General features: G+C 40.9%; 47 protein-coding genes and 2 pseudogenes. 32 read left to right on the top strand and 17 right to left on the bottom strand.

The window, feature by feature from the left end:
* Positions 1-53 precede the first annotated feature (53 nt).
* Both cbiB and IQ230_RS16985 read right to left on the bottom strand, forming a co-directional pair.
* The gene (gene cbiB / locus IQ230_RS16980; RefSeq protein WP_228055076.1) at positions 54-1,037 is read right to left on the bottom strand and encodes an adenosylcobinamide-phosphate synthase CbiB; all 984 of its coding nucleotides are present in this window, start codon (positions 1,035-1,037) and stop codon (positions 54-56) included.
* A gap of 161 nt (positions 1,038-1,198) precedes the next feature.
* Positions 1,199-1,642: an RrF2 family transcriptional regulator gene (locus tag IQ230_RS16985; RefSeq protein WP_193933409.1), complete on the bottom strand. Its 444-nt coding sequence runs from the start codon at positions 1,640-1,642 to the stop codon at positions 1,199-1,201.
* Positions 1,643-2,378: 736 nt separating this feature from the next.
* Between IQ230_RS16985 and IQ230_RS16990 the strand changes: the two genes are divergently transcribed.
* Positions 2,379-2,786, top strand: coding sequence for an AbrB family transcriptional regulator (locus IQ230_RS16990; RefSeq protein WP_193933411.1), 408 nt, complete (start codon positions 2,379-2,381; stop codon positions 2,784-2,786).
* A gap of 85 nt (positions 2,787-2,871) precedes the next feature.
* Here IQ230_RS16990 and IQ230_RS16995 read toward each other — a convergent pair whose 3' ends face one another.
* Positions 2,872-4,848 carry a chloride channel protein gene (locus IQ230_RS16995; RefSeq protein ID WP_193933413.1) on the bottom strand — a complete coding sequence of 659 codons (1,977 nt, stop codon included), beginning with the start codon at positions 4,846-4,848 and terminating at the stop codon, positions 2,872-2,874.
* 472 nt (positions 4,849-5,320) lie between these two features.
* On the opposite strand from IQ230_RS16995, the gene IQ230_RS17000 reads away from it, so the two are divergent.
* Entirely contained in the window at positions 5,321-5,758 is a 438-nt protein-coding gene (locus tag IQ230_RS17000; protein ID WP_228055077.1) for a hypothetical protein, read from the top strand.
* A gap of 136 nt (positions 5,759-5,894) precedes the next feature.
* Here IQ230_RS17000 and IQ230_RS17005 read toward each other — a convergent pair whose 3' ends face one another.
* The gene (locus IQ230_RS17005; RefSeq protein ID WP_193933415.1) at positions 5,895-7,520 is read right to left on the bottom strand and encodes an ArnT family glycosyltransferase; all 1,626 of its coding nucleotides are present in this window, start codon (positions 7,518-7,520) and stop codon (positions 5,895-5,897) included.
* A gap of 475 nt (positions 7,521-7,995) precedes the next feature.
* On the opposite strand from IQ230_RS17005, the gene IQ230_RS17010 reads away from it, so the two are divergent.
* Positions 7,996-8,796, top strand: coding sequence for a hypothetical protein (locus IQ230_RS17010; protein ID WP_193933417.1), 801 nt, complete (start codon positions 7,996-7,998; stop codon positions 8,794-8,796).
* A gap of 31 nt (positions 8,797-8,827) precedes the next feature.
* On the opposite strand, the gene IQ230_RS17015 is transcribed toward IQ230_RS17010, so the two are convergent.
* Positions 8,828-9,739, bottom strand: coding sequence for a LysR family transcriptional regulator (locus tag IQ230_RS17015; RefSeq protein WP_193933419.1), 912 nt, complete (start codon positions 9,737-9,739; stop codon positions 8,828-8,830).
* Positions 9,740-9,928: 189 nt separating this feature from the next.
* On the opposite strand from IQ230_RS17015, the gene IQ230_RS17020 reads away from it, so the two are divergent.
* From IQ230_RS17020 to dnaG, 6 genes are all read left to right on the top strand, one after another.
* A complete protein-coding gene (locus IQ230_RS17020) occupies positions 9,929-10,210 on the top strand; it encodes a hypothetical protein (RefSeq protein ID WP_228055078.1) in 282 nt (93 codons plus the stop codon).
* A 33-nt stretch (positions 10,211-10,243) separates the two neighbouring features.
* The gene (locus IQ230_RS17025; protein ID WP_193933421.1) at positions 10,244-10,399 is read left to right on the top strand and encodes a hypothetical protein; all 156 of its coding nucleotides are present in this window, start codon (positions 10,244-10,246) and stop codon (positions 10,397-10,399) included.
* 152 nt (positions 10,400-10,551) lie between these two features.
* Positions 10,552-11,370: an N-formylglutamate amidohydrolase gene (locus tag IQ230_RS17030; protein WP_193933423.1), complete on the top strand. Its 819-nt coding sequence runs from the start codon at positions 10,552-10,554 to the stop codon at positions 11,368-11,370.
* Between the two features lie 242 nt (positions 11,371-11,612).
* Positions 11,613-12,938, top strand: a complete 1,326-nt coding sequence (locus tag IQ230_RS17035; RefSeq protein ID WP_193933425.1) for a glutamate-cysteine ligase family protein — start codon at positions 11,613-11,615, stop codon at positions 12,936-12,938.
* Between the two features lie 221 nt (positions 12,939-13,159).
* Complete coding sequence (locus IQ230_RS17040) at positions 13,160-13,555, top strand: hypothetical protein (protein ID WP_193933427.1); 396 nt, start codon at positions 13,160-13,162, stop codon at positions 13,553-13,555.
* 125 nt (positions 13,556-13,680) lie between these two features.
* Entirely contained in the window at positions 13,681-15,594 is a 1,914-nt protein-coding gene (gene dnaG, locus IQ230_RS17045) for a DNA primase (protein ID WP_193933429.1), read from the top strand.
* Positions 15,595-15,662: 68 nt separating this feature from the next.
* On the opposite strand, the gene IQ230_RS17050 is transcribed toward dnaG, so the two are convergent.
* Complete coding sequence (locus IQ230_RS17050; protein WP_228055079.1) at positions 15,663-16,193, bottom strand: pentapeptide repeat-containing protein; 531 nt, start codon at positions 16,191-16,193, stop codon at positions 15,663-15,665.
* Position 16,194: 1 nt separating this feature from the next.
* Here IQ230_RS17050 and IQ230_RS17055 point away from each other — a divergent pair, with 1 nt between their 5' ends.
* Complete coding sequence (locus tag IQ230_RS17055) at positions 16,195-16,656, top strand: YraN family protein (RefSeq protein WP_193933431.1); 462 nt, start codon at positions 16,195-16,197, stop codon at positions 16,654-16,656.
* A gap of 135 nt (positions 16,657-16,791) precedes the next feature.
* On the opposite strand, the gene IQ230_RS17060 is transcribed toward IQ230_RS17055, so the two are convergent.
* Positions 16,792-17,181, bottom strand: a complete 390-nt coding sequence (locus IQ230_RS17060) for a hypothetical protein (RefSeq protein WP_099700376.1) — start codon at positions 17,179-17,181, stop codon at positions 16,792-16,794.
* A 284-nt stretch (positions 17,182-17,465) separates the two neighbouring features.
* On the opposite strand from IQ230_RS17060, the gene queA reads away from it, so the two are divergent.
* The 3 genes from queA to IQ230_RS17075 all read left to right on the top strand — a co-directional run bounded on the left by queA (position 17,466) and on the right by IQ230_RS17075 (position 22,445).
* A complete protein-coding gene (gene queA / locus IQ230_RS17065; RefSeq protein ID WP_228055080.1) occupies positions 17,466-18,575 on the top strand; it encodes a tRNA preQ1(34) S-adenosylmethionine ribosyltransferase-isomerase QueA in 1,110 nt (369 codons plus the stop codon).
* A gap of 68 nt (positions 18,576-18,643) precedes the next feature.
* Positions 18,644-22,069, top strand: a complete 3,426-nt coding sequence (locus IQ230_RS17070) for a tetratricopeptide repeat protein (RefSeq protein ID WP_193933435.1) — start codon at positions 18,644-18,646, stop codon at positions 22,067-22,069.
* Positions 22,070-22,223: 154 nt separating this feature from the next.
* Complete coding sequence (locus IQ230_RS17075; RefSeq protein WP_193933437.1) at positions 22,224-22,445, top strand: hypothetical protein; 222 nt, start codon at positions 22,224-22,226, stop codon at positions 22,443-22,445.
* Between the two features lie 99 nt (positions 22,446-22,544).
* Here IQ230_RS17075 and IQ230_RS17080 read toward each other — a convergent pair whose 3' ends face one another.
* Positions 22,545-23,618: a spore photoproduct lyase family protein gene (locus IQ230_RS17080; RefSeq protein ID WP_193933439.1), complete on the bottom strand. Its 1,074-nt coding sequence runs from the start codon at positions 23,616-23,618 to the stop codon at positions 22,545-22,547.
* Positions 23,619-23,638: 20 nt separating this feature from the next.
* On the opposite strand from IQ230_RS17080, the gene IQ230_RS17085 reads away from it, so the two are divergent.
* A complete protein-coding gene (locus IQ230_RS17085; protein ID WP_193933441.1) occupies positions 23,639-23,779 on the top strand; it encodes a hypothetical protein in 141 nt (46 codons plus the stop codon).
* On the opposite strand, the gene IQ230_RS17090 is transcribed toward IQ230_RS17085, so the two are convergent.
* Positions 23,765-25,981 (bottom strand): phosphoketolase family protein, encoded by a 2,217-nt coding sequence (locus tag IQ230_RS17090; RefSeq protein ID WP_193933443.1) that lies wholly within the window; start codon positions 25,979-25,981, stop codon positions 23,765-23,767. The genes IQ230_RS17085 and IQ230_RS17090 overlap by 15 nt on opposite strands.
* Positions 25,982-26,390: 409 nt before the next feature.
* On the opposite strand from IQ230_RS17090, the pseudogene IQ230_RS27945 reads away from it, so the two are divergent.
* The 4 genes and pseudogenes from IQ230_RS27945 to IQ230_RS17110 all read left to right on the top strand — a co-directional run bounded on the left by IQ230_RS27945 (position 26,391) and on the right by IQ230_RS17110 (position 29,492).
* Positions 26,391-26,639, top strand: a pseudogene (locus IQ230_RS27945) (YqhA family protein).
* 207 nt (positions 26,640-26,846) lie between these two features.
* Positions 26,847-28,211 (top strand): cytochrome P450, encoded by a 1,365-nt coding sequence (locus IQ230_RS17100; protein ID WP_193933445.1) that lies wholly within the window; start codon positions 26,847-26,849, stop codon positions 28,209-28,211.
* A gap of 171 nt (positions 28,212-28,382) precedes the next feature.
* Positions 28,383-29,126 (top strand): LmeA family phospholipid-binding protein, encoded by a 744-nt coding sequence (locus tag IQ230_RS17105; RefSeq protein ID WP_193933447.1) that lies wholly within the window; start codon positions 28,383-28,385, stop codon positions 29,124-29,126.
* A gap of 117 nt (positions 29,127-29,243) precedes the next feature.
* Positions 29,244-29,492 (top strand): hypothetical protein, encoded by a 249-nt coding sequence (locus IQ230_RS17110; protein ID WP_193933449.1) that lies wholly within the window; start codon positions 29,244-29,246, stop codon positions 29,490-29,492.
* A 49-nt stretch (positions 29,493-29,541) separates the two neighbouring features.
* Here IQ230_RS17110 and IQ230_RS17115 read toward each other — a convergent pair whose 3' ends face one another.
* On the bottom strand, positions 29,542-30,339 hold the full coding sequence (locus IQ230_RS17115) for a Crp/Fnr family transcriptional regulator (protein WP_193933451.1): 798 nt from the start codon (positions 30,337-30,339) through the stop codon (positions 29,542-29,544).
* 298 nt (positions 30,340-30,637) lie between these two features.
* Here IQ230_RS17115 and cysC point away from each other — a divergent pair, with 298 nt between their 5' ends.
* The 5 genes from cysC (at position 30,638) to IQ230_RS17140 (ending at position 35,660) form a co-directional block, all read left to right on the top strand.
* Entirely contained in the window at positions 30,638-31,216 is a 579-nt protein-coding gene (gene cysC / locus IQ230_RS17120) for an adenylyl-sulfate kinase (protein ID WP_322742458.1), read from the top strand.
* Between the two features lie 180 nt (positions 31,217-31,396).
* Positions 31,397-33,091, top strand: a complete 1,695-nt coding sequence (crtO, locus tag IQ230_RS17125; protein ID WP_193933453.1) for a beta-carotene ketolase CrtO — start codon at positions 31,397-31,399, stop codon at positions 33,089-33,091.
* Positions 33,092-33,324: 233 nt separating this feature from the next.
* Positions 33,325-34,431, top strand: a complete 1,107-nt coding sequence (locus IQ230_RS17130; protein ID WP_193933455.1) for a saccharopine dehydrogenase family protein — start codon at positions 33,325-33,327, stop codon at positions 34,429-34,431.
* A 149-nt stretch (positions 34,432-34,580) separates the two neighbouring features.
* Positions 34,581-34,946, top strand: coding sequence for a hypothetical protein (locus IQ230_RS17135; protein ID WP_193933457.1), 366 nt, complete (start codon positions 34,581-34,583; stop codon positions 34,944-34,946).
* A 240-nt stretch (positions 34,947-35,186) separates the two neighbouring features.
* Positions 35,187-35,660 carry a TspO/MBR family protein gene (locus tag IQ230_RS17140; RefSeq protein WP_193933459.1) on the top strand — a complete coding sequence of 158 codons (474 nt, stop codon included), beginning with the start codon at positions 35,187-35,189 and terminating at the stop codon, positions 35,658-35,660.
* A gap of 53 nt (positions 35,661-35,713) precedes the next feature.
* On the opposite strand, the gene IQ230_RS17145 is transcribed toward IQ230_RS17140, so the two are convergent.
* From IQ230_RS17145 to IQ230_RS17170, 6 genes are all read right to left on the bottom strand, one after another.
* Entirely contained in the window at positions 35,714-36,136 is a 423-nt protein-coding gene (locus tag IQ230_RS17145) for a WGxxGxxG family protein (RefSeq protein WP_193933461.1), read from the bottom strand.
* Between the two features lie 368 nt (positions 36,137-36,504).
* Positions 36,505-37,752 carry a cation:proton antiporter gene (locus tag IQ230_RS17150; RefSeq protein ID WP_193933463.1) on the bottom strand — a complete coding sequence of 416 codons (1,248 nt, stop codon included), beginning with the start codon at positions 37,750-37,752 and terminating at the stop codon, positions 36,505-36,507.
* Between the two features lie 121 nt (positions 37,753-37,873).
* Complete coding sequence (locus IQ230_RS17155; RefSeq protein ID WP_193933465.1) at positions 37,874-38,824, bottom strand: branched-chain amino acid ABC transporter permease; 951 nt, start codon at positions 38,822-38,824, stop codon at positions 37,874-37,876.
* Positions 38,825-39,215: 391 nt separating this feature from the next.
* Complete coding sequence (locus IQ230_RS17160) at positions 39,216-40,439, bottom strand: ABC transporter substrate-binding protein (RefSeq protein ID WP_193933467.1); 1,224 nt, start codon at positions 40,437-40,439, stop codon at positions 39,216-39,218.
* A gap of 249 nt (positions 40,440-40,688) precedes the next feature.
* The gene (locus IQ230_RS17165; protein ID WP_193933469.1) at positions 40,689-41,006 is read right to left on the bottom strand and encodes a hypothetical protein; all 318 of its coding nucleotides are present in this window, start codon (positions 41,004-41,006) and stop codon (positions 40,689-40,691) included.
* A 66-nt stretch (positions 41,007-41,072) separates the two neighbouring features.
* Positions 41,073-42,410: a cytochrome P450 gene (locus IQ230_RS17170; protein ID WP_193933472.1), complete on the bottom strand. Its 1,338-nt coding sequence runs from the start codon at positions 42,408-42,410 to the stop codon at positions 41,073-41,075.
* Positions 42,411-42,491: 81 nt separating this feature from the next.
* Here IQ230_RS17170 and IQ230_RS17175 point away from each other — a divergent pair, with 81 nt between their 5' ends.
* From IQ230_RS17175 to IQ230_RS17205, 9 genes are all read left to right on the top strand, one after another.
* Positions 42,492-43,139, top strand: coding sequence for a Uma2 family endonuclease (locus IQ230_RS17175; protein ID WP_193933474.1), 648 nt, complete (start codon positions 42,492-42,494; stop codon positions 43,137-43,139).
* A gap of 82 nt (positions 43,140-43,221) precedes the next feature.
* Complete coding sequence (locus IQ230_RS26800) at positions 43,222-43,419, top strand: hypothetical protein (protein WP_228055081.1); 198 nt, start codon at positions 43,222-43,224, stop codon at positions 43,417-43,419.
* A gap of 16 nt (positions 43,420-43,435) precedes the next feature.
* A complete protein-coding gene (locus tag IQ230_RS26805; RefSeq protein ID WP_339384094.1) occupies positions 43,436-43,624 on the top strand; it encodes a PDDEXK family nuclease in 189 nt (62 codons plus the stop codon).
* 19 nt (positions 43,625-43,643) lie between these two features.
* Positions 43,644-43,778, top strand: a complete 135-nt coding sequence (locus tag IQ230_RS27435; protein ID WP_265576225.1) for a hypothetical protein — start codon at positions 43,644-43,646, stop codon at positions 43,776-43,778.
* 200 nt (positions 43,779-43,978) lie between these two features.
* Positions 43,979-44,164: a hypothetical protein gene (locus IQ230_RS17185; protein WP_193933476.1), complete on the top strand. Its 186-nt coding sequence runs from the start codon at positions 43,979-43,981 to the stop codon at positions 44,162-44,164.
* A 224-nt stretch (positions 44,165-44,388) separates the two neighbouring features.
* Positions 44,389-44,892 (top strand): 2-oxo-4-hydroxy-4-carboxy-5-ureidoimidazoline decarboxylase, encoded by a 504-nt coding sequence (gene uraD, locus IQ230_RS17190; RefSeq protein ID WP_193933478.1) that lies wholly within the window; start codon positions 44,389-44,391, stop codon positions 44,890-44,892.
* A gap of 4 nt (positions 44,893-44,896) precedes the next feature.
* Positions 44,897-45,706, top strand: a complete 810-nt coding sequence (locus IQ230_RS17195) for an FAD binding domain-containing protein (protein WP_193933480.1) — start codon at positions 44,897-44,899, stop codon at positions 45,704-45,706.
* A 4-nt stretch (positions 45,707-45,710) separates the two neighbouring features.
* Positions 45,711-48,431 carry a molybdopterin-dependent oxidoreductase gene (locus tag IQ230_RS17200; RefSeq protein ID WP_193933482.1) on the top strand — a complete coding sequence of 907 codons (2,721 nt, stop codon included), beginning with the start codon at positions 45,711-45,713 and terminating at the stop codon, positions 48,429-48,431.
* A complete protein-coding gene (locus IQ230_RS17205; protein WP_193933484.1) occupies positions 48,424-49,401 on the top strand; it encodes an XdhC family protein in 978 nt (325 codons plus the stop codon). The genes IQ230_RS17200 and IQ230_RS17205 overlap by 8 nt, the downstream gene beginning before the upstream one ends.
* Before the next feature lie 68 nt (positions 49,402-49,469).
* Here the strand turns inward: IQ230_RS17205 and IQ230_RS17210 are convergent.
* A pseudogene (locus tag IQ230_RS17210) lies at positions 49,470-49,572 on the bottom strand (IS5/IS1182 family transposase); the annotation flags it as partial.

Here is a 49,572-nt window from a genome sequence, read left to right on the forward strand (position 1 = left end):
GGTGAGTAATTAGTGATTAGTGGCTAGAAATATTGCTCTAAATAGACTTAAGTTTAAATGTGCAACAAAAGCAAGGGAATCGCAACACCCAGCCAGATCAAAAAGCAATATCGCGTCAATTGCAATGCTTGATAAACTTTGACTGCAGTAACCGAATGAATGTCATCTCCAAGTAGAGGCTTGTGTTTGGCAACTCCTCTATACCAATTTGTTCCTCCCACTTGTACGCCAAGTACAGCCGCATAAGCGCATTCACTCCAACCTGAATTAGGACTAGGATCTTGCACCGCATCTCGACAGCAAATGCGCCAAATATAGCGAGGCTTACCTGATAAAATTGCTAAAGTTAACACGGTCAAACGACACGGTAGCCACGTTAAGGCATCTTCCCAGCGAGCGCTAAACCAACCTAAGTAAGTATAAGGTGCTTCGCGATAGCCCACCATTGAATCTAAAGTACTTGCCGCTTTGTAAGCTAAAGCAACCGGAACACTACCAATAAATGGTATGAAAGCACCAGCGATCGCATAAAATAAAGGTGCCATTACGCCATCTGTAGCATTTTCACTGACAGTCTCTAAAACTGCCCGCAAAATTTCAGTCTCAGAAAGATTTGCTGTATCTCTCCCAACATATTTACTAAGGCTAGAACGTGCTTGCGTGATGTTCCCAATGCTGAGTGGCTGTAAGACTTCTTGTGCAGCTAATCTGAGGCTTCTTGCAGCAAAACAACTTGCCAAGAGAATGCTTTCGACAACAATTCCAAGACTAGGGTGAAGTAATTTAGTAGTTTGTACAATTAACCATCCGACTAAACCACTGCCAGCCACTAATCCGATGCTTAAAATGATACCAGCTAAGCGTTGTGTCCATTGACTATTAAAGTATTTCCAAGCAATTTTATTAAAGCGGGCGATCGCCCAACCCATAACGCGCACTGGATGAGGAAAACCCCAAGGATCGGCAATCAGGTAATCTAAAAAAGCAGCGAAAACTAAAACAACAATTGAGTTGATATTGATGAGAAATTGGCTCAAAAGCAAGGTAATAATCGTAAGTCAAAATTTAATCTTAAGTCAGTCAGTGCAAAGAAATGTCACTTACTGCTAGTCATTCGGGCATGGGCAAGCAAGATGCCTACCCTACCTTTAATGTTTATTTAATCCAGTTAATCTACTAATAGCTGAGTCATCAGTCACTAAACAACAAAGCTTGTTGCTTCTCCTTGGGCTGCTTGCCAACTGCGAGCATCATAGTAAAGGTCTGCAAGAGTAATAGTATAGAGTGCTTCTTTGAGTTTTTGGTGTAATCGCTGCCACAAGGTAAAAGTTACCCAATCTTCCGCTTGAGTTGGCGCTGGACTATGGCGAGGTAAAGGTTCAATTGTTTCGCCAACAGATTCTAGTATTTGTCCTAGAGAAATTTGCGCAGGCGATCGCGCTAATTTGTATCCACCCTGAACACCGCGAATTGATTCTACTATTCCGGCACGGCGCATTTCAATCAGTAATTTTTCCAAGTAAGGAGCGGGGATATCTTGGCGTTGAGCGATCGCTTTTACTGATACAGGTCTATTCTTGGGCTGTAAACTCAAATCAAGTAATGCTTTAACGCTGTAATGTCCGCGAGTTGTTAGCTTCATGCTGTCAAGTTAGACCTCATGTTAAATTTTTTACGATTTTCAATTATCAAAAAAATATTTGCTAGACTCAAATATCATTCGTTGAACGAGCAATACTCAATAAGACGACGCTCTTCACTTTTTGTGCAATCCCAATTCATAAGTTTGTCATCCTAAGGAAGCTCAATTTATTTCCTTATTCTTGAATACCAGACTCGATTACTAGAGTTTTGAGTACAACCAAAATAAATATGATGTGTGGATTAGTTATCTTGCCCACCTACACTCGATAGTCGATACAGCTATTTTACATTTAATTAAATTGACAGATAGATGTCAGAATTGTTGTCTTTCTCTGACTTTAAGGAAGCTTATCAGGTTAACAAGTATCTATGTAGTAGAAGTTATACTCCAACTTATTCGCCTACTCAGTTTCTACCTTAGCATTGCCTCCTTACCTTATCAGTAACTTGAGATAGTTGCTGTATTCATTCTTTTTTAGTGTGCTTCAGTTAGCGTCAAGAACTTAAGTGGATCAAGGTATGAACAACACTTAGATAGTTATCATGAATACCAACAGTGTTTATAACTGATTAACTTAACAGTAAGGTAACTACATAAGCGCAAATATTGATTAAATTCAGTGTAAGATATTTTATTGAGCTGATATAAATCTAAGTGTTACTCCTATTAAGCGTTAGTAAGCTAAGATCAAACTCAGTTATTTACTTCATTCATTCGTTTTAGTACTAAGTTGATGAGTAAAAAGAAAAAAATCGAGCCACTAACTGGTGAAGAACTCCTGAAGAAAGTCAAGGAGCTAGAAAACCTAAGTAAAGAAGAAAAGGCTAAAGCCTGTGGCTATTATACCGTTACTAAAAATGGTATTGAGCGTGTTAACATGATGAAATTTCTTAATGCCTTAATTGATGCAGAAGGCATTGAGTTAGACAGTACAGCACATGCTAATGGACGCGGCGGACGGAGTGCTAGCTATAGAATCAGCGTGCAGTCAAATGGTAACTTACTAATAGGCTCTGCTTATACAAAACAAATGGGTTTAAAACCAGGAGATGAATTTGAAATTACCCTAGGTCGCAAGCACATTCGTTTAAAGCAACTTGACGAAGATGGCGAATTTGATGAAGTCGAAGTTGCATCCTAAGCAATTTTATATATGATTTTGAGAGGAGAATTGAGGTATTTGCCATTATTCTCCCTCTACTCGAACTTCCTTATTTAGGCAAGACTCATTGCTGCAAACTAGCCAAGGATAAGTCCTTAGATTGTGGTGATGCTGGCAAGACTTGGTGCAGTGCTTGACGCATCAACTCTAAGTTGCAAGTTAATCCAATTTGTTCTCGTTCTAGTAAACCTAAAATATGCTCGTGGTTGTTGCGTTCAACTACAGGTAACTGATGTAAACCTCGTGCTGCCATACGGGCTAAAGCATCAGATAAAAGTTCATCGGGGTAAGTGTAAAGTAGCTCAGTTGTACAAATGTCAAAGAGTTGAGATAAAGAAAAATTCGGCTCATTAGATGGATGTACCAAACTGGAGTTACTAACACTTATTCTGTGCTGTTCCCAGAGAGAAATTGCGCGGGAAATGTCTTCTGAAGTGACGATACCAACCAATCTTTGAGTTTCATCAATAACCAACGCACTCCGGCGGCGATCGCGAGTCATTGCCAAGCCTGCTTCCCAAATAGGCAGTGTTGCAGATAATATCAACGGAGTTTGATGCATCGCCTCGGCGACAGAGATTTGTTGTAAAATTTCTTGTTCGCGATCTGTCTCCACACTCAAATTCAACTGTTGTAGATGCGCGTCAGAAGTTGCACTAGGCTTCATGCGCTCAACAAGCCATACACTTAAACCTACCGCTGCCATCAACGGTAAAACAATGCGATAATCTCGTGTCAGTTCAAATAACAATAGAATAGCCGTCAAAGGTGCTCGCGCACTTGCTGCTAATACTGCTGCCATACCTACCATTGCATAAGCTGGAGGTGCTGCCATATAAGGAGTCATCCCTGGTAAGACAATTGCCAAAATTTTGGCATAGGCTCCTCCTAATGAAGCGCCGAGAAACATTGCTGGAGCGAATATACCCCCGACTAAACCACTCCCTAAACTAATTGCAGTTACGACTAACTTTACTACCAATAACACCACAAGCAATTGCAAAGAGAATTCCACATCCTGCAACATTGCTTCTACAGTTTCATAACCGATACCCAAGATTTGGGGATACTGTAGTGCGACTAAACCAACACAAGCACCGCCAATAACAGGATGAATTGCTAAAGGAATTTTTGCCAACCAAGCGAAACCAGGAACTTGTCCTTGAAAGCAAGCTCGCAGTAACTGTAGAGATTGGGTGTAAGTTATTGAAACAAGACTAGCACCTAAGCCCAAACCAACGTATAAGGGAAATTCTAACGGACTGCGAACTTCGTAAACTGGCAGTGTAAAAGCAGGTTGTCCTCCTAAGCCAATTTGAGCAATTAATGCTGCTACGACTGCTGCTAGCAGCACAACACTCACAGCAGAAGTAGCGAATGTAGTTCCTAAAACAACTTCTAACGCAAAAAAAACACCTGCGATCGGAGCGTTAAACCCTGCTGCTAACCCTGCTGCTGCTCCAGCCCCTAACAACAAGCGACGTCGCTCTTGCGACATCTGTAGGGTATGACCCAGCCGTAAACTAAAATTAGCACCAATCTCCACGCTAGGTCCCTCTGGTCCCAATGAAGCCCCACTGCCCAATGAAACTGCAGCAGCAAACATCTTAATAATTGGTTGTAATTCTTTACAAGTAACATGAGGAGCATGACTACCTTGCGTTGCGGCAATTAAAGAAGAAAGCCCTAGACCAAAATCTTGTTTAGCACCGCGCATTAAACCAACAACCAATCCACCTAATAATGGGACACACGCAAGTGTCCAAGCTCCCCAACGAGAAATAATTCCCATCAAATCTTCTAGCATTAAATGGTGGATTAGCTCGATTAAAAAGTGAAAGAAAACGACAGCTAAACCAGTGCTCCCGCCGATCAGCACAGCTAACATGAGCACAACGCTTTCTGGGGATAGCTGAAAACGGTTCAGTAAATGAGTTAAGCCAGTAGAAGGTGTTGATACTGCAGGCTGTATCGGCACCTTCCGTAATTCAACAGGGAGACTTGGTGCCTCCTCTGGGGATTGGGGAGAAAGGGCAGTCATGAAAAATGTGAGGAAATGTGATAAAAGCTTTAATTTTTATTGCTTACTTTTCATTTTGATTGATCTTTTGGCTCGCCGACAAGTATGTCTTGCCTGAGTGCAAGAGGATTTGATTCATAATTGTAATTACTGAGAAAAGTTCATTTCTACCTCATTTAGATGAGTTACAGCATTGGTCAATGCGCTAGCGTTGTGACAAGTTAGAGATAGAGAGGAGCGCAGTAGCTCGTAAATGAGTGATTAGTGGATAGTGGCTAGTTTTGAATTTTGAATTGAAGAATTTTCTTAACTCAACACTTCACGACTCAACACTCAACACTTATAACTTCTAGTCTTCCCCAGGTTTCTCTGCTCTGTTTGTGCTACAAGCCCTTCTTAAATGTTCATAAATATATGTACTGCGAGTATGGCTATCTATCACAAAAATGGGCAGACTAAGATTTGGGGCGTATAGAAAATACAACTCAGACTGATGGCACTCCGCTGTAAAGCGAGAAAAGAACTGATTCGACGCGCTATGAACACTCACACCTTTGATCACCACTCCGTAACCTGTCCAATTTGCCAACGTGCTGGCAATCTCAAACAAATCAAAAAGTGTAATGGACTATTTACATGTCCTCATTGTCAAGAGCGATTGGTAGTGAGTTGGAGCGGGCACTATGTACGCGATCCGCATAGCTCTAAGCAAGTTGAGATGACTCATTTACTTCGTCGTCAAAGTCGTCCTTGGGCAAGAATTCTACGAGATTTTAGCTTCATTAAGCGTACCGCAGCGATCGCTGCAATTGGTAGTGCCATTCTTTTAGGTATTAGTGTTGTTACCTTAGAAACATTGAAATCAGGACAGGAATCAAATTCAGAACCATCAAAGGAAATTGTTGTCGATCCCCCACAGGAGTCATCATAAGAAAGCTGGGGAGTTTTGAGTTTAAGAGAGTTATGAGTGTTGAGTGTTGAGTTCTGAATTAGAAGATTCAACTCAAAACTCAAAACTCAAAATTCAAAACTTTTGAGAACTCACGTATTCAAAACTAATTACTCTTTCACTCGCCCCTCACTCCTCGCTCCTCGCCCCTTCTCAGTAGCGTCAAACCTTGAGTGCTTCCTAACTGCTGTGCTGCAGGAAGTTGGAGATTTTTAAGTGTTGGGGTATCGAGGAGCAAATAGGATGGCGAATGTTGTTGCCATTGCTGCTGAAGCTGGTTGTGAGTAGCAGTAACAATTTGGCGATCGCTATAAAAATTTAGCGAAGGACGATCGTAAGGAAAGGATGTATAAACAATCTGTCCTGTGGGTGTCGTCTTTTGGATCATCGCAGCAACAGGTTTTACAGAATAAGCTTCGGCAAGTTCCCAAACCCAGTGGGAAGAAGTCATAAATAGTACAAGCGAGACATACATTCCCCAAATTAAAATTATCAAAAACTGGCGATCGCCTCGTCTAGCTAAGATATTTGCCAAAATCATTGTGCCTGCAACTGCAGCTAAAATCATTTGTAATGCGCCATCTTGCGCAGGACTCCAAGGACTAAAGTAGAAGCTGCCAATAGTGGCTCCTACAGCAAGTAGCCCCAAACAGACAACGACAGGGCGCGGATATGATGCATCAGATGTACACCAGTAATCAGCCAGCTGCGCTCCCACTGCTAAAGAAATAGCTGGATATATCGGCAAAACATACCAAGGAAGCTTGGTTTGCATCACAGAAATTATTACGAAATAAAAGCTAATCCACACAAGGATCAGTTTTGCCCAGCTCCAGTTGCGATTTTCCCATGCTTTACGCAAACCTTGTGGTAAAAATATCAGCCAAGGAAAGCTGTACTTTAAGATTTCTAATAAATAATACCAAGGTGGTTCGGCGTGATTTTCTACACTTGCCCAAACACGACTCAAAGATTGAGCCATAATTGCTGTATTGGTGAAAGTGTTACCGTATTCCAACCATTGAGCCAAGTACCACCAAGCTACAGGCGCAGCACCAACAAAAACACCTGCCCACAGGTAAGGACTCGTTAGTAAGCGGGGCGTATCCCAAAACAAAAATAACAGTGCGATCGCCAGCAGCAATAATCCAATGATTCCTTTAGTCAGACAAACTAAGGCAAACCCAATACCAACACCTAAGCAGTAACGCAAATTACGACGCGATCGCAGTACACACAACATCATCAACAGAAAAAAACACACTACTGCCCCATCCAACATTGCTAATCGCCCATGACGCACCATCGGTAGCAGTGTGAGGTAAACTAACGCAGCAAAAATCGCAGGCGATCTCCTAGGAAAAATTTCCCGCCCGACACAATATAGTAGAGGTACAGAAACTGCACTCAGCATCGCTCCTGGCAAACGTGATGTCCATTCATTAACTCCACCAAGCGAGTATGCCCCAGCTATTAATAAATGCATGAGTGGCGGCTTATTGAGATAAGGTGCGTTTCCTAATGTAGGATGCAGCCAACGCCATGAATTGACAGGCGATCGCCAAATTTCGCGGGCAACTTGGGCGATAGTACCTTCATCCCAATCGCGTAATGGTAATCCTCCTAGATTGATGCTGTAAACTAGCACTGCGGCTAACAATAACGCTAGAATCCACGACCAATCAACCTTACTGTTGCGTCGGTAATCAAATTTTGAAAACTCCCAATGAAAGCGATCGCGCATATCTTAGAATACTTGATAATTCTGATTTTCAAGTCTAGCTTCAACCAAATATTGATGGTCAGTTTATTTACTTTTTTGCTGTTCTACTACCTACTTAAATCTGCTACGAAGCATTGGAGCGTTGTATCAGGAATTTTGCTCTAATTCCCTGATCTCTGATTCTTGACCCTTCTTCAATCAAATTTTCTAAAAAATAACTATAGTTTAAGGATTATGAGGATTTTCTTATCTTTTTTACGATTGGCTCACAAAATCTCTTGATTTATCAATTTTATTCAAAGATTTACCTGAAAGTATTGTAATTTAAGAAGAATTACTTAGGCTAAACTACGTAAGTATTTTTTCTATACATATGCTACTGATACAGAATAGACTCGAGTACAGTCGTAGTAGACTGCGACATCTGTTGGTAAGGATTAGTCTTAAAGTCAAACCTTACTATAAATATGCCGTTCAAAATCCGAAGTGGCTTTTGATGTTTTTGTTCTCGCGGTTTCAGATAGTTCGTTCTCTAATCGACATTTTTTATCCAAAAGTAGAACTTGAGCAATATTCAGAAGTATCTATATTTGAAGATCTTGATGTAGAAAATGTCATTCAAGTATTACAAGAGGATGGCTTATATCTCGGTATTCAACTTCCGCAAGCAATTGTAGAAGAGATTTTAGAATTTACAGAGCGCGAGCAGTGTTATGCCAATCTCAACCCACAACTTATGTTTCATACAAATAGTAAAGAAGTTTGGCAAGAAAAGTATGGTTCTCTTGTCGTTAGCGACTATGTAGATCCTGAGAAAAATTGCCGCGCAATCGAGAGAATTATTCAAGATCCTAAGTTACTCACAATAGCAGCTACTTACTTAAATGCAAAACCAGTGTTTACAGGATCGCGGCTGTGGTGGAGTTTTGCAACAAATACCAGTTTTGAGGAAAGATTAAATTTTGCCCAAGAGTTATTTCATTACGATCCAATTGACTATCGTTCTCTAAAATTCTTTTTCTACTTAACTAATGTAGACTCTAGTAGTGGACCTCATGTTTGCGTTCGTGGAAGTCACAAAAACAAAAAGATTACTCATCAATTGACTTTATTTATTGGTCGTAGCGATCGCGATATCAGTCAATATTATCAACAAAAAGATATCCTAACAATCTGCGGAAATGTAGGTTTTGGTTTTGCCGAAGATCCCTTTTGCTTTCATAAAGGAACTCCACCCCAACAATGCGATCGCCTGATGTTACAAATCGAATTTTGTTTAAACAACTACCATTTTTAAATTGCTCGGCACATAACCACTTGGGCAAGTCTTAAACTGCAGCTTTAAGTACAAATTGCTTTGACTTCATGAGAACATCTAAAAAGGCAAAAACTGCAGGGCTTTGTAGTGCATCTGCTAACACAGCTACTCCAATGATCCTTTCGAGAGGAATTGGTAGAGTAAACGCTTGCAACCCTAGTGGTACTGGTTCGGCAGCTAATCGGGGAAGAATGGCTGCACCTAAGCCTTGAACAACCATGCTGACAATTGTTGAATCTTCCCTGACTTCATAGGCAATATTCAAGGGACAATCAGAGAATCTCAAATGATTGCGAATTCTAATTGAGCAAGTATTTGTCGATGGAACAATTAAAGGATATGCAGCTAATTGCTTCCAGTTGAGTTTTTGAGTAGTGGTTGAAGCAGTTGGAGGTAGTAATACAATGTAATCATCGCGCAATAACTCCCAAGTTTCAAATTCATCACTAGCAGGAAGATAAGTGAAGCCCAGGTCGGCATGACCTTCACGCAAAGCTTGTTCTACATTGATGTAATCGTAATGCTCTGTAATTGTGACTGCAATTTTAGGAAAGTCACTGCGAAACTGGGCAATCACTGCCGGTAGAATATGCGTTGCCACACTACGAAAACAGGCAATTTGCACTTGTCCTCCATCTAAGCCTTTTTCGAGGTTTGCTTCTTTAGCCATTGTGTCGAGTAACTGTAGTACATGCTGGGCATGAGCAATAATTCGTTTTCCTACGGGTGTAGGACGCGCACCATGACGTCCACGCGCAAGTAAGACAACGCCTAAGTCTTCCTCTAAAGCAGCGATCGCATGACTCACTGCAGACTGTGATATTTCCAAATGCAATGCAGCCGTACTGAAGTTTTCATGTTCTGCGACTGCAACTAATGCCCGCAACTGCGAGATCTTGATTTTGTTAGTCATGTCACTCATAGCACTTTCAAAGCAATTAGTTAAACCCTTCGGATAAAACTCAAGGCTTCTTCATCGTGGCATTCCTTGACATATGAATTCTATTCATACATTCCATGCATAGTTTACTTGGATTGTCAAGAAGAACATTGTTAAAGTGGATTTATTAAGAGAAGTAAACGATGTGATGTGAGGTCATCAAGATTTGGTATGAAGTATTCGATTAGTACCTTTGAGCGAGAAAAATTAGAGTTTCTCTATCATCAACCACCAAAAAAAGCAAAACGTACTGACGTTTTTGCACCCATAAAAAGCATTTGGCAACAAGTAGTGAACTATCTGAACGCCAAGAATGAACTACAAGTTTGGCAAAGTTCAGATCGCAATGGTCGTACATGGTGGAATGCTTACGATCCAATAACAGGACGCAAGACAAAACGCGATTCCGAATCTGAAATGCGTACTTGGATTGAAAAGCGATATTACCAATAACTAAAGTTCACTATTAAGTTAGGAGGAATAAGAATGATTTTCTCTAATCGCAATCAAGAATCTATCTCGGTCAATCAAGCTAGCAATAAGCAAAAATCTTTCCATCCATTGCTGCGTCCGCTAGTTAATTTCTGGAAGTTTAGCTGTTACTATGCAGATTACAAAGCACGTGTTTGGGATCTCAAATAAATTTATAACAGCAACCAAATCCCTAGTCCGCACTGGGGGTTTTTATTTATGGTGTGCCACGCCTTGTTACTATAGTTACATTTATTTACCTTGATTTGCGAGAAAATGAAGCTTCGGATGATGAAGACATAATTTATAAATTGGGGTAGTAAATGACGTTAAGTAGCTGGGTATTAACTAAAGGAGATGGACCTATTGTTGCTGTTGCGCTACATGATGGTCATGATATCCGCGAAGAAGTTGCCCCACTACTCAGCGTCACCGAAGCAGATCGCTGGCGAGAAGAAGATCCTTATACTGCACACTGGACAACAATTGGCGATACCAGAATTGTTGCACGGCGATCGCGTTTTGAATTTGACCTCAATCGTCGCCGCGATCAAGCTGTTTATATTAAGCCTGAAGATGCATGGGGATTAAAAGTGTGGAAAAAAAGACCACCCCGTGCTATCATCGAGCGTTCTTTGGCAGAACATGACGCCTTTTATGCAACGTTAGAAGGAGTCTTGAGCGATCTTGAACGTCGTCACGGTCGCTTTATTGTATTTGAGTTGCATACCTACAATCACTTACGTTTTGGACCTGACTCATTACCAGCCGATCCGCGATACAATCCTGAAATTAACATTGGGACAGGAACACTCGATCGCCAACGGTGGGCACCTGTCATCAACCGTTTTACCAAGGATTTACAAGCATTCAACTTTTTGGGTAGACATTTAGATGTCCGCGAAAATATTAACTTCTCTGGCGGTTACTTTCCTCGTTGGGTGCATCAAACTTTTCCCGACTCAGCATGTGTTTTATCAATTGAAGTCAAGAAGTTTTTTATGAATGAATGGACGAATGAAGTAGACATCGTGCAGTTAGATGCAATTCGTCAAGCACTGCAATCGACTGTTCCAGGTATCATTGAAGCTTTAAATCAAGTTGATGCAGGTGTTACCAGTAACGCGTATCAATTAGTTTGAGTAAAAATATTGATGTGCGAGGATTGAAGAGTAAAATTAAAATAGCACCACGTGGATGAAATCGTGGAGACAATAAAGAGGGTTGAGGAAGCGAGAGACAAAGAGACAAGGAGTTCTGAACTAGAAGATTCAACTCAAAACTCAAAACTAGTCACTAGCCACTAGTTACTGGCTTCTCTTCGGCTACCAACAGTAAGTTATACCTTCTACCCTCTATATTTGCTTGCTTTGAGGTTTAAAGCATGAGTGTAGAAGATCGGCGGATAGGGCTTGAACAAGAGTTTTTTTTAGTAGATGAACAAGGTGTTATTTCGCAGCGCGGTGATGAGTACTTGCAGCGTTGTCAAGAAGTAGCAACATCAGAAGGACGAAATCCGCAGCATTTTGCCCCTGAATGGGTAAAAAGTATGGTGGAGATTAATACACCGCCTGCGTATAGCGTAACAGAGCTAGCAACAGAGTATTTAAGTAATCTTAAGGTAGCACTTAAGGTAGCCAAGGAAATGAGTCTTAGGCTCTATCCTTTATCTACCTATCCATTGCACGTTATGCCGACAATTCGTAACAAGCCGTGGTATCACATTCAAGTCCGCACTATAGGCTTTGATCGCTTTATGCACGCGGCACGATGCACGGGAACGCACATTCATTTAGATCTTCCTGAAGGAATTATCGATCGACGTGTAGGTGTATCTTACGACTCTACGCTAGAGGCACGCACTGAACTACTTAATATATATAACTTAGCAACAGCTTTAGATCCATCACTGATTGTATTATCGCGGGCGTGTCCTTTTTACGAAGGACGAGTTATGAAATTTGCGGCGCATACCGTACGTTATCGCGGTAGTGAGGTTTTTGGCTGGGAAGGAGTGTATACCCATTTGCAATCGGTGGGTGGATTACAGCCTTATGCAGCAGACACGGAAGAATTGGTCGAGTTACAGTTTGCGCGGTACTACTCTTGGTTAGCAGCGATGGATAAAGCAGGAGTAGAACGACATTTGTTTAAAGAAGCTGGGGGAAACCTGCTTAAAGCAGCGTGGAATCGCGTGCGACTCAACAGTATTGGTACAGTAGAAATGCGCGGTACTGATAGTAATTATCCTCAGGTCATTTTAGCGATCGCAACAATACTCTATCACGCAGCACATCGCGTGCGAACTGAGCAATTGACAGTGAAACCAACTGAGGGAGTTCGTACATTTGAATTACATGGCAATATCCTTGCTGTACCAGATTTCCACTATCTTGATGGGGAATTATTGTATGCTGCTGTTACTGAGGGTGTTAACAGTGCTGAAGTTGTTGCCTACTTAGATTCGATTCTTGATTTTGCTGTGCAAGAAGGTGGTGAAGGATCGCACTATCTAAAAACTTTGAGATCTTCATTAGGGCAATACCAGACTACTGAAGCCGAAATTTTGCAAGACTTTTTCCCAACTACTGAAGAAATCTCGCAAGAAAATGGGTTGTGCTTAGTACGTCAATGCTGCGACAAGTTGGAACAGCAAGTCGCATTTCTAGAACAATCACATTTAGAGATGCTTGCGGAGTCCTCCGACTGAAGTTGGGGCTACATAGGCAAAGTGTACCTTCATACACTAAAACAAAACTTCTACAGTCAGTCCACGGAGGTGAATATGGTTTGTTTAGTAGCGAATTTATGCGCCTTCGCGTTCAGGCAGGAAGTCTAATGAATCAAAAACTACCACAAAGCCGATACAATCTCTGATGGGGCAGTAGGGAGTGTGACTACTGTAGGTTAATTCAAGATAGGCAGATTGTTATGGTGCGTTGGTTGATGGCGATCGCTTTATTTGTGTTACTCACAGCTTGTAGTGGTGAAGTCGAACCAAGTAATAAACTTGTACAACAGGCGATCGCACTTCAGCTAGAACAAACACAACAGCAATTAAGTCAACAACTCGGCGTACATCTCCAAGGAATAGAAATTCAACACGTCACCGTTACACAGCGCGAACTAGTAGAAATTCAAAGCTTACCTGTCTCTCATGTTCGTGGTACATACGATTTAACGCTCAAATTACCGCGCAAAGTCACTCAAAAGCACAATTCCTTTGATGTCTACTTGCAACGTCAGCAAGAAGGTAAAACATGGCGGCTTTTGATTCCGCAAGCAGAAAAAGATAAATTGACCTGGTTGAGTTATTTGATTCGATAATAGTATTTAGGGCAATGGTAATGGGTAATCGGTAATCGGTAATGAGAAACAAAAAGATATTTACCAATGACCAGTTACCAGCCTAACACTCACGCTCAAACACTACTGAATCACCAGTTAATTCAATGCAAATCCCGCGCCTGCACCCAGACACAATCGAGGAAGTTAAGCAACGAGTTGATATCGTCGATGTGGTATCAGAACACGTTGTTTTACGCAAGCGGGGAAAAGATCATGTTGGTTTATGTCCATTCCACGACGAGAAAACTCCAAGTTTTAGTGTTAGCCCTAGTAAACAAATATATTACTGCTTTGGCTGTAATGCTGGGGGAAACGCTATCAAGTTCTTGATGGAAGTCGGGAAAAGTTCATTTAGTGAAGTTGTCTTAGATTTAGCGCGGCGCTACCAGGTACCCGTACAAACTCTAGAACCTGCACAACGACAAGAATTACAGCGTCAGTTATCGCTACGAGAACAACTCTACGAGATTTTAGCGATCGCCTGTCAATTCTATCAACATACTTTGCGCCAACCACAAGGAGAAATTGCATTAGAGTATCTCCAATCCTCGCGGAAACTAAATTTAGAAACCATTCAGCAGTTTGGTTTAGGTTACGCACCCACAAGTTGGGAAACTCTTTACCGCTATTTGGTAGAACAAAAGCACTACCCTGTGCAACTTCTCGAACAAGCGGGATTAATTCGTCAACGACAATCAAAAGATAGTTATTACGATTACTTTCGCGATCGCTTAATGATTCCCATTCACGATATCCAAGGGCGCGTGATTGGTTTTGGCGGAAGAACATTAGGGGAAGAACAACCGAAGTATCTTAACTCACCAGACACTCAATTATTCAATAAAGGGAAAATACTGTTTGCACTAGATAAGGCAAAATCAACAATTTCTCACCTCGATCAAGCTGTTGTTGTCGAAGGCTATTTTGATGCGATCGCACTTCATGCCGCCGGAATCACGAATGTTGTTGCTTCCCTGGGCACTGCTTTGAGTTTAGATCAAGTTCGCCAACTGTTGCGCTACACCGAATCAAAACAACTCATTCTCAACTTTGATGCTGACGCCGCCGGAACTCAAGCAGCAGAAAGGGCAATCGGTGAAATTGCCAATCTTGCATATCGTGGTGAAGTTAGTTTGCGGATTCTCAACTTACCCGAAGGCAAAGACGCTGATGAATACTTACACACTTACACGCCCGAACACTATCGCGAACTGCTACAAAACGCCCCATTGTGGTTAGACTGGCAAATTCAACAAATCGTGGCAAACCGTGACTTGAAACAAGCAGATCAATTTCAGCAAGTTGCTCAAAAAATGGTTAAATTACTCAAGCTAATTGATAATAGCGATACAAGAAATCATTACATTTTTCGCTGTGCCGAGTTACTCAGTTTGGGTGATACCCGCCTAATACCTATCCAAGCCGAAAGTCTACTATCACAAGTCGCACCCGTTCACAACAACCGCACGCCCCAACCATTTAAAAAGCAACAGCAGCAAAAATCTTCAGCATTTCCCCTGACAAGCGATCGCAGTCTCCTTGAACAAGCCGAAGCCTTACTCTTACGCATCTACTTACATTGTCCCGAACATCGTCAAGCAATTACCGAAGCTTTACAAACACGAGTCCAATTTAGCCTCTCGCACCATCGGTTTTTGTGGCAGCAAATATTAACAGATGCTGACGACAATCTTGCTAATTCTTTGGTTTCTCGTTTGCAAACTCGATACTTGCAATTGGATTGCGAGATGACTTCGGTATCGCACCTGTTTTACTTAGATGAGAAAACCGAACGCGATTTATTACGTGCTAGCCAGGGAGTACAAGCAGCAATTGCGTGTATGGAACGTGTCATGTGTGAAAAGCGCTATCGCTTGTATCTTGAACTATGGCAAGACACTGATCCGCAAATTGATTTTGAGCGATCGCAGTCTTATTATGAATTACTTTATACCGAACAGCGACGCTTACAAGAATTAGATCGGCAACGGCAATTTTCGCTGACTGATTTGATTTAGTCAAATCGAATCCAGTGAATTATTTACGATTTAAGTAGCTAGTGGCTAGTGGCTAGTTACTCAACTGCTTAAAAACACATCAAAGTTTCCCGTGTTTCTCGTCCTGTCATAGGATTAGTTCCTTTTGCGACCTTACACAATTTATCTTGTTCATCGCGACGCAATAGTACGTCAGTAAAATCAGCCCCATCAATCACTGCCTTATCAAACTTGGCATTTGCGGCAAATGCACCTTCTAATACAGCATCTTTTAAATTGGCATTACTCAACCGTGCTGAATCTAATGTGGCATTTGTCAAGTTTGCGCCTTCTAAATTAGCTGATTCTAAATTAGCAGCAAACAAACTGACTCCTGCTAAATTTGCGTGACTGAAATTGCTGTTTCGTAGATTAGCATGATTAAAACTTGAGTCTGTTAAATCGCGCCCTGAAAAATCATAGTTCAATAGATTTTCTTTGTTGTAATCTAACGCTAACGCTGGGGGAATACTCAGATAAAGCGGAGACGCGATCGCACTGACAACTAATACAAAGATCGCTATCTGGCGGCATAACCTAAATATATTCTCAATCATCCAACACTCTTGCCTGTGAACCATTATGACAAACCCTCCTTCCTCCTATTATCCCGATATTGGTGTATTAGGAGAAGATCTCGTTGCACAATGGTTACAATCACAAAGTTGGCAAATTCTGCATTGTCGCTGGCGCTGTCGTTGGGGAGAACTTGATATTGTTGCTCACCACACTAGCACATCACTACTAGCCTTCGTTGAAGTTAAAACTCGCAGCAGTGGCAATTGGGATCAAGGAGGATTGCTATCTTTAACACCACAAAAGCAAGCTAAACTTTGGCGCACAGCTAATTTCTATTTGACACAATACCCACACTTAAACGATCTTCCATGTCGTTTTGATGTCGCTTTAGTCTATTCTCAACGCTTTGCTACTCATGCGCCACAAACAAAAAAGCCTGCGATTTTTAAGTCGCAAGCAATACAAGTTGGTAATGCTAGATTTCAATTGCTACTACAAGAATACATTCCTGCTGCATTTGGATAAGATTTAGTGGTTAGTGACTAGTGAAAAAGTTTTGGAAAGCGAAGAAAGGTGCCGGAGGCAATTATTTTAACCTATAAGTTTTGAATCCTAAAGATTTTCTCAACTCAAAACTTATAACTCAACACTCAACACTCTCTAAGCCAGAGTTTCTGGGCAGTAGCCTAAGCCTCGCACAAACTGTTGGCGAAAAGCTTCAATTTCTTCACGCTCTGGGCTACCATGAGAAACGATCGCAACTTGATAGCGACGCATCACATCAATAGGAGATTGTCCAGCCTCTAAACTCCAGAGTGCCATATTTACTCGCATGGGAGGTTCGTAGGGAATTCCCAATTCATTTAAAAATGCCCTAAAATCTCCATCATCTTGAGGATTTAAAGGCGAGTTCATCTTAACTTTTACCACCCAACCATCAATCTGATGGATCACAGTTATAAACCTGACCGATAGATGCTGTACTTTGTGTAGATATTCAACAATCCTCAAGGTGAGGCTGGCATTTGCAAGGTAGTAAAGATATTCCATTTCCGTGGTTGGGAGACGCACCAATCCGACACTTCTATTGTGCCGAAGGTTTGCACTCCTTTCATAGGGGAAAATCACCCAATTTAACCTGGGTAGATTTACCCAATTAAATATGTAAGTATGAATTGTTATAAATTATCAAAAAATCTGTATAAGTACGGTGTTTAAAAACAACAAAATATGACTTAAGGACAATATAAAAGATGCGATGACGTAGCGAAATCCGTAATAACACGGATTTTTGCTTCAAAAATGGCAATGCTGCAATGTTGACACTTAAGACTATGTATAGTAGACCGTTATCTTCTCAAGCACAAGACCGCTTATTATCTGCATACGATTATGAGTTACCCCAAGAGTTAATTGCTCAAAATCCTCTAGTCCCTAGAGATAGTGCGCAATTACTAGTTGTTGCTGCTACGCACCATAGCCATCATCGATTTTTTGAATTGCCTCAACTACTGCAACCAGGTGATTTACTCGTGATGAACAATACCAAAGTCATACCCGCACGGTTGTATGGGCGAAAGTTGAGTGGTGCATTTATTGAGGTATTGCTGCTAGAAGAACGCCAGCACAATCAATGGCTAGCTTTAGTAAAACCAGGAAAACGTTTACCAGCAGGGGCAACAATAGTATTTGAAGGAAACGCCTCTTATCCTTTAAAGGCAACCGTACTAGCAACAGATGCAGCAACTGGAGGAAGATTACTGCAATTTGATGTTCCTCAAGAAATGTCTTTAATTCAAGTATTAGATAAATATGGGCAAGTACCTTTGCCGCCTTATATTACTGATTCTCAAGCAGCAGGCGAACAATATCAAACAGTATACGCCAAGCAACCTGGTGCTGTAGCGGCTCCGACAGCAGGGCTGCACTTTACTTCAGATTTACTCACACGCCTACAAGACAAAGGAATTAATACAGCTTTTGTCACCCTACACGTTGGTGTGGGAACCTTTCGCCCTGTTGAAGTCGAAGATATTACAACACACAAGATGCACGGAGAATGGGTAGAAGTGAGTGCAGATACTGTGGATCAGATTCATAAAACGCAAGCTCAAGGAGGGAGAGTTATTGCAGTAGGAACTACTGTGGTACGCTCGTTAGAAGGTGCTGCGGTTTCTTGTGGGCAATTACAACCTTTTTGTGGCAAGACAGACTTATTTATTTATCCTGGTTATCAATGGCGTGTTGTTGAAGGATTGATTACTAACTTTCATTTGCCTAAATCGAGTTTACTGATGCTGGTGAGTGCCTTGATCGGTCGTCAGCGCCTGCTGGCGTTGTACCAAGAAGCGATCGCACATCGTTATCGCTTTTACTCGTTTGGTGATGCCATGTTGCTGTTACCAGTTGATTTATCGACAATTGAGCGTAAAGATCGAAAATAGACGTCAATTTTGATTACCCTGGAAAGGATATCGCTATATCTTTTCCTGATCAGCAGGCAAAAGGAACTATGAAGCGCAAGCACAAACAGATTCTAGGCTTTTTATCACACGGCAGTGGTTTTTTGCTGTCTACTCTGTTACTGTCAGTTGGTGCTGTTGCTCATGCCGAGGTGACACCTAATGCTTCTGAATCAAGGTTGGCGCAAGCAAATACTTTAGAGCGATCGCCTCAACTAGCCCAAGTACAGCCACAAGCGCCTACTACAGCATTTGGTACGCAGTCGATAACGTTGTTTAATATCTTATTAGCAACTTTAGTTGTACTATTCGGTGCGACATTGCTAGCACTATTTTTCTTACGTAAGTCAGTCATTCGTGGTGTCGCTGATATTGTGATGATGCGGCTTAAAGAAGTTGAAGATATTCAAAATGAAATTGCTAACGCCGATCGCAAAGTTCAGAATATTTTGCAAGATGCTGAAGAAATCTTAGACGAGATTAACCAAGAAGCAGAAGAGTTACAACAGGAAATTGCAGCGCAACGCGAAAACTTATCGCAGATAACGCATCTCTCACAAACACAACAACAACAAGTAGTTACAAAACTTGAAAATCAATTCATAAACTCAGAACAATCGCTAAAGAAATTAGCAAGTGAATTTGGAAATGAAATAGTCGGCTTAAAACAACAAACAAAACAGCAGCAAGCTTTAGTTTTACAAAACCTTGAACAATTAAAAGAAGAATTTTCTCCACATCTTTTAAAGATTCGAGCGGAAGTTCAAGAAAGAAAAGATACAGTACTGCAAAACTTAGAACAATTTCAAACAGAAGTAGCCAGCCAAATCAATCAAATTCACCAACAAGCTCAGCAGCAAAGCGATACAATTTTACAAAATATTGAACAACTGACATCTGACTTTACTCCTCAACTTTCTACACTATACGCAGAAGTTGAAGCACAAAAGGATAGAATTATTCAAAACTTACAACGCTCGGAAAGTGATTTCGCGGAACAAGTCGAGCAAATTCAACAACAGTTAACAACACAACGCATTAGTGTTTCACAAGAATTTGAGCGAGTACTAACAGTTTTAAGCCCACAAATATCAGAGATGCAAGCTGATATTCAAGCGCAAAAAGAGGCAGTATTACAAAACATTAGACAATCAGAAATAGAATTAGCTGCACAATTAGTACAGATTCAACGACAAGCGCAACAAGAATATGATGCCACATTAGATAACTTGAAACAACTAGCATTAGGCTTTGACCCAGATGCAACAGAAATTCAAGCTGATATTCAAGCGCAAAAAGAGGCAGTATTACAAAACATTAGACAATCAGAAATAGAATTAGCTGCACAATTAGTACAGATTCAACGGCAAGCGCAGCAAGAATACGATGCCACATTAGATAACTTGAAACAACTAGCATTAGGCTTTGACCCAGATGCAACAGAAATTCAAGCTAATATTCAATCACAAAAAGAAGCAGTATTACAAAATATTAGGCAATTAGAAATAGACTTATCTGCACAATTAGCACAGATTCAACAGCAAGCGCAGCAGGAGTATAATACAACACTAGATAACTTGAAACAGCTAGCACTAGGCTTTAACCCAGACACAACAGAGATTCAAGCTGATATTCAAGCAGAAAAAGAAGCCATATTACAAAATATACAACAATCTAGAAAAGAATTTGCGGTTCAGCTGGCACAACTGCAACAACAAGCGCAAAAACAGCGAGATTTCTTGTTGAAAAATTTAAATCAACTTGTCTCAGAACTAGCTCCACAATTGACAGAACTACAGTCTGATGTTCAAAATCAGAAAAATGCAGCCATCCAAAATATTAGACAAACAGAAACTGAATTTGTAGCACAAGTTTCTGAGTTGCAAGCAGAAATACAAACACAAAAGGGTGAAGCTGTCTATCAGCTAGAAGATATAAAAACCGAGCTAGAAAAACGAATTACAGCATTGCAAGCTGAAGTGCAAAAGCAACAAAATACCCTACAAGAAAGCTTACAACAGCTAGAGACTGATTTAACACCGCATCTTGCAAAAATTCAAACTGAAGCTATAGCAAGACTGCAACAACAAAAAGATGTCACAGTAGAAAGTTTACAACAGATTCAAAGAGAAGTAACCGCGCAGATTCAAGAGTTTCAATCGCAAACACAAGCGCAACTAGAACAAGAAATTCAAAATTTGCGATCGCAAGTAGCAGAATTTACGATTCAACTTAGCAATTCTCAAACGGGAATTCAATCGCAACAAGACACTACAATTGAAAATCTGAAAACACTAGCATCCGAGTGGTCAAATCAACTTGCAGCATTTCAGTCAGAAATTACAAATCGTAAGGAATTAACACTGGAAAATCTAGAGAAACTAGAAAACAGACTAGAAACAGAACTGGCTGAAGTAAAATCAGATGCTCAAGCCCGTAAAGAACAAATTCTCAAGCAAATAGCAGAAATAACGCCAGCAACAATTGCTCAAGAGGCATTCTCTGAAGTATCCCAGCAAATTCAAGCCTTATCCGAACAAATAGAACTGTTGAAATCAAACTATCCACAGTTATTTATGCGTCCAGATGATTATATCAATCAGGGAAATGCGTTATTTTCTGAAGGACGTTATCAAGAAGCGATCGCATCCTACGAACAGGCACTCGAAATTCAACCTAATAACCCTGATGTCTGCTATCAGCAGGGCTTGGCGCTGTGGGAATTACAGCAATACGAGTCAGCAATTGCTGCATTTGATAAAGTACTGGAAATCAAACCAGAAGATGCAGCAAGTTGGTATCATCGTGGACTCGCCTTGAAAGAACTAAAACGCTATGAAGGTGCATTTGCTGCTTTTAGCCAAGTGATTCAAATTCAGCCAGATCATAGCGATGCTTGGTTTAATCGCGGTATTGTATTAGGAAGACTAAAACGTTATAAAGATGCGATCGCATCGTATGATAAAGCCATTGAACTTAAGCCGGAACACCATCTAGCGTGGGTAGATCGCGGCGTAGCATTAGGTAAATTACAAAACCACGAAGAAGCTTTTCAATCGTTTGATCGCGCAGTACAAGTCAAACCAGATGATGCTGTAGCTTGGATGAATCGGGGTATGGCATTAGAGGTTCTTGAAAGAATAGAAGATGCGATCGCATCGTACGATAAAGCAATTGAACTCAATCCTGACTACTATAAAGCTTGGAACGCTAAAGGATATTTACTCATTCAACTAGAACGAGATCCTGAAGCACTTGAAAGCTTTGATCGAGCTTTACAAATTCAGCCAGATTATCCTAATGCTTACTACAATAAAGCAATTTGCTACACTTTCCAAGGAGACGTCAAATTAGCACTAGAGAACTTACAAAAGGCGATTGAATTAAATCCGAAGTATCGCGCTGAAGCTAGCATTGATCCAGATTTTGAAAGTCTTGCTAACAATCGACGTTTTCGCCAGTTAGTAGAAGAGTAGGGAAAGCTGATTCAGTTGAAACCGCAGCTATGAACACAAAAACCTGTCTTCACAAGTTTCTCTCAGCCTTATTCTTGTATTAGTCCACGGAGGTGGACTTTGTTTGTTAAGCCGCGACTAAAGTCGCTAGGCGTCTTTCATTGAGGTTAACAAAATGCAGCGAGACAAAATGTTGTGGTTCGTTAAAGGAGTTGCTGGTTTACTATGTGTTGGCTTTGGCTTGAGTGTCTTTGGTGAGGCTTTAAGCCGCAAAATGAGTGGTGAAGGATGGTTTTGGATTGGAACACTGAGTCTTGTACTCTTTAACTTTGGTTTATGTCTCATGTTTGATAGTCATAACCATCAACTCCGAATGAAGCAACCTAGAGGCAATTGATGTAACAGCAACTATAAGGACACAAAGGAAAGAGATTAGGATAGCTATAGCAATCAGTAATTAGAGCTAATCGCTAATTGCTAACAGCCAATTGCTCTTCTACGTCCAATACAGTATACGTGCTTCAGGAAAACGTCTGGTAATCTCGCATTCAAAGAAGCGACGTAGCGCTTTCATGTGGTCGGTATCATAGACATACTTTGTTCCACCAAACTTATTACGCTTGATGCTGCGGTTGTCTTCTTCCATGTCAAGTTTTGAGTGCGGATACCATGTTTGCAATACTTCTTTTGACTTGGGCGTGAAGCGATGAGAAATTAGCTCAAAGGTCAAGTCGCAACTAAAATCTAAAGTAGCACTGATTTCATCAAAAAGTCGCGTGTAGTGCAATTCCCAATCATCAATTAACATAATTGGTGCAATGACAATACCCACAGGATAACCGCCACCGCCTTGATTGCGTGGCAAAGCTAAGCGTCGTAATGCTTGTAAGCGAGAAGATACTGCTGCAGTACCACCTTCAAATCGCCCTGAAACAGGTGCAGCATTGATACTGACACGGCAACGAGTGTGTCCATTGTGTGGTAAGTCGAGTAAATCATCAACAGCATCAAATTTAGACACCCAACGCAGGTGGGCATTGCTGCGAGTACCAAAGTAACGAATGCACTCAGCTAAGCTACCTGTAAGATGTTCAATACCAAGTGGATCAGTATAGCAACTGACTTCAAATGTCGTTGCAGAGTCAGGACGTTCATAGGTTGCCAAATTTTCCAGAATTTGGGGTAAATTAGCAAAGACACGAATAACTGGTGGACCTTGTAAACTACCTGCAAGATAACAATATTGGCAGTGCGCTGGACAACCTTCTGCAAGATGAAATTGCCAATCTGCGGAAGGAGGAATCGGACTCAACTTAAAATGACTTGGTGGCGCGGTGACAACTGCAAGAGTGCGTTTAGCGATTTGATACGTCTCCCGTTCAGAATCACCACGTAAACCTGAAAGGCGATTTTGAGAAAGTTCTTCGATGGGTAAATCAAGTGCTTGAATGCGTGATAGAATCTTTTGTCCCCACGGCTGATCGAGTGCAGCAGGTGTAAATAACACGCGTTCTGGCATCCACAAACGAGAAGAGGAGGTTTGTGTTGCTGATTTAGTTAAAATCGTCATTAAGAAGCTTATTGCTGTGATTGACCAACTTATCTGATCGTAACGATCGCAAATTAGAGTTGTCAGTCAATCTAGAGAGCGGATTTTACACTGCTTTTTGTAGCGATCGCTTCCTAGATTTTGGCGATCGCTACCTGAATCAACACCTATTGGTCAATTAGTGCCATTGCACGGTTGACGAGATTTTCAGCAGTTAACCCATTAAGTGCCATTAATTGTGCAGGGCTAGCGGTTGTTTCTCCTCGTTTCCAAGCGAAGGTGTCGCGTTTGGCGGTACTGCGTAGCATGATTGGTTCTAGCATACCACTCGCCCCAGCGGTGACTCCAATTAAAGCATCGCCACCAAATAACTGGTCGAATTCCGCATCATCTAAGAAATCACCATCAGGTTCTGCACAGCTATCCCACGCTACATCTGTAGGACGATACAAGCGACGAGGATTAACAACAGAGACAACCCGAACGCCAACTTCTTGAACAGCTAGTGCAGATGCAGCTTCTAGTACTGGTAACAACACCATGTCACCCACAACCGCAAACACAACTGTTTTATTGCCAGAGGCTTCTTGCAATACAATTGCGCCATCTGCAAGTGCTTTTCTATCTTGTTCAAATGTTGTGCGAATTGGTAGTGGCGACTTACTAGCAGTAATCACAATACCTTTATTCTTAGTTGTCAACGCCCACTCATAAGCAACTTGAATGCAGTTGGCATCTGGGGGAAAGAGTGGAAAGACGTTGCCATTGCGCATCATGGCGGCAAAATATGCTTCAACTTCTGGGCGTTGGTGCGTCCACCCGTTACGACCTTGTTCTAATGCCCCAGCAGTGAATAAAGTGACAGTAGAAGGAGTAGGACGGCGTAATTCTGCCATTGCTTGCGTGACTGTTTGCCAAATTGGTAAACCATTAATGGCAAATGATTCATAAGAACACCATAAAGTCCGGCTGCCCATGAGGGCGGAACCTGCGGCTAAACCGGCACAAGCATCTTCGCTGAGTGGTTCATAAACTTGTCCGCCAGGTTTTTGGTTATACAGCGGATCTTCGACTGGGTGAATAATTTTGAGGGCTTGGTTGATATTGGCAATTCCTGAGGCTTCGTTTCCATCGGCATTTGTGACTAAGAAACTGCGATCGCACTCTCCAACTTTACCTACCAGTCGTCCCATTGCTGTTGTTGCAACTTTAGGATCGCCACCTACTGCGTATTCTTCTAATGGTAAATCCTTAATTTCTGGTAATTCTAAGACAGATTCTGTTACAGCAACACGACTCGCTGGACCACCACCTGCACGTTCAAAGTTTGTCCGAACGAGTTGCCAAGCTTCTGGGGCTAATGCACGGGCTTTGAGTGCATTCACGATATCTGGATTATCTAGCGTATGCATGGCATAGAGGTTATGCGATTTTGCTCCTCTAGCGTGTACTCCAGCGCCTTTTAATTGTTTAATAATCAATACTGTGCGCGTTCCACTTAACGCAGATTTTGTCGCTTCATCAGCGGCGATTAAGACAGCTTCTGTAAATGCCAAGCGTTGCTCGAAGGAAAAAGCCGTACTATCGACAAAGTTGCCCTGCTGATCTCGATCGTCAAAATCTTTGGCATCGACTAAGACAACTTCTTCAAAGCCGTTACCGTGCCAATATGCCATCATTTGCTCATTTGATTGCGTAGAAACCATACTATGATGCTCTTGGCTAAAGCCGTTCCACACTAGCACTGGTAAAAAATTAGTCATTCCTGGATAGGCGGTGTGAAAATGCGCCATACTGCTCATAATGTATGGTTCGCCTAAACCACCATCACCAATTGTCACAGGAAACAGTTTATCAGGGTTTAACCTGGCAGCTGACATAGCAAAGTGCTGCCCTTGCCCTAAAGGACCCGCAGGTGAGAGAATTCCTGGGATGTAGCCGGATAAGTGACCGAGTAAGCCGTGATGTTCGCGGAAGCGATCGCGTAGTTGCTGTACGGTTTCAATTCCCATATCCTCTAGAGAACGATCGAGAAACATCGCACTGTAAAATCCTGGTGCGTGATGCCCTACTTCAGTAACGATGTTTTTATGCCCTAGCATGACTAATGCGGCATAGGCTTCGACTTGGCTAGCAAATCCGCCTGGATGACCTGAAGCTTTGCTGGCAGTAACTTGTAATGTCAGGTAGCGCAATGCATCAGCAGCTAGTAGCGTTTGGAAGACGACAGCCGGATCTTTAGGATCGCTAATTGAGGTACTACCAGAGGCGATCGCAGCTTCTTTGCTATACTTCTCAAACTCTGGCAGCATTTCTCCAAAATATTGAATTCCTTGACAGAAGTCTGGAGTTGCTAACTTTGCCGCTTGGGTCGATGCCGTCATGCTCAATTTCCTCTGTAATTACAGTACTGTTACTCTTGAAGTGCCTTATCTAACGATTCTACAGTTTCCCTCTTTCCGAAATCATTACTTCTACTTCTCACAAAAATCAAATATGGCAATCTAATCTGGCAAAATTGTTACACTTCTGTGGTTTGCATAGAAAAAAATAAATATTTATGATGCGTCGCCTGCTATCTTCCTCAAAATATATTATGATTTTGCCTGCTTTGTCTAATGTCATAGCAGCTTTAGTCTTGATGATTTATAGTATTATATAAACCTGTGTTGCTGTTGTTAATCTGCTGAGAATAAGTTTTACTGGTACTTTATCTAAAGATGTTTTTTTGATGCTGCTATTGGCTTTCTAGAAAATGCTGATATTGTACTTTTAGTAACTGTTATTTTAGTTATTAGTCTTGGTCTATACGAACTATTTATTAATTAGCTTAACTTACCAGGCTGGTTATTAATTCGTAACCTTGACGATCTTAAAGATAAACTTATTGGGACTGTAGTTGCTGTAATATCTATTCTGTTTCTTGGCGCAGTTGTTAATAATATTCCTAATTTATTACCTTTCGGCGCATTGGTAGCTTTGGTTATTGTTGCTTTGGCAATTTTTACTAATTGGGTTCCTAATTTCAAGCAGGATTCGTGAGAATAACAAATAGCTACAGTAAGTTGCATCTGCTGTTTTTTACAAGCCTTACTAGGTACAGAGGAGCCAGTGCGTTGCGGGTGATTCCAACTGGCGTAACACAGAAAGTGGAATCGAGAGAGTACTATAAAATGAGTGAAAATCGCTATAGCATTTTCAAATATCAGTTACTAAAATGAATGAATATAAAAGTAACTTAAAGTGGAAATGCAAGTAAATTTTCAAAACAAAAATCCTGCACTTTGGCAAACTTTGCAATTAATCTCTCAACCAACAAAGTTTTTAGAAAATTGTATAGAGCGATATGGAGATCCATTTACTGTCAGAGTGCTTGGCTTAAATTCTCCTCCAGTTGTATTTTTCAGCGATCCACAGGCAATTAAAGAAATTTTCACTTTACCAGGTGAGAAGTTTGATTTTAAAAAAGCTACCCATGTTTTTAAACCGTTGATGGGTGATAAATCAATTATCTTACAAGAAGGTCGCAGTCATCAACGACAGAAGCAATTAATGATGCCTGCGTTTCATGGCGATCGCATGAAAACTTACGGAGAAATTATCTGTCAAATTACTACAGAAGTTATCCAAAATTGGACTCCAGGGAAAGTTATTTCACTGCAACAAGAAATGTCAAATATTACTTTGCAAATTATTTTACAGGTTGTATTTGGTATTAGTCCTGGATCTCGTTATAACAAAATCAAAGAATTACTCAGTTCTTTATTAGATGATGTGACTAAACCCTGGTACTCTAGTTTATTTTTCTTTCCACCTTTACAAAAAGATTTGGGTGCGTGGAGTCCTTGGGGACAGTTCTTACGTCGCAGACAAGAAATTGATGAGTTGATTTATAGCGAAATTTACCAACGGCGGCAAGAGCAATTTCGGACTGATATTCTTTCACTACTCATGTCGGCACAAGATGAAGATGGGCAACAGATGACAGATGTAGAACTGCGCGATCAGTTAGTTTCACTGTTGTTATTAGGATATGAAACAACAGCAGCCGCTTTATCTTGGGCTTTGTACTTGACTCATTCTGCCCCACAAGTGCTAGCGAACTTGTCATCAGAATTAGCACAAACTTCTTTGGAAAATCCTGAAAAAATTACAGCGCTTCCTTATTTAACAGCAGTTTGTCAAGAAACTTTGCGAATTTATCCTATAGGCTTAATTTGTACGCCGCGCATGGTAAAAGAGACAGTACAAATCAATGGGGAAAGTTTTGGTATTGGAACAATTATCGTGCCCTGTATTTATTTAGCTCATCGTCGCCGAGAAACTTATTCACAACCCGACAAATTTTTACCAGAAAGATTTTTAAATCATCGATTCTCTCCTTATGAGTATTTGCCTTTTGGGGGAGGTATTCGTGGCTGTATAGGAGTAGCTTTTTCAATGTATGAAATGAAACTTGTACTTGCGACAATTCTCTCAAACTTTGAACTTACTCTTGCGGATTCTCGTCTAGCACATCCAGTACGTCGTGGTATTACTATTGTGCCTTCTGCTAGTGGGATGAAGATGATAGTTACAGCCCAAAGGCAGTTTGCTAAAGTTCCAGTACTGTGATTTTTTCTACTAAAGTTTTATTCCGTAATATAGATTTTTGTTCCTGGTTCAGCTTATAAAGTAACTATTATAGGGCTTACTTTTCTAGTTCTGTGAGGCTGAGAAACAAGCTAAGCAGTTTAATGTACCGCATAAGTCCTAAATTAAGCAGCACCCAAGACAATCGCGATTATGTTAGACGACGAACCAAGAATTGAAGAACAGGCAATTAGCAAAGCCGCTGAGATTGGGCTTTCTAGTAAATTGGAGCAAGCAGAAGTCATTGAGGTTGATGTTAAGACTGATTTGTTTAAGATTGTCCAAGGGCAAGTAGATTCAGTTGCGATCGCAGGTGAAGGCGTGGTACTGCAGAAAGATATCCGCGTTCAGCGTATGGAACTGTCTACTGATAAAATTGACATCAATCCTTTTAGTGCTTTACTAGGGCAGGTCGAACTTAAGCAGCCGGTACAAGCTAATGCCCGACTTGTGATGATTCAAGAAGATCTCAACCACGCGCTAAATAGCGATTATGTTCTTAATCAAGCGCAATTTGATTTAGATGTGGATGGAGAAAACGTTAACTTGCAGATGCAGCAAATGCAACTGACGTTACCAGGTGGCAACAAAATGGTATTCAATGGCAAAGCTGTGTTGCATGAACAAAATACTACCCGCCAACTTGCTTTTCATGCGACAGTACGTCCACGTACGCAAACTGAACCAGTGATGCTAGAAGGATTTACCTGTACTGAAGGCGATGGTATCTCTTTAGAATTTACAGTTGCTTTGATGCAGAAAGTCAAGGAACTTGTCAATTCAGCTTACATCGATTTAGACACAATAGCATTGCGTGTTAGCAATATGGTAGTACAGCAAGGCAGGATTTTACTCCAAGCCCAAGCTTTTATCCGAGAACTGCCAACGATGGAATAATAATATTGCCAGCGATCGCCCGTACACTATTGATAGAATCTTCCTAAATAAGTAGGATAAATTCTCAATAAGGCTAACGCATAAACTGTGGCAGCCTGTTAATAACGCCACTTAAAAATGGCGATCGCACTCTCAGAAGCAAGTTGGGATCAACTATGGACAGATTGGCATCATGCATACCGTGCTGAGGCAACAGACGAAAGTGATTGGATTATTGAATGTCTCTCGCAACTTGCACAAGGTTATCAGCGAAACATTAAGTTGCGTCATGGTATTACTCTAACGCAACACAATTATCAATTTCACGATGATTTGATGGTTATTAACACGCAACCTCAAGCCACAAGTGTTCATCGAAGACTTTAAAAGATCGCCTTGTCGATCCCGATTCTGCTTGGATCAGTTAACCACCAACTTACTTATCACGCAATGGCCACCAATATACTTTGTCTCTAGTTGCACTGTAGGTTTCTTTCAACCCTTCAGCATCAATTACTTTTACACTATCAGTTGAAGGATCGCTTGACTTTGCAGCTGCAAGTAACTTAACTTGCCGCATTCCCTTAAGTACCTGCTCGACAGTACGATGGTTAAGCTGACTAGCGCGGGCAATCACATCTATAGGCAAGTCAAACACATAAGTCCCATTAGATGGTTGATTACCCAGTTCTCGTTCTTGATACACCAGCGCTCGTAATAAAGCTGCAACTGCTTGTGGTGGATATGTGCTGCAATTAAGTAAATGGTACTGAAATTTTTGTTGTAGTTCAAATAAGCGATCGTAGCGTTGGCGAAATACTTCGCTATCTTCGTAAAGTGCTTGCACCGCTTCTACTGGAATTTTAACAACATCTGTTGTCTTATAAGCTTCTACCAAGCTAGGAAACGCTTTACCTATCAATCCGTAGCTAAAAGGTAGACTTTGCATACCAAAGCAACTGCCTGGATAACTTACACTAATGACTCGATCTAAAGGAGTGCTGCGGATGACTACAGGTCCACCACCCACGATCGCATACAAAACATCTAGCGGTTCTCCTTTCTGAAAAGCCGTATAAATTGGACGACTAGCATATAACTTAACTTGCTGTACGTCTTCAACAGGTAAATAGCTGGTTAACCAGGCTTCATCCAAGTCTCGAAACAGATAGTTGCTTTGAGTTAACACCTTTACGGTGTCAGATTCTGTTAAATGCCTTGCTTGTGTTGCCATGCGGAAATATAAACAGGCGGCCTTTTTATTTTGACATGAAACACAAATCAATCTCAAAATAAATTTGTACTTCATTTGTTTTGAAATTAGATTGCGTTTTTATTGAGTTATAGATATGATTAAATTTCACTAAAACTAAGTTCTAACTCCATTAAAGGAGTCTTCTATGGTTTTTGCGCAAAGTCTTCAGTGGCAATCGCCTGTATTAGAATTATTAGCAATGTTTTCTGTGGGGCGTAAGATGCAAGAGTGGATTCGTTCCGAAGTCGTTGATGATGCACCAGTAGACAACGAAGAAATTCTTACTGAGAGAAAGTACCCAACTAATCAAGGCTTTGTTCTCTGGTTAACAGGATTGAGTGGTTCAGGTAAAAGTTCGATTGCTAAGAAACTCGCACAAGAACTGAAAGAACGCAGTTGTTTAGTAGAAGTCCTTGATGGTGATGTTGTCAGAACCAACCTTTCTAAAGGTTTGAGTTATAGCAGAGAGGATCGCAATACTAATATTCGGCGCATCGGTTTTGTCGCTAATCTCCTCAGTCGCAATGGAGTCGCAACAATAGTAGCGGCTATCAGCCCTTACCAAGAGACACGAGAAAACCTGCGAACAACAACAACAAACTTTATCGAAGTGTTTGTGAATGCACCGCTTGAGGTGTGCGAAGCACGGGATGTTAAAGGATTATATGCAATGGCACGTGCAGGCGAAATCAGAGCTTTCACAGGCATTGACGATCCTTACGAAGCACCTCAAAATCCAGATATTACTTGCTATACCTCCGAAGAATCTTTAGAAGAAAGCGTAGCAAAGATTCTCGCTGAACTAGAACAACGCGATTACATTCCACCTCAGCCACAGATAGAATTCTTTATTTAAAATTAAGTTTCACCAAAGTAAAGAAGGGTCTTTATTCCCTGTTTCTCGCTTCCAGTATGGTATTCCTGATTTTGGCTAACTCAACTGCCAACAGGAATAAGCTCTCTAACTCGCGAATGATTCTATATCATTTAACTTATTTCTAATATCGGGAAGGTACCCGATCGCTGGAGTTCGTGCATGGAAGCTTATGATGTTGTCATTATTGGCGCTGGACATAATGGTCTAGTATGCGCCGCGTATTTGCTAAAAGCTGGTTATAGCGTTTTGTTGCTAGAGAAACGTTCGATTCCAGGTGGTGCAGCGACTACTGAAGAATCGCTACCGCAAGAAGCACCTGGTTTTAAGTTCAACTTGTGTGCGATTGACCACGAGTTTATTCACTTAGGACCAGTTGTGGAGGAACTTGAACTAGAAAAGTATGGCTTAGAGTACCTAGAGTGCGATCCTGTTGTTTTCTGTCCGCATCCAGACGGCAAATACTTTTTAGGTCACAAATCACTCGAAAAAACCTGTGCAGAGATTGCGCGTTACAGTGAGCGTGATGCTAAAAAATATGCTGAGTATACAGACTACTGGCAACGAGCGCTAGGTGCAATGATCCCTATGTTCAACGCACCACCTAAATCTGTTATTGATATTCTCGGCAACTACGATATTAAAAAAATTAGAGACTTATTCTCGGTGATTGGTGCGCCGTCTAAAACTTTAGACTTTATCCGCACAATGCTAACAAGTGCTGAGGATCTCCTCAATGAGTGGTTCGATTCTGAATTTCTTAAAGCACCACTCTCTCGATTAGCTGCTGAACTTGGTGCGCCACCTTCGCAAAAAACGATCGCTGTCGGTGCAATTATGATGGCAATGCGTCACGATCCTGGTATGGCAAGACCGCGTGGTGGAACTGGGGCACTAGTACAAGCCTTACTTAACTTAATCAAAAGTAAAGGTGGTGTTGTGCTGTGCGATCAGCAAGTTGAGAAAGTTTTGATTGATGATGGTAAAGCTGTTGGCGTTCGCGTTGCCGGTGGTCGAGAATACCGTGCTAACAAAGGTGTGATTTCTAATATTGACGCGAAGCGAGTCTTCTTGCAACTCGTAGATAATAATGAAATCGATCAAGTCGATCCTCATTTACGCGAACGATTAGAACGCCGGATTGTCAACAACAATGAAACTATCCTCAAAATTGACTTAGCGTTAAATGAAGCACCACGCTTTGAACGATTTGACCACAAAGATGAATATCTTATCGGTTCAGTCCTAATTGCTGATTCGGTCAGTCATGTGGAGAAAGCTCATAGTGAATGTACGTTAGGTAAAATACCTGATGACGATCCATCGATGTATCTTGTTGTTCCCACAGTGCGCGATCCTTCGATGGCACCTCCTGGAAAGCATACTGCATGGATTGAGTTTTTTGCACCATATCAAATTGCAGGTGCAGAAGGAACTGGGTTAAAGGGTACAGGTTGGACAGATGAACTGAAAAATAAAGTTGCCGATCGCGTCATTGATAAATTGGCAGACTATGCACCAAATGTCAAAAACGCCATTATTGCCCGCCAAGTAGAAAGCCCTGCGGAACTCAGCGAACGTCTCGGTGCATATAAAGGTAACTATTACCACGTTGATATGACGTTAGATCAAATGGTATTTTTCCGCCCATTACCAGAAATTGCTAACTACCGCACGCCAATTGATAATTTATACCTGACTGGTGCAGGAACCCATCCTGGTGGTTCAATTTCCGGAATGCCAGGGCGCAACTGTGCGCGGATATTTCTGCAAACACAACAACCATTTGCACAAACACTAAGAGATGCACGAGACTCAATCAAATCTACTGTCGAATCAGTATTTAAGACTAACTAAATTCTTGATGCTGCATTTTTAGTGTAAGAGGGGCAGAGGAAGCAGAGGAGTTACTCGTAATCAGTGTTGAATGTTGAGTTCAGAAAACTCTTTTAATTCAAAACTATTCACTAGCCAAAGCGCACTAATCACTCTTTCCCTCACTCCTCGCCCCTCATTTAATACTTAATACAGAGGTAAACAAACTACAAATTTGTTGGAATAATTACTATGATGTGACCAACTCATAACCAATGACGGCTAGGGTGCTAATTTTGGGAGGTCGGGGGCGGATTGGCAGTAGTATTGCTCAAGATATTGCCACTCATACTCAAGCAAATATTACGATTACAAGTAGAAATGTAGCGGCGGCTACAGCAGTTAGTCAGCGTATTGGCTCACAAGTAGATATTTTAATTCTTGATTTGGCTGATACTGAAGCAATAAATCAGGCGATCGCATCAGCTGATCTTGTCATTCACAGTGCAGGACCTTTTCATTACCGCGACGCTAGTGTTCTCAAGTCTTGTATCGAACAAGGTGTCAATTATCTTGATGTCAGCGATCATCCGTCTTTTACTCGGAAAGTTTTAGCCTACAAGTCAGCAGCCGAGGAAGCAGGAATTACGGCAATTGTTAATACAGGCATTTTTCCTGGAATTTCTAATAGTATGGTACGTGAAGGGGTTGAGCAGTTTGACCAAGCCGAACGCATTCATCTAAGTTATCTCGTGTCAGGTTCTGGTGGTGCTGGAGTGACAGTTATGCGCACTACCTTTCTTGGATTACAAAAGCCTTTTGATGCTTGGATTAATGGCAAGTGGCAAGAAGTGAAACCGTATAGCGATCGCGAAACAATTGAGTTTCCAGATCCTTACAGGCGATCGCACGTCTACTGGTTTAATATGCCTGAGGCTTTTACGCTACCAGAAGCTTTTCCTACTGTTAAAACTGTCATGACTAAATTTGGTTCCAAACCTGATTTTTACAATCATCTTACCTGGATTGCTGCGCATTGGTTTCCCAAACCTTTAATGCAACAACACAATGCGATCGAATTTTTAGCTCATGTCAGTCATGCAATGACAGATGTCACTAACCGTTTTAGTGGTATTGGTGTTGTGATTCGTTCTGAGGTTAATGGTATCAAACAAGGAAAACAAGCCAGCTACTGTTCGACTTTAATGCATGAAAATACAGCGATCGCTGCCGGTTGTGGAACTGGTAGTTTAGCTCAATTTCTCCTAGAAAGAAAGCTAAAAAAACCTGGAGTTTGGACCGTAGAACAAGCTTTATCAACAGATTTATTCCACCAAGCTTTAAAGCAGCGTCATCTTAAATTACATCAACAATGGTTATAAAACTTCAAGTGGACAAAACACAAGTTTAGCTAATTAATCTATCCCTAGACAGTAGGCAGCCATAATTTTATCAAAGTACGATGCAAATCTACTTATAATTAACGTTGGTATTAATATATACTTACGTTAAACAATCAGAGGAAAACTTTATGCACCGAATTCTCAACTTATGGCAAGTATCTGCACAAAAAGTTTTTACCACTGCTTTAATCGCAATTGTTATATCTTTAGCAATACTGACTACTGCACCTAGTTACGCTGCTACATATGCAGAACAAAAATTAGTACCGCCATCAGAAAGAATATTGACACCAGAAGAAAAAATTGAACGCGCCTACGAATTTGGCGAAGGTGCTGGATTACTTGAGGAAAGCAAGCAAAAATCGCCCAATGCGAATACACTCACAAAACCTGGAGAAAAAATGAATGTGAAAAATGTGACAACTTCTAAGTCAGAACAAGGTTTAGTAGAAAAAGCAAAAGAATTAGTAGAAAAAGTAAAAGGTAACGAGTAAAAAAGGCTTCGTACAATCAGCCGAAGTCAAAGTTATTTAAAGTTGGGCAATTGGTAGTTAGAGATTAGTTCTAGCAGAATTATTTAGCAATAACTACCAAGAAAATATTATCTTTCCAATTATTAAAGTCATTCTTTCTTACCTAGGGATGATTATTTTTTCTAATTGAGTTGACACGATAAAACCAAATCTAATGTATGGGTCAACTATAACAATTTAGCTACCACCCTAGATAGGAAAATGCTTAAACCTTGGATGATTATTGGTATTATAACTTTGTTAGTTGCCCTAGCGAGTCTTTTTTTTAGACCACGAGATACTCAATGGGCAAAAAATTTAAATAGACCAAAGTGGTTATTTTTTGAACCCTTAATTCCAGTTTTTTGGACAATTGTTTTCACAGGAGGAGCACTATCTGCTGCTAATATTTGGGAAAACGAGCCTGGTACATTGCCAACTTGGCTGTTGATGGGGCTTTATTTGGTGTTAGAAATCATAACTGTGTCTTACATTCCTGCTACATTGCGATCGCGCAATCTCAAAGTAGGGACAATATTAGGGGGCAGTGGAGTCATTCTAGGGATAGTCCTCACACTTATCGTTTGGAATATTTCAGGTGTAGCAGCTTTGCTGCTTTTGCCATATCTGCTTTGGAGTCCGGTTGGTACTTACACCACTTGGGAAATGATGCAGCTTAACCCAGAAGCAGTGTAATTAAAAACTATTGGTTCTTGTGAGGGTGAGCTGAAATGCCCACCCTTTTGATTTTAGTATCTGGTAGTTCCTGTACCTGTATTCACTGTATTGGGATCGCGATATACTGGTTCAGCTGGTTTGCGAAATAAGTTAGCTAAGCCAAGTAAACCAAGTAAACCGAGTAAACCCCAAGAACCTCCACCTGTTATTCCTTCAGTTTGTGTTTCTGTAGTAGTTGTTGTCCCGCCGTAGGTGGGTTCTCCAGGAATTGTATCACCTGTCGTTGTGTCACTATCCGGTGTAGTTGTAGTACCTGGGGCTGTCCCTCCTGGAGTTGTACCAGGGGCAGTAGTAGTGCCTGTAGTACCACCTAAGCCTGTGTCTGTACCAGTAGTACCAGTAGCTTGCGCGATCGCAGGAACACTTACAGGCAGAATAGCTAAACTAAAAGCGACACTTGCCAAAATGAGTTGGTTTAAATAAAAACGTTTCATCAGTCAGTTTCCCCTAGAGTGATAGTTTTTTCAACAGTAAATTTCAAAGCCAGTATCAGTTAGCTCTTGTATTGCTGACTCAGAATCTTTTGTATTTTTCTAGATGAGAAATGAGTTGTAGCAAATGCTTGTTTAGATGTAACGCTTCAAGAGGCAATAAAGTTACTCAACTTTGATAGACAAAAACGCGATCGCTATTTCAACTTGCATGCACACCCCTTGTTTGATTACTACTTGTTTTGACAGCTGTTACTCTTATAAAAGTTAACTGCTTCAATTCAAAGTCACTTCTACCAGAGGATCAAGCTATTGTTAAGCGAGGTAGTATTCATTAATACAAAATAAGCGAGGTGTGAGGCTTGAATGAATTAGGTAGAGGCATTAATCTTTCTACTACGATTTTTGTATCGGTTATATATACTCATCAATGGTGTGGTACTAATTCCATGCAAAATGACAGACAGCACAATTGTGATGTAGGTAATCCAAGCAATTTGCTCTCCCAATTCACCTTGTAATCCATGACCAAAGGCATAGGTCAGATAATAGATAGAACCAATACCACGAACGCCAAACCATCCAAATAACCAACGAGTTCCCTGACGGTAGCCACCGCCAATCGTACTTAACCAAGCTCCCAAAGGACGAATAATAAATAGTAGGGAACCTCCAACGATGAGAGCAGCGATCGCGTGTTCTTGAATTGCAGCTACTCGTAACATTGAACCTAAAATTAAGATTGTTGCTATTTCGAGTAGTTTCTCGATACGCTCAGTAAATTCTCGTTGGGAAAAAGGCTTATCCTCATTCTCATAGCGCCGTTGGGCTACTATTCCGGCAACAAAGACTGCGAGAAATCCATACCCATTGACAACTTCAGTCAAGGAGTAAGTGAGAAGGATTATGCTCAGTGCAACAAAATCCTCCATCAAATCATCAGCTTTAGTATGTTTCTGAACTTTTTGGTCGATTGCAACGATCGCCCAGGAAACCACAATTCCCATGACTAAACCAATTGCTACCGCCCAGAGTAAATCAACTGCAACCCATTCCTGGAACCACTCTTGCCAGTTGTTACCATCTTCAAACCAATGAATGCCAAAATACACAAATGGAAAGGCTAAGGCATCATTTAAGCCACCTTCTGAAGTTAAACCAAACCGTAACTCATCGCGATCCTCAGTATGTGTTAGTTGAACTTCTGAGGCGAGTACTGGGTCAGTAGGTGCGAGAATTGCTCCTAGTAAAATTGCGGGTCCCCATTCCATGCGCAGAAACCAATGTGCGACTGCGGCGATCGCAAAGATTGATAATGGCATTAAAAAGCCGATTAAGCGAATAGTAGAACGCCAAGCACCTGTATTGAGAGGACGATTCATTTTCAAGCCACAACTAAACAGTGAGACAATGACAACGAATTCGGTTAGCCGTTCTAAAAACTGTGCATCAGGGCGTAGCTGAACGATATTGAGTGCATAAGGACCTAGAAAGATACCTACTACCAAATAAATCAAGGCAAAGGAAATTGGTAGACGGGAAATCCATCCTGAACCTAGAGTGACGCACAATAAGAGTAGACCGATCACGAGTAGGTCTAGGATATAAATCTCTACCATTGCTACAAATTTGATTGAGGGATGTGTTTTGAAAGTCTAATGCGATCGCCTTAAGCTCTCAATCAGCTTATAGGGGTATTTACTGTTTGGTAAATGATAATAAGTAATTGTTCTGTAGTCACTAAACTTTTTGCACAAACCGTCGCCCTAATAATCCTTGGGGTCGGACTAATAGCATGATAAATAAGATACCAAAAGCAACAGCATCTTTATATGCAGAGTAATCTGCAGGAACAAACGCTTCAACTAAACCAATCAATAAACCACCCAATACTGCACCAGGAATACTCCCCAACCCACCAAGCACAATCACTGCCAAACCTTTTAAACCGAAAGCAATTCCAAAATAAGGTCCTGCAATACTGACACTTGATGCAACCAAAGTTCCTGCCAAACCTGCTAGAAAACTGCTGATAAAGAAGGTGAGGACAATAAAGCGATCGGTGTTAATTCCCAGTAAACTTGCAGTTGTTGGATCTTCTGCAACTGCTTGCATTGCTTTGCCATATTTGGTGCGATTGATAAACAATGTCAAAATTGCCAAAATGACAACAGAGACACAGAAAATGACTACCTGTACGCTACGAATTGGCACAGGCTGTTCTGCTGTTCCAAAGTTGATTGCAGCAGGTAAGTTACCATACGTACCTGCAGGAAAAGTGTAACTTTCTGCGCCAACTAAGTATTGAATAACGTTCACAATCACTACTGCTACACCCAAACTAGAAACAACCGTTAATAGTGGATCAGCACCACGACGGCGTAACGGACGAAAAGCAATACGTTCGACTGCGACTCCTACTAAACCTGCAAGTGTACTTCCTAAAATCAAAGCTATAGCAAAAGGAAGTTGCAGAGGCAATACAGCATTAGCAAGCAAACCATTAAATCCAAACGCACCACCCATAAGTGCATAAGTAAAGTATGCACCTAAGGTAAAAATTGCGCCGTGTGCGAAGTTAATAATACCTAAAATAGAAAATATGAGAGTATATCCTAAAGCAAAAATGGCATAAGCGCTACCAATTGATAAACCGTTGAGAACTTGTTGTAAAAACAGCGTAATATTCATTTTTTGTACTTAATCTTCTAATTAAAACTTTAAATTCGAGGTATTCATTGCTAATTTTTAATAGAAGAATTGCAACTTACTATAACTGAATAGGTGTTGCTTATGCTTAATTTTTTATTCCATACATTAACTATGCAAATTCTATCTTATCATGAGCGCTATATATTAAGTGAAACTAAAGTAAAAAATTCAAGCCGCTTAGTAAAGAATAACCAAGTTAATAGATTATTTTATGTTTTTTTGTGATTAGTATGATGTGCAAAGCATTTTCTGATGTTCAGGTAGCATCACACACGACGAGACTAATTGATTGAATAAGTCCACTTCGTGGACTTAGTTTTTTTAGCTGTGAATTTATTCACCAAGCTAAACAAATATGAGTTTTATATCATTATTTTAGAAAGGCAAATTGACCGCTATTACCATTGTTATTCATCTTAATTTGAGCAACATAAAATTCTTTTTGTACTACCTCACCTTCAGGGGTAAAAGAAATTTCACCCAAGGGCGTTTGATAGCTTCCTGCTAATATTTGCTTGTTGAGTTCTGTTCTTAGTTGTGGTAAGGATAAGGTACTAATGTCAGTTTTACTATCTAAAGCTTTGAGTGCTTCTACATAAACTTGCACAGCGGTATAAGCTTGAGCGCTGAACTGAGGTGGTTCTTTTTTGTATTGACTGCTATAAGCATTACGAAAAGCCGCATTAATTTCACCTGGATGTTCAGGACTATAAGCTTGAGCAATTAATACACCGTTGCAATGTTCTTGACACACACTAAACACATTTGATGTATTTAAACCGTTACCACCAATAATTGAGCCTTGATAACCTAATTCTCGTAACTGCTTGACTAAGTTTCCTCCATCTGCAGCTAGCCCAGAAATAATGACTAAGTCGGGTTTTAGGTTTAATGCATTAGTTGCTTGTGTTTGAAAATCTGTATCAGTTGTCTGAAACTTTTGAACAGTGACTAATTCAAGTCCTTGTTCTTTAACTGTTTGTTGAAAAACTTCTGTTTCTGACTTGCTAAAAGCATCATTTTGTGCGTAAAAAACAGCAACTCGTTTAATGTTAGGATTACTCTTTAGTGCCGCCTGAACTGAATTTGGTGCAACAACCGTCACTGGCGCAGAAACTCGCGCTACATAATCCCCAATTTGAGGAATCCCTTTAGCGGTATTTGATGGTCCTATAACTGGAACTTTAGCTCTTTCTGCAATTGGGTCAGCACTAAATGCTTGTTGTGACAAAGTAGGTCCCACAATACCAACAACTCGATCGTTATTAATCAAAGTTTGGAAAGCGTTGATCGTTCCAGCTTCATCACCACCAGTATCTTGAAATACCAACTTAATAGGCGTACCATCGATACCACCTTGTTCATTAAAATACTTTTCAGCAATTTTAGCCCCTGCAACTTGTTCTTGACCAAGTAAGGCAACATTACTAGTTTGTGCTAATGCAACACCAATAGGAATGGCACTCGGAGATGTGGAGGCTGTATTTGTTGCAGTATTAGTTGTATTTGTACCTGTATTAGCTCCACCACAAGCAGATAGTAATAGAGTTAAAGTAGTAAGAAAAGCAGAAGTACGTATAGTAGATTTATACATAGTATGGTATCTACGTTATAGCTATATGTGGACGATCTTAATTTGACCATGCATAGGCGACCGCGCCAAGTATTTGTTAGCTATTATTTATTTACTATTTATTGCTGTTGTAGTTCTTAATTTTTAGAAAAGTTAAAAAACAGGAAACGCGCTCTATCCTGCAATACCTACTAAAGTAATTAAAGCCCAAAGCTGCTAGTCAGGGGTTTTCTCTACGGTTTACTTGCATAAACTGCCAAATACTTACTTTTAGCGACGATTTTTGAGTAAGCTACAGCTCAAGTCACCAGGATCGTTGTCACCAAAAGGTAAAACTTTTTTGCCTTGTTGTATGAGGCGATCGCGACAATTATAGATCTCCACTGGTCTGGTCACACCATCTACGCTAATTGCTACTCTATATTCCCAATAATTTTTGGCACTCCGCTCTATACTGATAATACAAATTTGACGATCGTCATAGTTGCGACATACAGAAGCCCAAGCTGGCTGTATGAATAACAAAGTCAGTAGTAATAGCAACACAAAGGCTATGCTACTTTGAATTAACAAAATTGCTTTTCGCACAATACTTAATAAATTGATGAGTTACAGCTATTGATTGAAAAGTAACCAACATTTTAAATATATTATTTACCTTGAATCTCTACGCCAAAACTTGACCTTTAAACCATCACGAGGATGCGGTGTAGGAAGCATTACCATATCTACATTTTGTCCTGGAAGCAATTCCCAATCGTAATCGCGAACTAATAAGGCTGCAAATAGCTTCATTTCTAGCTTGGCAAACTCTCTACCAAGACATTCTCTTACTCCACCACCAAAAGGAATATAACTCATTGATTTTTGCTTATCTTCAGATCTAGGGGGTGCAAAGCGTTCTGGATCAAAGTCTTCTGGCTGAGTGTAAATGCTACTATCTTGATGTGTTGCAGCAGGGTGATAGAAAACTTGCCAACCTTGAGGAATCAAGTAACCATTAAACTCACATGACTTAATAACTTTTCTAGGTCCACTTGCTGGAGAATAAAGGCGGAGTACTTCTTTTAAGACTTGTTCTAAATAAGTCATTTGCTTAAGCACTAATGTCAGTGGTTGGTTTAACCCTAATTGCATTTGTTCTGCACGCACAGCCTCTTTCACTTGCGGATTTTGAGCTAATAGTAAACATAGTGCAGTTAAAGATGAGGATAAAGTATCATGACCTGCAAATAGTAATATCAGCAGTTGTTCTTTAAGTTCCTCTAAGTTGAAACTATTTCCATTTTCGTCTCGTGCTTGCAACAATAGTCCTAAAACATCTTGTTTTGTGGTAGATTCTTGCTGACGTTCTAAAATAATAGCTTCAATTTTTGCTAGTAATAATTTGCGACTGCGGAGGGCTTTACTAAATTTTGTCCAAGGTAAGGGAATAGGAAATGAAAGTAAGCCTTTACCCCAAGTTTCATAAAGCTTACCAAAATCATTATCTACATCAATTCCTACTAATAACTTGCAAGCAACATCTAGCGTATATTTGCGAATTTCTAGATACCAATTTAAGTTTCCCGTGCGCTCCCAAGTTTCAATGTAATTATATGTAGTTGCTGTCATAATATCAACATATCCTGCTAAAGCTCGTGGCTGGAAAGCTTGAGCAAGAAGTTTACGTTGTTGGAGATGTTTATCTCCTGTTTGCATAATAATTGCGCCAGTTCCCATTAATAATTTTGCCTGTGGCGGCGCACTCTGAGAAACTCCATCAGCAAAGTAGCGATTTTCATTACTAAATAGAAAGCGATTCGCCTCAGCACCAATTATGACGACGGTGGGACAGCCAAACACATGAGTTTTGTAAATTTGTCCGTATTGTTGCTGTCGCTGTTGTACAAAATTTGGATTGCGTAAAAAACTGAAAGTTTCACCAATAACGGGTAAACCAAAACTTCCAGGAGGTAAGGGAAGCGATCGCAAATCATCAGTAATTGTCATAAATTCCCTCTTGGAGCTTTATAGCAAGCAGGTTACTACAATTAATTCGCTAAAATACGTCTATCTAAAAGCTACAGCAATATGGTGACACTGCAACTCAAGCAAATTCGAGTTCCGCCAGGCGATCGCGTGATATTAGAGGATATTAGTTGGCAAGAGTTTGAAACAATTCTTATTGAGTTAGGAGAACATCGTGGCAGTCGAGTTGCATATACTCAGGGCTTATTAGAAATAATGGTTCCATTGCCAGAGCATGAAAAGGCTAAAGTCATCATTGGGGACTTAGTAAAAATTTTACTGGATGAACTAGATTTAGACTGGGAACCTCTCGGATCAACCACCTTTAAGCGTGAAGATATGGCTGCAGGGGTAGAACCAGATGATTGTTTTTATATTCAAAACTATAAGTTAATGATAGGAAAAGAACGGATCGATTTAAGTGTCGATCCTCCTCCTGATTTAGCACTTGAAATTGATGTTACCTCTAAAACTAAACTAACTGCCTATCAAGCATTACAAGTGCCAGAAATTTGGCGTTATGAAGATGGTGTTTTAGAAATAAATTTACTTCAAGGAGATGTTTACATCAAGTCAGAGACAAGTTCCATTTTTTCAAATTTTCCAGTTAAAGATGAAATTCCTCGATTTGTACAAATGGCAATGACAACAGGAACAACTCTGGCAATTAAAGCATTCCGTAAGAGGGTGCGAGAATATATTGAATCATAAGTTTGTTTTAAATACGATCGCAACATCCAAATTAAAATAGCAATAAGCACAAGATTGGTAACTCACTGTTTCACAATCAATAGTGAATGTCTTTTCCTCAGAACAAGTTGAGTGGGTGGAAGAACCTGATATTAGCCATTTGGTGACAGAAGACGATACTCTTGTCAACCTGCTTGCAGAAAAACAGCAACGACTTTTAACGAGTTGTTTATATAGTTCGTGGAAACCAGGTGTTCCTTTTTTAGCTACCGCCGGAAGTTGTTATCGAAATTGTCTCTAACACAGTAGGCAACGAACTGGGGAGTAAAATGAAAGACTATGCCCGCATTGGTGTGGCTTACTACGTTGTTTACGATCCTTTGCAGCAATTAGGCAATCGCTTATTACGAGTTCACGAGTTAAGAGGTACGAATGACACCGAGTTAGTAAACGACTTGGATGGAACCAGTAGGTTTAGGATTGACTTTATAGAACGGAATCTTTGAAGGAAATCAAGAAACATAGTTGCGTTGGTGCGATCGCGATGGTAATTTAATTGCAACAGGTGATGAGCGTGCTGAAATTGAACGTCAACGTGCTGAACGCCTAACAGAAATCTTACGTTCTCAAGGTATCGATCCTGATGAGTTATTAATTTGAAATTGACCTCTTCCTCGATCGCCATCAACAATTAATTTTCCTCTTAAAAGACTTTTTCCCCTTTACCTGTAACAAAGCGACCTTCAAATAAGGTCAATATGTGAGTGTGGAATCATCACAAATTTCGCTAATACCGCGATCGCGTTCCAGTTTCGTACGTATCGCAAGTTTCAGCAACACCCAATAGTACTTCTATATGTGTGCGAACATCTACACCACCAGGAAAAATTAGTAATCCTGTAGCATCATATTTTTGGGCAGATGGTACTTGTAATTCACACGCGATCGCTTCTATCTTGCCATCTCGAATTAAAATTATCTGCTATGTAGTCATCAACAGCAGTAACAATTCTTCCTTGAGTAATCACAACTTCTGTGATATTTAAAAACTAACTTTTTAGTAAATGAGTGGAAATCAACGTAGCATAAAGGCTAGTAATTGATCGTTGGTAATCGAGAAATATTCATCAACAATTGCCCGTTACCTATTACCCAACATGAAATTTGAGTCAGCAAACTGTATAAAATTATCCAAATAAATCACAGCTTTTGCTGTACAGTCAAACCTTGAATGTCAAAAGATCGCTGAGACGTATCGGGGTTGTTGTGAATGAAACATTCACTATCTGAGTTAAATCAGATGAATCAGGATGACTTTGTAGCAGTGTTGGGGTGGATATTTGAAGATTCTCCCTGGATAGCACAGAAGGCGTGGGCTAGAAAACCGTTTGCAGATGTGTTATCTCTGCATCAAAGTATGGTAGATGTTGTTTGTGAGGCGAGTGACGTTGAAAAACTTGCCCTTATTTGCGCTCATCCTGACTTAGGTGCTAAAGCTAAAATGGCTGAAGCCTCTGTTAAAGAGCAAGCTGGAGTTGGTTTAGACCGACTTAATCCAGAAGAGTACGATAAATTTAACTACCTTAACCAAGCATATAAAAAAAAATTTAACTTTCCTTTTATTATTGCTGTCAAAAATCACACCAAAGAAAGCATTTTAGCAAGCTTTTCTCAAAGGTTAGAAAATTCAAAAGAAACAGAACTACAAACAGTTTTAGCAGAGATAGAAAAAATAGCTTTGTTTCGCTTACAGGAAGTTATTGATGATAAGTAATTAAATGGATTTAAACAATATTCAAACTTACTTACGTCCTCAAAGTTTAGAAACAGTTGAAAACTGGTCGCTAGGATGGTCTTGGCTAGCTGGTGGAACATGGGTATTTAGTCAATCACAACCTGATTTAAAAGTATTAGTAGATTTAGAAAAATTCGATTGGTCTGAAATTGAAGTTACCACTGAAGGATTAGTAATTGGTGCAACTTGCATAATGACAAAGTTGCGTCAGTGGAATTTTCCAGAACATTGGACAGGCGTTAAAGCGTTGTTTCGTGCAGTTGACGAACTGGCTTCTTTTAAAGTTACCAACATGGCAACAGTAGGAGGCAATATTTGTTTAGCAATACCAGCAAGTACGTTTGCTCCTGCAATGGTAGCACTAGACGCAAGCTATGAAATTTGGCATCCTCAAGCTGCGCCGCGTTTTGTTGCTGCTAGGGATTTTCAAATTGGGGTACAGCAAACAGTTTTACAGCCAGGCGAAGTTTTACGCAGAATCTCAATTCCGCAAGAGAGTCTAACATGGCGTATTAGTTATCAACGAGTTTGTATCGCAACCGCAGGAATTGCAATATCGATAATAGTTGCAGCTTGTAACCCGCAAACATCACAAGTAAGATTTGGTTTAGGTGCTTGCGTACCGACACCGCGTGTTGTGGAATTTTCCCATATTCCTACATTAGATGAAATCGAGGAAGCCCTTAACGCACAAGTACCATTGAATGATTTTATCGAAGACTATGCCGCAAGTGCAGCTTATCGGCAACACATTACCAAAGTTTTGATGCAGCGATCGCTTTTGGAATTTTAGATTTATGCAAGAACCACTAACTTTTCAAGTTAATGGCAAAACATACACTGAAAGTTGTTCTCCAGGGACAAGCTTATTAACTTTATTACGCGATCTTGGGTGGGTTGGCGTACACCGTGTTTGTGAATCAGGTGATTGTGGAAGTTGTACGGTATGGGTTGATGACAAACCTGTTCATAGCTGTATCTATCCAGTCATGAAGCTAGAGGGACACGACGTCACAACCATTGAAGGACTAGCAGTAGATGAATTAGCACCAATCCAGCAAGCTTTTCTCGAAAAACAAGGTTTTCAGTGTGGATTCTGCACTCCAGGAATGATTATGAGTGCAGCAAAATTGCAATTTAACTCACTAGCTGAACTACGCAAAGCTTTAGACGGTAATTTATGTCGCTGTACAGGATACGAGGCAATTCTGGAAAGTATTCTCGCAGCTAAAGAACAACGATCAGAATCTTGCTTAATGCAAAATCCTGTCGGCAAAAGTGTTCCCAAACAAGATGGATCAGCAATTGTTAGAGGTACAGCAAATTATACAGCAGATTGGTCGCCACCTGGGTTACTACACATTAAAGTGGTGCGATCGCCCCATCCCCACGCCCGTATTCGTAAAATTGACACCGAAAAAGCCAAAGCCCTTCCTGGCGTTCATGCAGTTTTTACCTATGAAGACGTTCAGCGTAAACCTTATACAACGGCGGGACACGCCGATCCGGTACCCGATCCACTCGATCATTATTTATTAGATAATAAAGTCCGATTTATTGGCGATCGCGTTGCGGCAGTTGTTGCAGAATCGGTAGCGATCGCAATTCAAGCGAGTCAACTTATTGAAGTTGATTACGAAATTCTTCCTCATGTTATTGACCCTGTCAAAGCAATCAATGACTGTGGAGTTGTCATCCACGATGAACCAGAGTCATCGCAAATTTACGATCCTCAACGCAACATTGCAGCTAAAGTCACACTGGGAACGCATGATATTGAACAAGGCTTTGCTGAAGCTGATTTAATTGTTGAAAATACCTACTACTTACCAGCCGTTCAACACGTTCATTTAGAACCCCATATCAGCACAAGTTGGTTAGAAGCAGACGGAACCTTGGTAGTGCGTTCGAGTACGCAAGTTCCATTTCACACGCAAAGAGTTCTATCACAGCTATTTGATTTACCAAAAGACAAAGTTCGCGTTTTCAAAACTCAAATCGGCGGAGGATTCGGTAATAAACAAGAAATTCTCACTGAAGATTTATGTGTTTTAGCAACGTTGCACACCAAAAAGCCTGTGCAATGGGAATTTACACGCGAAGAGGAATTTACAGCCACCAATAGCCGCCATGCGATGCAGGTGAGAGTAAGAACCGGAGTCAAAGCTGATGGTACGTTAGTCGCGCAAGAAATGGAAGCGATCGCCAATACAGGGGCTTATGGCAATCATGCACCTACAGTTGTCTTCTTGACAGGTTGCTATCCTCTAGGTTTATATCGATGTCCGCATCAGCGTTTTCTAGGATTATCAGTTTACACGAATACAATGCCTGCTGGTGCTTTTCGCGGCTATGGTGCAACACAGGGAACGTTTGCCGTTGAGTCGCAAATGGACGAAATTGCAGAGAAACTGGGAATTGATCCGATAGAACTGCGTCAGAAAAATATTATTCAACCTCACGATATCATTCGCCTCGGACGCGAAGGAGCGCATGACCATTTTCACTTGATTGGTAGTTATGGCGTACCCGAATGTTTTGCCAAAGTGACGCAAGCATTCAATTATGTTCCTGGAACGAAACCTACTGTCAACAAACATCTACGGCGCGGTGTCGGATTTGCAGTGTCGATGCAAGGAAGTGGTTTAGCAAAAATTCATAGCGCAGGAGTGAAGTTATCGCTCAAAAGCGACGGAAAATACGAATTAAGAACTGGGGCGATTGACGTTGGTACAGGTGCTGATACATCATTGCGACAAATTGCCGCACACGTACTTGGTGTTACGGTTGCAGATATTGAACTGATTGCGGGTGATACGCACAATACCCCTTTTGATGCAGGTTCGTATGCATCAGCAACGACTTATATATCGGGTAAAGCCGTCAATAAAGCCGCCGTTGCCATGCGATCGCAGATCTTAGAATTTGCAGCTAAAGTTCTCGCTACTCAACCAGAAAACATTACACTTACGCCAGATAAAGCGATCGCCGCCCAACAAGAAATTACACTACAAGAACTTGTCTCTCGTAATCAGCAATCTTTTGTTGTCGAAGTCGAACACGCCGCGAACGAATCATCTTTAACCTTTGCAGTGCAAGGTGCAGAAGTCGAAGTTGACACCGAAACGGGTAGAATCAATGTTCTGCGTTGCGTGCAAGCCATTGATGTTGGTACAGCAATCAATCCCAGAATCTGTCACGGACAAGCAACAGGAGGAATTGTGATGGGCTTGGGCTATGCGTTGTCTGAGGAGTTACTCATTAATGATTCAGGACGAATTTTGAATCCTGCATTGCGGACATATCGCCTACCTACTGCCAAAGATACGCCGCAGATGGAAATTATTTTAGTCGAACAGCCCGATCCTTATGGTCCTTTTGGTGCGAAGGGTATTGGAGAAATTGGCACGAACTGTACTGCTGCCGCGATCGCCAATGCTGTTGCCCACGCAACAGGTGTTCGACTGACACAAATTCCGATGACGCCCGAACGAGTTTGGCAAGCCTTAAATGCTTGAATTTTATCAACAGATGGCGCAAACCTTACAACAAGGTTCGGCAGTTCTTGCCACGGTTGTGAATGTTACAGGTTCAGTTCCGCGTGAGGTGGGGGCAAAAATGTTAGTGTGTCGCGATCGCGCGATTGGAACGATTGGCGGTGGGGCTGGGGAAGCTAAAGTCATTCGCCAAGCTTTGGAAGTTTTGGCAACTGGTGAGAAGCAGTTTGTGGAAATCGATCTATCTGGGGCGTTGCAGCGCGAAACTCAGGGGGTTTGTGGTGGTGCAATGCAAGTTTGGCTGGAACGTTGGAGTGGAGATAAAGCAATCAAGTTATTAGAGCAAATTATTGATATTTTGTCAAGTGGCAAGTGTGGTACTTTAGTAACGCCGTTTTTAGGAGACTCGCAGCCCTATTTGGAAATTGGAGATAACAAACCACAGAGGCACAGAGAAGCAGCTTTTAGAGAGATTTTGATGCCGTTACCAACGTTATTAATTGTGGGGGCAGGTCATGTTGCTGTCCCTTTGGCAGCGATGGCGGCGATGATTGGTTTTCGGGTAACTGTTGTAGACGATCGCCACGAGTTTGCTTCTCAGGAAAGATTTCCCCAAGCAACTGCAGTAATTGCTCAACCCTTGACATTAGCGTTAAAATGTGCTTTAAATTCACAATATATCGCGTTAGTGACGCGGGGAATTCAGCATGATTTGGAGGCTTTACGGTTTCTACTGAAAACACCCGCTCAGTACATTGGAATGATTGGTTCGCGCAAGCGCGTACGCCTAGTGTGTCAGCAGTTGCAACAAGAAGGATATCCTCCAGAGGTTTTAGCATCACTCTACGCACCCATCGGGTTAGATATCGGTGCTTTGACACCCGAAGAAATTGCGGTAAGTATTTGTGCCGAATTAATCAAAGTGCGGCGTGGTGGTACAGGTAAATCTTTATCTAATGCAGTCGCTAGGAGTATGACAAACTATGTGTAGAAAGGGACGCGTTATAAAGTTTGCTAAGTTACTTCTGAGTACTTAGAGGATGTCTGAAAAGTCAAAGACTATACCAATCGTCTCAACATAAGACGAATCATCGCAACTTGAATCATCGCCTCAGAAGTGGCAGGTAAAACCTCATAATCTTTGCTCAGTCTCCGACACCAG

Origin of the sequence: Gloeocapsopsis crepidinum LEGE 06123 (assembly GCF_015207655.1) — a bacterium.
GTDB classification, from domain to species: Bacteria; Cyanobacteriota; Cyanobacteriia; order Cyanobacteriales; family Chroococcidiopsidaceae; genus Gloeocapsopsis; species Gloeocapsopsis crepidinum.

Bases quoted from the DNA above. Each gene is read 5' to 3' on its own strand.
- IQ230_RS16985 (WP_193933409.1), bottom strand. From the start codon at position 1,642: ATGAAGCTAACAACTCGCGGACATTACAGCGTTAAAGCATTACTTGAT.
- IQ230_RS16990 (WP_193933411.1), top strand. From the start codon at position 2,379: ATGAGTAAAAAGAAAAAAATCGAGCCACTAACTGGTGAAGAACTCCTG.
- IQ230_RS16995 (WP_193933413.1), bottom strand. From the start codon at position 4,848: ATGACTGCCCTTTCTCCCCAATCCCCAGAGGAGGCACCAAGTCTCCCT.
- IQ230_RS17000 (WP_228055077.1), top strand. From the start codon at position 5,321: ATGGCACTCCGCTGTAAAGCGAGAAAAGAACTGATTCGACGCGCTATG.
- IQ230_RS17005 (WP_193933415.1), bottom strand. From the start codon at position 7,520: ATGCGCGATCGCTTTCATTGGGAGTTTTCAAAATTTGATTACCGACGC.
- IQ230_RS17010 (WP_193933417.1), top strand. From the start codon at position 7,996: ATGTTTTTGTTCTCGCGGTTTCAGATAGTTCGTTCTCTAATCGACATT.
- IQ230_RS17015 (WP_193933419.1), bottom strand. From the start codon at position 9,739: ATGAGTGACATGACTAACAAAATCAAGATCTCGCAGTTGCGGGCATTA.
- IQ230_RS17020 (WP_228055078.1), top strand. From the start codon at position 9,929: ATGAAGTATTCGATTAGTACCTTTGAGCGAGAAAAATTAGAGTTTCTC.
- IQ230_RS17025 (WP_193933421.1), top strand. From the start codon at position 10,244: ATGATTTTCTCTAATCGCAATCAAGAATCTATCTCGGTCAATCAAGCT.
- IQ230_RS17030 (WP_193933423.1), top strand. From the start codon at position 10,552: ATGACGTTAAGTAGCTGGGTATTAACTAAAGGAGATGGACCTATTGTT.
- IQ230_RS17035 (WP_193933425.1), top strand. From the start codon at position 11,613: ATGAGTGTAGAAGATCGGCGGATAGGGCTTGAACAAGAGTTTTTTTTA.
- IQ230_RS17040 (WP_193933427.1), top strand. From the start codon at position 13,160: ATGGTGCGTTGGTTGATGGCGATCGCTTTATTTGTGTTACTCACAGCT.
- dnaG (WP_193933429.1), top strand. From the start codon at position 13,681: ATGCAAATCCCGCGCCTGCACCCAGACACAATCGAGGAAGTTAAGCAA.
- IQ230_RS17050 (WP_228055079.1), bottom strand. From the start codon at position 16,193: ATGGTTCACAGGCAAGAGTGTTGGATGATTGAGAATATATTTAGGTTA.
- IQ230_RS17055 (WP_193933431.1), top strand. From the start codon at position 16,195: ATGACAAACCCTCCTTCCTCCTATTATCCCGATATTGGTGTATTAGGA.
- IQ230_RS17060 (WP_099700376.1), bottom strand. From the start codon at position 17,181: ATGGAATATCTTTACTACCTTGCAAATGCCAGCCTCACCTTGAGGATT.
- queA (WP_228055080.1), top strand. From the start codon at position 17,466: ATGTATAGTAGACCGTTATCTTCTCAAGCACAAGACCGCTTATTATCT.
- IQ230_RS17070 (WP_193933435.1), top strand. From the start codon at position 18,644: ATGAAGCGCAAGCACAAACAGATTCTAGGCTTTTTATCACACGGCAGT.
- IQ230_RS17075 (WP_193933437.1), top strand. From the start codon at position 22,224: ATGCAGCGAGACAAAATGTTGTGGTTCGTTAAAGGAGTTGCTGGTTTA.
- IQ230_RS17080 (WP_193933439.1), bottom strand. From the start codon at position 23,618: ATGACGATTTTAACTAAATCAGCAACACAAACCTCCTCTTCTCGTTTG.
- IQ230_RS17090 (WP_193933443.1), bottom strand. From the start codon at position 25,981: ATGACGGCATCGACCCAAGCGGCAAAGTTAGCAACTCCAGACTTCTGT.
- IQ230_RS17100 (WP_193933445.1), top strand. From the start codon at position 26,847: ATGCAAGTAAATTTTCAAAACAAAAATCCTGCACTTTGGCAAACTTTG.
- IQ230_RS17105 (WP_193933447.1), top strand. From the start codon at position 28,383: ATGTTAGACGACGAACCAAGAATTGAAGAACAGGCAATTAGCAAAGCC.
- IQ230_RS17110 (WP_193933449.1), top strand. From the start codon at position 29,244: ATGGCGATCGCACTCTCAGAAGCAAGTTGGGATCAACTATGGACAGAT.
- IQ230_RS17115 (WP_193933451.1), bottom strand. From the start codon at position 30,339: ATGGCAACACAAGCAAGGCATTTAACAGAATCTGACACCGTAAAGGTG.
- crtO (WP_193933453.1), top strand. From the start codon at position 31,397: ATGGAAGCTTATGATGTTGTCATTATTGGCGCTGGACATAATGGTCTA.
- IQ230_RS17130 (WP_193933455.1), top strand. From the start codon at position 33,325: ATGACGGCTAGGGTGCTAATTTTGGGAGGTCGGGGGCGGATTGGCAGT.
- IQ230_RS17135 (WP_193933457.1), top strand. From the start codon at position 34,581: ATGCACCGAATTCTCAACTTATGGCAAGTATCTGCACAAAAAGTTTTT.
- IQ230_RS17140 (WP_193933459.1), top strand. From the start codon at position 35,187: ATGCTTAAACCTTGGATGATTATTGGTATTATAACTTTGTTAGTTGCC.
- IQ230_RS17145 (WP_193933461.1), bottom strand. From the start codon at position 36,136: ATGAAACGTTTTTATTTAAACCAACTCATTTTGGCAAGTGTCGCTTTT.
- IQ230_RS17150 (WP_193933463.1), bottom strand. From the start codon at position 37,752: ATGGTAGAGATTTATATCCTAGACCTACTCGTGATCGGTCTACTCTTA.
- IQ230_RS17155 (WP_193933465.1), bottom strand. From the start codon at position 38,824: ATGAATATTACGCTGTTTTTACAACAAGTTCTCAACGGTTTATCAATT.
- IQ230_RS17160 (WP_193933467.1), bottom strand. From the start codon at position 40,439: ATGTATAAATCTACTATACGTACTTCTGCTTTTCTTACTACTTTAACT.
- IQ230_RS17170 (WP_193933472.1), bottom strand. From the start codon at position 42,410: ATGACAATTACTGATGATTTGCGATCGCTTCCCTTACCTCCTGGAAGT.
- IQ230_RS17175 (WP_193933474.1), top strand. From the start codon at position 42,492: ATGGTGACACTGCAACTCAAGCAAATTCGAGTTCCGCCAGGCGATCGC.
- uraD (WP_193933478.1), top strand. From the start codon at position 44,389: ATGAAACATTCACTATCTGAGTTAAATCAGATGAATCAGGATGACTTT.
- IQ230_RS17195 (WP_193933480.1), top strand. From the start codon at position 44,897: ATGGATTTAAACAATATTCAAACTTACTTACGTCCTCAAAGTTTAGAA.
- IQ230_RS17200 (WP_193933482.1), top strand. From the start codon at position 45,711: ATGCAAGAACCACTAACTTTTCAAGTTAATGGCAAAACATACACTGAA.
- IQ230_RS17205 (WP_193933484.1), top strand. From the start codon at position 48,424: ATGCTTGAATTTTATCAACAGATGGCGCAAACCTTACAACAAGGTTCG.